At 72.0% G+C, this 49,374-nt stretch carries 46 protein-coding genes (2 of these 46 only partly in view); 30 read left to right on the plus strand and 16 right to left on the minus strand.

Annotated elements, in window-relative coordinates; genetic code table 11:
* A protein-coding gene (locus tag KK483_RS20155; protein ID WP_262006602.1) for an SAM-dependent methyltransferase crosses the window boundary here: on the minus strand, positions 1-301 show its 5' portion. It extends 800 nt beyond the left edge of the window; the window shows 301 of its 1,101 coding nt (coding positions 1-301); its start codon is at positions 299-301; its stop codon lies beyond the left edge, outside the window.
* 107 nt (positions 302-408) lie between these two features.
* Here KK483_RS20155 and KK483_RS20160 point away from each other — a divergent pair, with 107 nt between their 5' ends.
* Both KK483_RS20160 and KK483_RS20165 read left to right on the plus strand, forming a co-directional pair.
* Entirely contained in the window at positions 409-1,611 is a 1,203-nt protein-coding gene (locus tag KK483_RS20160; RefSeq protein WP_262006603.1) for a sensor histidine kinase, read from the plus strand.
* A 107-nt stretch (positions 1,612-1,718) separates the two neighbouring features.
* Positions 1,719-2,396, plus strand: a complete 678-nt coding sequence (locus KK483_RS20165) for a response regulator transcription factor (RefSeq protein WP_262006604.1) — start codon at positions 1,719-1,721, stop codon at positions 2,394-2,396.
* Positions 2,397-2,643: 247 nt separating this feature from the next.
* Here KK483_RS20165 and KK483_RS20170 read toward each other — a convergent pair whose 3' ends face one another.
* Positions 2,644-3,744 carry a DUF5937 family protein gene (locus KK483_RS20170; RefSeq protein WP_262006605.1) on the minus strand — a complete coding sequence of 367 codons (1,101 nt, stop codon included), beginning with the start codon at positions 3,742-3,744 and terminating at the stop codon, positions 2,644-2,646.
* A gap of 102 nt (positions 3,745-3,846) precedes the next feature.
* Between KK483_RS20170 and KK483_RS20175 the strand changes: the two genes are divergently transcribed.
* On the plus strand, positions 3,847-4,026 hold the full coding sequence (locus KK483_RS20175; RefSeq protein WP_262006606.1) for a hypothetical protein: 180 nt from the start codon (positions 3,847-3,849) through the stop codon (positions 4,024-4,026).
* 57 nt (positions 4,027-4,083) lie between these two features.
* Here KK483_RS20175 and KK483_RS20180 read toward each other — a convergent pair whose 3' ends face one another.
* Positions 4,084-5,349, minus strand: a complete 1,266-nt coding sequence (locus KK483_RS20180) for a low specificity L-threonine aldolase (RefSeq protein WP_399016117.1) — start codon at positions 5,347-5,349, stop codon at positions 4,084-4,086.
* Between the two features lie 198 nt (positions 5,350-5,547).
* Here KK483_RS20180 and KK483_RS20185 point away from each other — a divergent pair, with 198 nt between their 5' ends.
* The 10 genes from KK483_RS20185 (at position 5,548) to KK483_RS20230 (ending at position 13,804) form a co-directional block, all read left to right on the plus strand.
* Positions 5,548-6,486, plus strand: coding sequence for a Rossmann-like and DUF2520 domain-containing protein (locus tag KK483_RS20185; RefSeq protein WP_262006608.1), 939 nt, complete (start codon positions 5,548-5,550; stop codon positions 6,484-6,486).
* Positions 6,483-7,496, plus strand: a complete 1,014-nt coding sequence (gene panC, locus KK483_RS20190) for a pantoate--beta-alanine ligase (protein WP_262006609.1) — start codon at positions 6,483-6,485, stop codon at positions 7,494-7,496. The genes KK483_RS20185 and panC overlap by 4 nt, the downstream gene beginning before the upstream one ends.
* A complete protein-coding gene (locus KK483_RS20195) occupies positions 7,493-9,262 on the plus strand; it encodes an L-aspartate oxidase (RefSeq protein ID WP_262006610.1) in 1,770 nt (589 codons plus the stop codon). Before panC ends, KK483_RS20195 begins: the two co-directional genes overlap by 4 nt.
* Positions 9,263-9,289: 27 nt before the next feature.
* Positions 9,290-10,330 (plus strand): carboxylating nicotinate-nucleotide diphosphorylase, encoded by a 1,041-nt coding sequence (gene nadC, locus KK483_RS20200; RefSeq protein WP_262006611.1) that lies wholly within the window; start codon positions 9,290-9,292, stop codon positions 10,328-10,330.
* A 5-nt stretch (positions 10,331-10,335) separates the two neighbouring features.
* On the plus strand, positions 10,336-11,133 hold the full coding sequence (locus tag KK483_RS20205) for a type III pantothenate kinase (protein ID WP_262006612.1): 798 nt from the start codon (positions 10,336-10,338) through the stop codon (positions 11,131-11,133).
* 162 nt (positions 11,134-11,295) lie between these two features.
* Positions 11,296-11,925, plus strand: a complete 630-nt coding sequence (locus KK483_RS20210; RefSeq protein ID WP_262009615.1) for a hypothetical protein — start codon at positions 11,296-11,298, stop codon at positions 11,923-11,925.
* Positions 11,926-11,975: 50 nt separating this feature from the next.
* Positions 11,976-12,167, plus strand: a complete 192-nt coding sequence (locus tag KK483_RS20215) for a hypothetical protein (RefSeq protein ID WP_242329093.1) — start codon at positions 11,976-11,978, stop codon at positions 12,165-12,167.
* A gap of 96 nt (positions 12,168-12,263) precedes the next feature.
* Positions 12,264-12,779, plus strand: coding sequence for a BlaI/MecI/CopY family transcriptional regulator (locus KK483_RS20220; RefSeq protein ID WP_262006613.1), 516 nt, complete (start codon positions 12,264-12,266; stop codon positions 12,777-12,779).
* Between the two features lie 9 nt (positions 12,780-12,788).
* Positions 12,789-13,328 carry an amino-acid N-acetyltransferase gene (locus KK483_RS20225; RefSeq protein ID WP_262006614.1) on the plus strand — a complete coding sequence of 180 codons (540 nt, stop codon included), beginning with the start codon at positions 12,789-12,791 and terminating at the stop codon, positions 13,326-13,328.
* Between the two features lie 137 nt (positions 13,329-13,465).
* Complete coding sequence (locus KK483_RS20230; protein ID WP_262006615.1) at positions 13,466-13,804, plus strand: Lsr2 family protein; 339 nt, start codon at positions 13,466-13,468, stop codon at positions 13,802-13,804.
* Here KK483_RS20230 and KK483_RS20235 read toward each other — a convergent pair.
* Entirely contained in the window at positions 13,783-14,397 is a 615-nt protein-coding gene (locus KK483_RS20235) for an SCO3374 family protein (RefSeq protein WP_262006616.1), read from the minus strand. The genes KK483_RS20230 and KK483_RS20235 overlap by 22 nt on opposite strands.
* A gap of 430 nt (positions 14,398-14,827) precedes the next feature.
* Between KK483_RS20235 and KK483_RS20240 the strand changes: the two genes are divergently transcribed.
* Complete coding sequence (locus KK483_RS20240; RefSeq protein WP_262006617.1) at positions 14,828-17,359, plus strand: ATP-dependent Clp protease ATP-binding subunit; 2,532 nt, start codon at positions 14,828-14,830, stop codon at positions 17,357-17,359.
* 77 nt (positions 17,360-17,436) lie between these two features.
* Here KK483_RS20240 and KK483_RS20245 read toward each other — a convergent pair whose 3' ends face one another.
* Positions 17,437-20,385: an NACHT domain-containing NTPase gene (locus KK483_RS20245; RefSeq protein WP_262006618.1), complete on the minus strand. Its 2,949-nt coding sequence runs from the start codon at positions 20,383-20,385 to the stop codon at positions 17,437-17,439.
* 478 nt (positions 20,386-20,863) lie between these two features.
* Here KK483_RS20245 and KK483_RS20250 point away from each other — a divergent pair, with 478 nt between their 5' ends.
* Positions 20,864-21,514: a M23 family metallopeptidase gene (locus tag KK483_RS20250; RefSeq protein ID WP_262006619.1), complete on the plus strand. Its 651-nt coding sequence runs from the start codon at positions 20,864-20,866 to the stop codon at positions 21,512-21,514.
* Positions 21,515-21,561: 47 nt separating this feature from the next.
* Here the strand turns inward: KK483_RS20250 and KK483_RS20255 are convergent, their stop codons facing one another.
* On the minus strand, positions 21,562-22,134 hold the full coding sequence (locus KK483_RS20255; protein ID WP_262006620.1) for a TetR/AcrR family transcriptional regulator: 573 nt from the start codon (positions 22,132-22,134) through the stop codon (positions 21,562-21,564).
* A gap of 151 nt (positions 22,135-22,285) precedes the next feature.
* On the opposite strand from KK483_RS20255, the gene KK483_RS20260 reads away from it, so the two are divergent.
* From KK483_RS20260 to KK483_RS20270, 3 genes are all read left to right on the plus strand, one after another.
* Positions 22,286-23,902 (plus strand): MDR family MFS transporter, encoded by a 1,617-nt coding sequence (locus KK483_RS20260; protein WP_262006621.1) that lies wholly within the window; start codon positions 22,286-22,288, stop codon positions 23,900-23,902.
* 155 nt (positions 23,903-24,057) lie between these two features.
* A complete protein-coding gene (locus KK483_RS20265; protein ID WP_262009616.1) occupies positions 24,058-24,546 on the plus strand; it encodes a helix-turn-helix transcriptional regulator in 489 nt (162 codons plus the stop codon).
* A gap of 58 nt (positions 24,547-24,604) precedes the next feature.
* Complete coding sequence (locus KK483_RS20270; RefSeq protein ID WP_262006622.1) at positions 24,605-25,051, plus strand: VOC family protein; 447 nt, start codon at positions 24,605-24,607, stop codon at positions 25,049-25,051.
* Positions 25,052-25,268: 217 nt separating this feature from the next.
* Here the strand turns inward: KK483_RS20270 and cseC are convergent, their stop codons facing one another.
* From cseC to KK483_RS20300, 6 genes are all read right to left on the minus strand, one after another.
* Positions 25,269-26,609: a two-component system sensor histidine kinase CseC gene (cseC, locus tag KK483_RS20275; protein WP_262006623.1), complete on the minus strand. Its 1,341-nt coding sequence runs from the start codon at positions 26,607-26,609 to the stop codon at positions 25,269-25,271.
* A 40-nt stretch (positions 26,610-26,649) separates the two neighbouring features.
* Complete coding sequence (cseB, locus tag KK483_RS20280) at positions 26,650-27,354, minus strand: two-component system response regulator CseB (RefSeq protein ID WP_262006624.1); 705 nt, start codon at positions 27,352-27,354, stop codon at positions 26,650-26,652.
* A 167-nt stretch (positions 27,355-27,521) separates the two neighbouring features.
* The gene (locus KK483_RS20285; RefSeq protein ID WP_399014381.1) at positions 27,522-28,130 is read right to left on the minus strand and encodes a hypothetical protein; all 609 of its coding nucleotides are present in this window, start codon (positions 28,128-28,130) and stop codon (positions 27,522-27,524) included.
* A 59-nt stretch (positions 28,131-28,189) separates the two neighbouring features.
* Positions 28,190-28,786 carry a SigE family RNA polymerase sigma factor gene (locus KK483_RS20290; protein ID WP_262006625.1) on the minus strand — a complete coding sequence of 199 codons (597 nt, stop codon included), beginning with the start codon at positions 28,784-28,786 and terminating at the stop codon, positions 28,190-28,192.
* Between the two features lie 192 nt (positions 28,787-28,978).
* Positions 28,979-29,971 carry an A/G-specific adenine glycosylase gene (locus KK483_RS20295; protein WP_262006626.1) on the minus strand — a complete coding sequence of 331 codons (993 nt, stop codon included), beginning with the start codon at positions 29,969-29,971 and terminating at the stop codon, positions 28,979-28,981.
* Positions 29,972-29,993: 22 nt separating this feature from the next.
* Positions 29,994-30,719, minus strand: a complete 726-nt coding sequence (locus tag KK483_RS20300; RefSeq protein WP_262006627.1) for a phosphatase PAP2 family protein — start codon at positions 30,717-30,719, stop codon at positions 29,994-29,996.
* Between the two features lie 207 nt (positions 30,720-30,926).
* On the opposite strand from KK483_RS20300, the gene KK483_RS20305 reads away from it, so the two are divergent.
* Positions 30,927-31,736 (plus strand): hypothetical protein, encoded by an 810-nt coding sequence (locus KK483_RS20305; RefSeq protein WP_262006628.1) that lies wholly within the window; start codon positions 30,927-30,929, stop codon positions 31,734-31,736.
* A gap of 502 nt (positions 31,737-32,238) precedes the next feature.
* On the opposite strand, the gene disA is transcribed toward KK483_RS20305, so the two are convergent.
* Both disA and radA read right to left on the minus strand, forming a co-directional pair.
* Positions 32,239-33,372: a DNA integrity scanning diadenylate cyclase DisA gene (gene disA / locus KK483_RS20310; RefSeq protein WP_262006629.1), complete on the minus strand. Its 1,134-nt coding sequence runs from the start codon at positions 33,370-33,372 to the stop codon at positions 32,239-32,241.
* Positions 33,373-33,519: 147 nt separating this feature from the next.
* Positions 33,520-34,929, minus strand: coding sequence for a DNA repair protein RadA (gene radA / locus KK483_RS20315; RefSeq protein WP_262006630.1), 1,410 nt, complete (start codon positions 34,927-34,929; stop codon positions 33,520-33,522).
* Between the two features lie 197 nt (positions 34,930-35,126).
* On the opposite strand from radA, the gene KK483_RS20320 reads away from it, so the two are divergent.
* Positions 35,127-36,944 (plus strand): BACON domain-containing protein, encoded by a 1,818-nt coding sequence (locus KK483_RS20320; RefSeq protein WP_399016122.1) that lies wholly within the window; start codon positions 35,127-35,129, stop codon positions 36,942-36,944.
* 117 nt (positions 36,945-37,061) lie between these two features.
* On the opposite strand, the gene KK483_RS20325 is transcribed toward KK483_RS20320, so the two are convergent.
* Positions 37,062-37,877, minus strand: a complete 816-nt coding sequence (locus KK483_RS20325) for a hypothetical protein (RefSeq protein WP_399016125.1) — start codon at positions 37,875-37,877, stop codon at positions 37,062-37,064.
* Positions 37,878-37,989: 112 nt separating this feature from the next.
* On the opposite strand from KK483_RS20325, the gene KK483_RS20330 reads away from it, so the two are divergent.
* The 4 genes from KK483_RS20330 (at position 37,990) to ilvD (ending at position 42,668) form a co-directional block, all read left to right on the plus strand.
* Positions 37,990-38,922 carry a Ppx/GppA phosphatase family protein gene (locus KK483_RS20330; RefSeq protein ID WP_262006633.1) on the plus strand — a complete coding sequence of 311 codons (933 nt, stop codon included), beginning with the start codon at positions 37,990-37,992 and terminating at the stop codon, positions 38,920-38,922.
* A 245-nt stretch (positions 38,923-39,167) separates the two neighbouring features.
* On the plus strand, positions 39,168-39,992 hold the full coding sequence (locus KK483_RS20335; RefSeq protein ID WP_262006634.1) for a sugar phosphate isomerase/epimerase: 825 nt from the start codon (positions 39,168-39,170) through the stop codon (positions 39,990-39,992).
* Positions 39,989-40,606, plus strand: a complete 618-nt coding sequence (locus KK483_RS20340; protein WP_262006635.1) for a TetR family transcriptional regulator — start codon at positions 39,989-39,991, stop codon at positions 40,604-40,606. Before KK483_RS20335 ends, KK483_RS20340 begins: the two co-directional genes overlap by 4 nt.
* A gap of 211 nt (positions 40,607-40,817) precedes the next feature.
* Positions 40,818-42,668 carry a dihydroxy-acid dehydratase gene (gene ilvD, locus KK483_RS20345; RefSeq protein WP_262006636.1) on the plus strand — a complete coding sequence of 617 codons (1,851 nt, stop codon included), beginning with the start codon at positions 40,818-40,820 and terminating at the stop codon, positions 42,666-42,668.
* Between the two features lie 36 nt (positions 42,669-42,704).
* Here the strand turns inward: ilvD and KK483_RS20350 are convergent, their stop codons facing one another.
* On the minus strand, positions 42,705-44,834 hold the full coding sequence (locus KK483_RS20350) for a protein kinase domain-containing protein (RefSeq protein WP_262006637.1): 2,130 nt from the start codon (positions 44,832-44,834) through the stop codon (positions 42,705-42,707).
* 126 nt (positions 44,835-44,960) lie between these two features.
* Here KK483_RS20350 and KK483_RS20355 point away from each other — a divergent pair, with 126 nt between their 5' ends.
* From KK483_RS20355 to proC, 6 genes are all read left to right on the plus strand, one after another.
* Positions 44,961-45,332, plus strand: a complete 372-nt coding sequence (locus KK483_RS20355; RefSeq protein ID WP_262006638.1) for a peptidase — start codon at positions 44,961-44,963, stop codon at positions 45,330-45,332.
* 33 nt (positions 45,333-45,365) lie between these two features.
* Positions 45,366-45,926: a hypothetical protein gene (locus KK483_RS20360; protein WP_399014385.1), complete on the plus strand. Its 561-nt coding sequence runs from the start codon at positions 45,366-45,368 to the stop codon at positions 45,924-45,926.
* A gap of 89 nt (positions 45,927-46,015) precedes the next feature.
* Positions 46,016-47,116: an NAD(P)/FAD-dependent oxidoreductase gene (locus tag KK483_RS20365; RefSeq protein WP_262006639.1), complete on the plus strand. Its 1,101-nt coding sequence runs from the start codon at positions 46,016-46,018 to the stop codon at positions 47,114-47,116.
* A gap of 32 nt (positions 47,117-47,148) precedes the next feature.
* Complete coding sequence (locus tag KK483_RS20370) at positions 47,149-47,940, plus strand: ABC transporter ATP-binding protein (RefSeq protein ID WP_399014387.1); 792 nt, start codon at positions 47,149-47,151, stop codon at positions 47,938-47,940.
* Entirely contained in the window at positions 47,937-48,770 is an 834-nt protein-coding gene (locus KK483_RS20375; protein ID WP_262006640.1) for an ABC transporter permease, read from the plus strand. The genes KK483_RS20370 and KK483_RS20375 overlap by 4 nt, the downstream gene beginning before the upstream one ends.
* Positions 48,771-48,899: 129 nt before the next feature.
* Positions 48,900-49,374, plus strand: partial view of a pyrroline-5-carboxylate reductase gene (gene proC / locus KK483_RS20380; RefSeq protein WP_262006641.1) — the 5' portion only. Its footprint extends 335 nt past the window's final position; 475 of the gene's 810 nt are visible here — the first part of the coding sequence; its start codon is at positions 48,900-48,902; its stop codon lies off the right edge, out of view.

Here is a 49,374-nt window from a genome sequence, read left to right on the forward strand (position 1 = left end):
CGTCCGGGTCCGGCAGCCTCCCGTCGGGCAGCGCGGCGAGCACCCCCGTCAGCAGCTCTCCGCGCCCCGCCCCCATGTCCACCAGCGCGATCTCGGGGGCGTCCGGCAGCGACTCCGCGGTCTCGGCCAGCAGCCGGGCGACGGCGGCGGCGTACAGCGGCGAGGCGTGCACCGACGTACGGAAGTGCCCGGCCGGCCCCTCCGGCCGCCGGTAGAAGCCGCCGGGCCCGTACAGCGCGCGCTCGGTCGCCTCCCGCCAGAGGACCCACTCATCGGCCCCGACCGCTGTCGTGTTCGTCACGCGAGCCAGTCTCCCCTGTGCCTCCACCTTGCGGAGTAGGCGCCCGCCGACCGGATCGACCCTCCGGTTGACCCTTGCACCTTTCCGTTGTCCCTACGCTGGGTTACGTGCAGCGTCTCTACGACTTCATCCGCAGGCACCCGACGGGCGTCGACACCTTCTGGGCCGTCGTCCTCTTCGGGTTCTCCATGCTGTGGGCCGTCCAGGAGAACGCGAACGCCGGCAACGAGCCCCGGGTCGCCGCGGCCGTCATCGTCTTCCTGCTCAGCCTGAGCGTCGCGCTGCGACGCCGCGCACCGGAGAAGATGCTGCTGCTCGTGGCCGCCGTGGGCATCGCCCAGCTGGCGCTGGACATCAAGGTCAACGCCGCAGACTTCGCGATGCTCGTCCTGATCTACACGGTCGCCGCGCACGACGGCCCCCGCTGGGCCTCGCGGCTGGCGTTCGCCGGCGGGCTCTCCGCCGCCACGCTCTCCCAGATCCGCTGGCCGGTCGAGGACACCGGCATCGGCGGCCAGATCTTCTTCACCATCGTCATGAGCGTCCCGTTCGCCCTGGCCTGGGTGCTCGGTGACTCGCTGCGCACCCGCCGCGCGTACTTCGCCCAGCTGGAGGAGCGCGCGTCGCGGCTGGAGAAGGAGCGCGAGGCACAGTCCAAGGTCGCCGTCGCCGCCGAGCGCGCCCGGATCGCCCGCGAGCTGCACGACGTCGTCGCGCACAACGTCTCGGTGATGGTCGTGCAGGCCGACGGCGCCGCCTACGTCCTGGACGCCGCCCCCGACCAGGCCCGGCAGGCCCTGGAGACGATCTCCACCACCGGCCGCCAGGCGCTCGCCGAGATGCGCCGGCTGCTGGGAGTGCTGCGCACCGGCGACGCCCCGGAGAGCGGCGAGTACGTGCCGCAGCCCGACGTCGAGCAGATCGAGGACCTGGTCGAGCAGGTGCGCACGGCCGGCCTCACCGTCGACTTCAAGATCGAGGGCACCTCGCGCCCGCTGCCCAGCGGCGTGGAGCTCACGGCGTACCGGATCGTCCAGGAAGCCCTCACCAACACCCGCAAGCACGGCGGCCCGAACGCGGGCGCCAGCGTCCGGCTGGTGTACTTCGACGACGGGCTCGGCCTGCTTGTAGAGGATGACGGCCGGGGCGCGGCGCACGAGATGTACGAGGACGGCGGCGCCGACGGCAGGGGCCACGGCCTGATCGGCATGCGCGAGCGCGTCGGGATGGTCGGCGGCACGCTGGACGCCGGGCCGCGGCCCGGCGGCGGGTTCAGGATCAGCGCCCTGCTCCCGCTCAAGCCCGCCTGACCGGCCCCACCGACCCGCCACCGCCCGCCACTGACCGGCCCCACCCACCCACTCGCCCGCCCGCCACTGACCGGCCACCGACCGTCCACAGACAGGGGACCTCTTCCATGACGATCCGCGTGATGCTCGTCGACGACCAGGTGCTGCTGCGCACCGGGTTCCGCATGGTGCTGGCCGCGCAGCCGGACATGGACGTCGTGGCCGAGGCGGGGGACGGCGCCGAGGCGATCGACATCCTCCGCTCCACCGCCGTCGACGTGGTGCTGATGGACGTGCGGATGCCGCGGCTGGACGGAGTGGAGGCGACCAGCCGCATCTGCACGCAGCCGGACGCGCCGAAGGTGATCATCCTGACCACCTTCGACCTCGACGAGTACGCGTTCTCCGGGCTGAAGGCGGGCGCGAGCGGCTTCATGCTGAAGGACGTGCCGCCGGGCGAGCTGCTCGGCGCGATCCGCTCCGTGCACAGCGGCGACGCCGTCGTGGCCCCCTCCACGACTCGCCGCCTCCTGGACCGCTTCTCGCCGATGCTGCCGTCGGCGAGCGGCCCGCCGCAGCACAAGGAGGTGGAGCGGCTCACCGACCGCGAGCGCGAGGTCATGCTGCTCGTCGCGCAGGGCCTGTCCAACGGCGAGATCGCCGCCCGGCTGGTGCTGTCCGAGGCCACCGTCAAGACGCACGTGGGCCGCATCCTGACCAAGCTGGGCCTGCGGGACCGGGTGCAGGTGGTGGTGCTCGCGTACGAGACCGGCCTGGTGAGGGCGGGCGGCGGGGGCGCGGCCTGAGTCCGGCCCCGACACATACCCGCGCGGCGCTGGGTCGTGTCTTCGAAGTCCCGTCTGCCCGGCGGCGTCTGGCACGCTTCCCCAGACCTCGCGCCTGGGAGGTGCCTCCGCCCCCCGCCGCCCCCGTTTCCCTTCGGGCGCGGGAGGTGCCCCACCGCATGGACTCCGTCCTCCGCCTTGCGATCGCCCGCACCAGACGCCGCCGGACCCGCCCTTCGGGCGGACGACGATCCTTTGAAGACACTCCCTAGCGCAGCACGGTCTCCAGGAAGTCGCTGCCGAGCCGGGCCACGACCGCGACGTCCAGCTGGTGCAGGACGTACCGGCCGCGCCGCCGGGTCGTGACCAGGCCGGCCTTCTTCAGCACCGACAGATGGCGTGAGACCTCCGGCGCGGAGATGCCGTGCGAGTCGGCCAGCTCGCCGGTCGTGTACGGGGCGCGGGCGAGGTTGCGGCACAGCCGCATCCGCATGGGGTGGGCGAGCGCCTCCATCCGGAGCGCGAGCAGCTCGACGGAGGCGGGGCCGGGGAGTTCGGGGGCACCGACCGGGTACTGGACGACGGGCCGCCAGCCGGGGGCGTGCAGCACCATCAGATGGGGCCAGCCGAAGCGGGACGGCAGGAAGGTGACGCCGGCGCCGACGGCCGGGTCCACGCCGGTCGTGTGGCCGACGGTGAGCTTGTCGGCCTCGATACGGCCCGTCGCCTCGTTGAGCGAGACCGCCGGGGACACCGCGCGCAGCGCCTCCGCGAGGCCCTTGCGGCGCAGGATCTCCGTCTTGTGGCGGGCGTCGGCGGCGAGCTGGACGCGGGTGCGGTTCCAGGTGTCGGCGAAGAATGCCTGGTCGCAGTCCTCGAAGAGACGGCGCAGCCAGGTGCGTACGGCGGCGGGGTCGTCCACCAGCCGGCGGGCGAAGGCGAGCTGCTGGGGGCCGCGGGAGGCCGCGAGTTCCAGCGCGCGGTCGGGGTCGACCGGGGCGCCGCTGGCGTACGAGCTGGAGCAGGTGAACTCCAGCGTGGCGTTGATGAACCGCTCCTCGTCGAGGGAGTCGAGGACGTCCAGCTCCTCGGCGAGCGTGGCACCGGTGCGGCCGTCGCCGCCGCGGACACCGGCGAACGGCATGAACACGTCCGAGAAGGTCGACGTCCACAGGAACGCCGCCTCGTGCAGCCGGTCGGCGAGATCCGGCTTCAGCCCGGCCGCGGTGGCCGTCGCCCAGCCGTGCAGCCCGGGGTGGTGCCCGGGCTCGGACAGCGCATGCAGGGCGACGCCCAGCTCGGCGAGGGGGGAGATCTCGAACAGGATGCGCTCGGGGGGCAGGCCCGCGATATCGATGGTGACGCTCACGCCTCCTATGGTGCGGGGTGCGGGGGCGGGGCCGTCCCGTCGATTGACGGTGCCGGTCAATCGACGGGCGGGGACGGTGCGGTGGGGCGCAGCGTGGGCTGCATGGACGCCGTTCAGCAACACCTGCTCGACCTCTACCGGGCGGCACAGCGCGGCGAGCCCGCTCCGCCGCCGCCGGGCCGCGACGACCGGCGGACGGTGCGGGCCCTCTGGGACCGCCTCCGCTTCGCGCGGAGACCGAGGGCCTGCCCCCGGACTCCCCGTACGGCCTCCGGCGGTTGAGCCGGGGTCCCCCTGTGCCCAACAAACAGGGCGCAAGGGGATGCACCGCTCCCGCGCCTACAGGCTCCGCACCCGCGTCAGAAAGTCCGCGACCGCGACCCGCACGTCCTCGCCCGTCCACGACAGCCCCGGCGCCGCCACGGTCACCTCCGTCAGGGAGACTCCCGGCGGCCCTCCGTGGCCTGCCGGGGACCAGCGGCGGAAGAGCGTGACGCCCGTTTCCTCCGCCTGGCGGACGGACGCCTCGTTGAGCAGGTCATCCCCGTACGGGAGCCACACCTGGAACTGGTGCGTGTGCGGCGGCTCCGGGTGGATCCGGAACCACGGCACCGGCGCCGGGCCCTCCGCCAGCCCCTGTGCGAGCGCCCCGGCGACGGTCTTCGCGTGCGCTACGTACGAGGCCAGCCGCGGCAGTTCGCGCTCCAGTCCGACGAGCCCCGCGAGTGCCGCGGGGTACTGCTGGAACAGCTGGCCGCCGTACCGGTGGCGCCATGTCCTGGCCTCGTCCACGAAGGACTCCGGGCCGGCGAGCACGGCTCCCGACAGACCGTCCAGGGACTTGTAGAACGACACGTACACGCTGTCCGCGAGGCCGGCGATCTCGTCCAGGTCGCGCCCGAAGTGAGGGGCGCATTCCCAAAGGCGCGCGCCGTCGAAATGCACCACTGCCTCCATCTCGCGCGCCGCCTCCACCACCTCCACCAACTCGTCCCACGACGGCAGGACGAAGCCCGCGTCCCGCAGCGGAAGCTCCAGCATCAGCGTGCCGAAGGGCTCACCGACGCCCCATAGCTCGTCGGCCGTGGGCAGCCGGGGCGCCCGGGTCGGATGGACCGTACGCAGCCCGCTCACCGCTCCGAGCGCGCCGCGCTCGTGCACCTCGGGGTGGGCGAGAGGATGCAGCGCGACCGTACGATTCCCCGTGCGCCCGGCCCAGCAGCGCAGCGCCACCTGCTGCGCCATGGTCCCCGTGGGGAAGAACGCCGCTGCCGGGAAGCCGAGCAGCGCCGCCACCCGTCTCTCCAGCTCCGCGACCACCCCGTCCCCGTACACATCGACCCACTCGTCCAGCAGGCCGTCCGGGCCGCTGCCGCCTTCGACCGCGGGTCCGAGCGCCTCCGCGTCCGCCGCCAGTGCCGCCAGCCGCTCGCCGATCCGGCCGTCGGCCGAGCCGCGCCAGAGCACCCGGTCGGACGCTCGCCACGCGGCGAGCCTGCGCCGCCGCTCGGCGCCCTCGTCCCGCTCGGCCCCCTCCTCCCGCTCCTCCCGCTCCTCCCGCTCCTCCCGCTCCTCCTGCTCGTCCCGCTCGTGCTTCTCCGCCATCACGATCTCCGCCACGATCTCTGCCGCGTCGCCCGCCGTCTCGCCCGCCGTGTTGTCCGCCATTCAGCGATCATCGCGCACTCGCCCGTGCGGCCTCCACAGCCTGTGGACAACTGGAAGCCAGGCCGAAACGCTGGCGTAGCATGACGAAGAATCGTCCGGTACCCCCCGCGGACTGGAACGGAAGGCCGTCGCCGCGTGAACGCACCACCACCGTCAGGACCCCCGCCAGCATCCGAGCCCGTCGACCCCAAGGACCGCCCGGCCCGCCTCACCGTGGGAGTCGTCGGAGCGGGCCGCGTCGGTCCCGCCCTCGCCGCGTCCTTGCAGCTGGCGGGCCATCGCCCGGTGGCCGTCTCGGGTGTCTCCGACGTCTCCCGGCGCCGGGCCGCCTCGCTGCTGCCCGACGTGCCGCTCGTCCCGCCCGCCGAGGTCCTGGCCCGCGCCGAGCTGGTGCTGCTCACCGTGCCCGACGACGCCCTGCCGGGCCTGGTCGAGGGCCTCGCCGACACCGGGGCGGTCCGCCCGGGCCAGCTGCTCGTCCACACGTCCGGGCGGTACGGCGCGGCCGTGCTCGGCCCGGCCCGCCGCGCCGGCGCCCTGCCGCTCGCACTGCACCCTGCCATGACCTTCACGGGGACCAGCGTCGACGTGCAGCGGCTGGCCGGCTGCTCCTTCGGCGTCACCGCACCCGAAGAGCTGCGGCTCGCCGCCGAGGCGCTGGTCATCGAGATGGGCGGTGAGCCCGAGTGGATCGACGAGGAGGCCCGCCCGCTCTACCACGCGGCCCTCGCCGTCGGTGCGAACCACCTGGTCACCCTGGTCGCCCAGTCGATGGAGCTGCTCCGCACCGCGGGCGTCTCCGCCCCGGACCGCATGCTCGGCCCGCTCCTCGGTGCCGCGCTCGACAACGCCCTCCGCTCCGGCGACGCCGCGCTCACCGGTCCCGTCGCCCGTGGCGACGCCGGCACCGTCGCCGCGCACGTCGCCGAGCTGCGCAAGCACGCGCCCGGCACCGTCGCCGGGTATCTCGCGATGGCCCGTACGACCGCGGACCGGGCGCTCGCGCACGGACTGCTCAAGCCGGAGCTCGCCGAGGACCTGCTGGGAGTCCTGGCCGAGGGAGACACCAGATGAGCCACGACATCGAGCTGGTCCCCACGCGCGAGGACCTGGAGCGGCTCCTCCGGCGCCATGCTTCCCCCGGCCGCACCGCCGTCGTCATGACCATGGGAGCCCTCCACGAGGGCCACGCCACCCTCGTCCGCACCGCCCGCGAGCACATGGGCCCCGACGGCTTCGTCGTCGTCACGGTCTTCGTCAACCCGCTCCAGTTCGGCGCGGGCGAGGACCTCGACCGCTATCCGCGCACCCTGGACGCCGACCTGAAGATCGCGCGGGAGGCGGGCGCCGACGCCGTGTTCGCCCCGTCCGCCGACGAGGTCTACCCGGGCGGTGAGCCGCAGGTCAGGATCGCCGCCGGCCCCATGGGCGAGCTCCTCGAAGGCGCCTCCCGCCCCGGCCACTTCGACGGCGTGCTCACGGTCGTCGCCAAGCTGCTCCACCTCACCCGGCCCGACGTGGCGTTCTTCGGCCAGAAGGACGCCCAGCAGCTCGCGCTGATCCGCCGGATGGCCCGGGACCTGAACTTCCCGGTGGAGATCGTCGGCGTACCGACGGTGCGGGAGCCGGACGGACTCGCGCTCTCCAGCCGCAACCGCTACCTGTCGCCGGACGAGCGCCGGACCGCGCTCGCGCTCTCCCGCGCCCTCTTCGCCGCCCACGACCGGCTCGCCGCCCAGCAGGCGCTGCGGGCCCGTGCCGAGTCCGCCCCTGCGCCCACCGCACGCGCCGCCGCGCTCTCCGCGCTCGGCGAGGCCCGCGCGGCTGCCGACGCGCACGCGGTGGCCGCGGCGCAGCCGGGCGGCGGCGCCGATGCCGTACGGGCAGCGGCCCGCGCCGTCCTGGACGAGGCGGCCAAGGCGACGCCGCCGCTGGACCTGGACTATCTGGCCCTGGTCGACCCGGCCGACTTCGGCGAGGTCGCCGACGGCCACACCGGCGAGGCGATCATGGCGGTCGCCGCGCGAGTCGGGACGACGAGGCTGATCGACAACATCCCCCTCACGTTCGGAGCTTCCGCATGACCGCGACCGGGCCCGGTACGGGCACCCACGGCGGCACCGCGATACGGCTGATCGCCCCTGCGCCCGGCTGGTCCATCGACGCCGATGTCGTCGTGGTCGGCTCCGGCGTCGCCGGCCTGACGGCCGCGCTGCGCTGCTCGGCCGTGGGCCTGCGCACGGTCGTGGTCACCAAGGCCCGCCTCGACGACGGCTCCACGCGCTGGGCCCAGGGCGGCATCGCCGCGGCGCTCGGCGAGGGCGACACCCCCGAGCAGCACCTGGACGACACGCTCGTCGCGGGAGCGGGGCTGTGCGACCCGGTGGCGGTGCGGACGCTGGTCACCGAGGGCCCGGCCGCGGTCCGGCGGCTGATCGAGACGGGCGCCCGCTTCGACACCGAAGAGGGCGGCACCATCGCGCTCACCCGCGAGGGCGGCCACCACCGGCGCCGTATCGCGCACGCCGGGGGCGACGCCACGGGCGCGGAGATCTCCCGGGCCCTGGTCACGGCGATACGCGAGCGGGCGATACGCATCATCGAGCACGCGCTCGTGCTCGACCTGCTGACGGACGACGACGGCCGCACCTCCGGGATCACCCTGCACGTGATGGGCGAGGGCCAGCACGACGGCGTCGGGGCGGTGCACGCGCCCGCCGTGGTCCTGGCGACGGGCGGCATGGGCCAGGTCTTCTCGGCCACGACCAACCCGTCCGTGTCGACGGGCGACGGCGTCGCACTCGCGCTGCGCGCCGGGGCCGAGGTGAGCGACCTCGAATTCGTCCAGTTCCACCCGACGGTGCTGTACCTGGGCGCGGACTCCGAGGGCCAGCAGCCCCTCGTCTCCGAGGCGGTACGGGGCGAGGGCGCGCATCTCGTCGACGCGTCCGGCACCCGCTTCATGGTGGGGCAGCACGAGCTGGCCGAGCTCGCGCCGCGCGACATCGTCGCCAAGGGCATCATGCGCCGCATGCAGGAGCAGGGCGCCGACCACATGCTCCTGGACGCCCGCCACTTCGGCGCCGAGATGTGGGAGACCCGCTTCCCGACGATCCTCGCCGCCTGCCGCGCCCACGGCATCGACCCGGTGACCGAGCCGATCCCGGTCGCCCCGGCCGCCCACTACGCCTCCGGCGGCGTCCGTACCGACCTCCACGGCCGCACCACCGTCCCCGGTCTCTACGCCTGCGGCGAGGTCGCCTGCACCGGTGTGCACGGCGCCAACCGCCTCGCCTCCAACTCCCTCCTCGAGGGCCTGGTCTTCGCCGAGCGCATCGCCATGACGATCGCGACGGACCGCAACGGCGCGCCCCCGGCGGCGGGGGAGCCCGGGACCGCCGGAGCCCCGGACGGCGGACCGGCCGTGCCGCTGCTCCTCCCCGAGGCGCGCCACGAGATCCAGCGGATCATGACGGACGGCGCCGGTGTGCTCCGCTCCGCCACGAGCCTGGACGACGCGGCGGACGCGCTGGAGGCCCTGCACCTGTCCGCTCTGCACGACGCCGAGGCGTCCCGCAAGGCCGCCGAGCCGGGCGTGGAGTCCTGGGAGGCCACCAATCTGCTGCTGGTCTCGCGGGTGCTCGTGGCCGCCGCCCGTGAGCGGGCGGAGACCCGCGGCTGCCACTGGCGCGAGGACCACCCCGACCGTGACGACACCCAGTGGCGGCGCCATATTGTCGTACGGCTCACCCCGGACCGCCGTCTCGTCGTGCGCCGCACCGCCACCGAAGCACTGCCGCCCGTCAGCCGTACCCCCTCAGCCGTGTCCCGTACCTCCGTGACCCCGTAACCCCCCATGCCCCAGGGAGCCGCCACCGTGAGCACGCCCGAAGAACGTCCCGAGCCCGTGGACGTACCGCTGATCCAGATCGGCGCCCCGGCATCCGCCCAGTCGTCCGGCTGCGGCGACGGCTGCGGCTGTGCCGACGAGGCGTACGAGGAGGCGTACGAGTGCGGCCTCGACCCCGCACTCGCGAGCCTTCTCGCCGAGGCCGGCCTCGACCCCGTCCAGGTCGAGGACATCGCCCACCTCGCGATCGAGGAGGACCTCGACGGCGGGGTCGACATCACGACCGTCGCCACCGTCCCCGAGGACGCGGTCGCCACCGGTGACTTCGTCGCCCGTGAGCCCGGCGTCGTCGCGGGCCTCCGCGTCGCCGAGGCCGTCCTCTCGATCGTCTGTACGGACGAGTTCACCGTCGAGCGCCATGTCGAGGACGGCGACCGCGTCGAGGCCGGCGAGAAGCTGCTCTCCGTCACGACCCGCACCCGCGACCTCCTCACCGGCGAGCGCAGCGCGCTGAACATCCTGTGCCGCCTCTCCGGCATCGCCACCGCCACCCGCGCCTGGGCCGACGCGCTCGAAGGCACCAACGCGCGCGTGCGCGACACCCGCAAGACCACCCCCGGCCTGCGCGCCCTGGAGAAGTACGCCGTGCGCTGCGGCGGCGGCGTCAACCACCGCATGTCGCTCTCCGACGCGGCCCTGGTCAAGGACAACCACGTCATCGCGGCGGGCGGCGTCGCGCAGGCGTTCAAGGCCGTCCGCGAGAAGCTCGCCGAGCTGGGCACCCCCGATCTCGCCATCGAGGTCGAGGTCGACACCCTGCACCAGGTCCGCGAGGTCCTGGACGCCGGCGCCGACCTGATCCTGCTCGACAACTTCACGCCGACCGAGACCGAGGAGGCCGTCGCCCTCGTCAAGAACCGCGCGGTCCTGGAGTCCTCCGGCCGGCTCACGGTCGCCAACGCCCGGGCGTACGCCGAGACCGGCGTCGACTACCTCGCGGTCGGGGCCCTCACCCACTCGTCCGCGATCCTCGACATCGGTCTCGACCTGCGAGAGGCCGAGGTCTGATCCCGATGCTGCTCACCATCGACGTCGGCAACACCCACACCGTCCTCGGCCTCTTCGACGGCGAGGACATCGTGGAGCACTGGCGCGTCTCCACCGACCCGCGCCGAACCGCCGACGAGCTCGCGGTGCTCCTCAACGGCCTGATGGGCATGCACCCGCTGCTCGGCGACGAGCTCGGCGACGGCATCGAGGGCATCGCGATCTGCGCCACCGTCCCCTCCGTGCTGCACGAGCTCCGCGAGGTGACCCGCCGCTACTACGGCGACGTGCCCGCCGTCCTCGTCGAGCCCGGGGTCAAGACGGGCGTGCCGATCCTGATGGACAACCCCAAGGAGGTCGGCGCGGACCGCATCATCAACGCGGTCGCCGCCGTCGAGCTCTACGGCGGCCCGGCGATCGTCGTCGACTTCGGTACGGCCACGACGTTCGACGCGGTCAGCGCCCGCGGTGAGTACACGGGCGGGGTCATCGCCCCCGGCATCGAGATCTCGGTCGAGGCGCTCGGCGTCAAGGGCGCCCAGCTCCGCAAGATCGAGCTGGCCCGCCCGCGCAGCGTCATTGGCAAGAACACGGTCGAGGCGATGCAGTCGGGCATCGTGTACGGCTTCGCGGGCCAGGTGGACGGGGTCGTCCAGCGCATGAAGCGGGAGCTGGCCGACGATCCGGAGGACGTGACCGTGATCGCCACCGGCGGACTGGCGCCGATGGTGCTGGGCGAGTCGTCCGCGATCGACGAGCACGAGCCCTGGTTGACGCTGATCGGGCTCCGCCTGGTGTACGAGCGCAACGTCTCGCGCATGTGACGTCCGCCCGGGGCGCGGGGCGGGAGGGGTTTCGGGGGGCCGGTCGGGGCCCGGGGCGGGACTCTCGGCGGGGCGCCGCGCCAGAGGCGGAAGGTAAACCATTTTTGTCCGATTAGCGCGTATCGTCGGCCCATGCCCACGCCATACGGATCCCGCGGCGGCATGGCGTTCAGTGCAGACGAGCTGCGTGTGCTCCGACGCGCCCTCGCCGTCGCCCTCAACCCCGCCCAGCCCTGCGAGGACGTCGCGCAGGACTGCGTACAGGACTGTCTGCGGCTCGCCGAGTCCGTGGACGAGGCGGTACGCGAGGCGCGCCGGCTGCACGCCTTCCTCCTCGCCGACCTCGCCCGCTACCGCGACGCACTCCCCGGCTCGGCCGGGGGCTATCTGGAGCTCCTCCAGGACGCCCTCGCCGCCGGGTACGACCCCCGCCCCGAGGACCTCGCGGCCCTGCGCACCCTCCGGCCCCGCATGCCCGTGGCGGCCGCCCTGCTGGAGCGCTGCCAGGACCTCGCCGAACAGTCGGTACGCGCCCGTCTCGCCGTCCGCACGGCGGACCGTACGGGTGTCCGCGGGCCGGCGGCGCCCGCCCCGTCAGGCCCGCGCGCCCGGCTGCACGCCCTTCCCGGCGGCCTCGCCGCCGCCGACGCCAAACCGGAGCCCCGCCCCACCGCCCCGAAACCCGCTCCCGCGCCCACCCCCCGCCCCGGCCGCCCCATCCCCACGCCCGGCGAGGTCTTCCCGCCACGCCGCAAGCCCGCGCCCCGGCCCGAGGAACGGGTCGCCGGATAAGGGTCCGATCCGGCGCAATCGGCCGACCGGACCCTGGCTACTCTGGGGGCATGGACTACGTATCCGCGCTCGTGCCCCCCGTCGTGATGGCCGCCTTCTTCATCGGCCTGGTCGTGACGATCGTCAAGAGTCAGGGCGGCCCGAACAAGGCCAAGGAGGACGCCGCGGTGGACGCGGCGATCGCCCGCGCGGAGGCGGCCGGTCAGCCGGCCGCTCCGGGGGACCGTCCCGCCGGGGCCTGATTCCAGGACGTACGGCCGTTCCGGCCGTACGTCCTTTTTCGTACGCCAAGTACGTCAATAGCTACCCATTTCGACATCTCCCACTATGGTGGCGATGTGCCCCGTCAATTGGGAGAGCTCGAAGACGCCGTCATGACGCGCATCTGGCAATGGAACCGCCCGGTGACGGTCCGGGAAGTCCTGGAAGATCTCCAGCAGGATCGCTCCATCGCCTACACCACCGTCATGACCGTTATGGACAATCTCCATCAGAAGGGCTGGGTGCGCAGGGAAGTCGAAGGGCGCGCCTATCGATATACCGCCGTCTCCACCCGGGCCGCCTACTCGGCCGCACTGATGAACGAAGCCTGGTCGAAGAGCGACAACCCCGCCGCCGCCCTTGTCGCGTTCTTCGGCATGATGTCGCAGGAGCAGCGCGAGGCGCTCCAGGACGCGATCCGCATCGTTCAGCCCCCGACCGCGGAGCCGCACACCGCGGAAGCGCAGATCACGGAAGCCTCCGAAGCCCGGACCCGGGAAGCCCGGACCGTGGAAGCGCAGAGCGGGGAAGCGGCCGCGGAACCCGAAGAAGGCCGGGAGGCCGCCGACGACGTGGACGGGCCGGGGCGATAGCGTCCGGCCATGTCCTTCCCGCATCCGCTTCCCAATGCCGCTGCAAATGTCGTGACCGTCCGCCGGGCCCGGACCAGCGATGTGCCGGACGTCCGCCGGCTTGTCGACCCGTACGTGAGCGAAGGCATCCTGCTCGACAAAGCGACGGTGACGCTTTACGAGGACATCCAGGAGTTCTGGGTGGCGGAACGCGACAACGACGCCCGCGTCATCGGCTGCGGTGCTCTGCACGTCATGTGGGAAGATCTCGCGGAAGTCCGCACACTGGCGGTCGATCCGCAGTTCACGGGCCTGGGCATCGGTCACCAGGTGCTGGGGCAGCTGCTGCACACCGCCCGCTGGCTGGGAGTGCGGCGGGTATTCTGCCTCACCTTCGAAGTCGACTTCTTCACGAAGCACGGCTTCGTGGAGATCGGTGAGACTCCTGTTGACGGAGATGTGTACAGCGAGCTGCTGCGTTCCTATGACGAGGGTGTCGCCGAGTTCCTCGGTCTCGAACGAGTGAAGCCGAACACCTTGGGCAACAGTCGGATGCTTCTGCACCTGTGACGCCCGGCGGATCCCTATGTCCGAATCGCGCATGTTTCCCGCGATCCCGAGGATCTGAACCTCTGCCAGGGGTTTGAGTTTTTCCGGGAAAAGCGGTTTCCTTTCCGCGTACTGCATTTTCGATGAAAGGAAATCCGGTGGCACAGAAGGTTCAGGTCCTTCTTGTCGACGACCTCGACGGTGGCGAGGCCGACGAGACCGTGACGTTCGCGCTGGACGGCAAGACTTACGAGATCGACCTCACCACCTCCAACGCGGACAAGCTCCGCGACCTGCTCGCGCCGTACACCAAGGGCGGCCGGCGGACCGGCGGTCGTGCTGCGACGGGCCGTGGCAAGGGCCGCGTCGCCGCCGCGACGGGTGGCAAGGACACGGCCGAGATCCGTAAGTGGGCCAAGGAGAACGGCTACAGCGTCAACGACCGCGGCCGCGTTCCCGCCGAGATCCGCGAGGCCTACGAGAAGGCCAACGGCTGAGCACCCGCTCGATGAGTGGTCGGCCTGTGTGCCCGGGCACTCGCCCGTAGCAGCCGGGCACGGTGGCACGCACTCGCCGCCGCGTCCACGAGCCGAGCCAGGTCGGGGGTGCCCCCACCACCCCCGGGCCCGGCGCAGCGTCCGACGGGGGACAGTGCCGGAAGCGACGGCTCCACCTCGCGCCCCGGCTCCGGGGGCCGCAACCACGTGGCGGCCCCCAGTGGGGCGGGGGCTCCCAGGGGCGCGGGGGCGGTGATCCGCCCACCCGCGCCGAGGGCGGTCAGATCCAGTCCGATCCCGCCCCACTCCAGCCAGTCGAGCAGCCCCGGCAGCTCGTCGGCGCTCCCCGCGGCCACCAGCAGCCGCATCCGCCGCCCCGAGAGGGCGACAGGGCCGGTCCGTCCGTACCGCCCGAGCAGGGCGTACCCCGCGTCGGCCGGCAGCTCCAGCACGTCGAAGCGGAGCCCGGTCGGCAGCCGCACCGGCGGCCCCGCGGCCGTCGCCCACCCGAGCTCGCGCTCGTACCAGCGCGTGACGCCGTCGTCGGGCGGCACCGGCAGCGGTGCACGAGGGGGCGGGACGGTGAAGGCCATACTCCGGGAACTTCCCCGCCCGCTCGATGGTTACGGATTGTGTGGACGTCATTGCAGACCGTGGCCGGATGGGGTTGATTGCGGAGTGTTCGAAGGCGCAAGAGTGTTCGCCCATAGCTGAGGGAACTGGCCCGCGCCGCATGGAGTGTCACTGCTAACGGGTAAGACATCCCTAGTGGGGACGGACGACACGCAGGCTTTAGGGGTCTCCCGTTCGCCATCGGCGTACTGGTGGCAGGGGTAACTGCCTGGCCTGCGGGAACATCGTCTCGCACCATCAGGTTGGAGCATTTGTCGGCGTTCGGGGCAGGAGGCCAGCGACGGGTGTCGGCAGTTGGAATGAGCGGTCCCCGCTTGCGGGACTAAGCTGCGGAAGGACAGGGAGGGGATCGACCCCTAACTGACTGACCGCTCTGAGGAGCGATTAACGATGTTCGAGAGGTTCACCGACCGCGCGCGGCGGGTTGTCGTCCTGGCTCAGGAAGAAGCCCGGATGCTCAACCACAACTACATCGGCACCGAGCACATCCTCCTGGGCCTTATCCACGAGGGTGAGGGTGTCGCCGCTAAGGCCCTGGAGAGCCTCGGGATTTCGCTCGAGGCGGTCCGCCAGCAGGTGGAGGAGATCATCGGCCAGGGCCAGCAGGCCCCGTCCGGGCACATCCCCTTCACCCCCCGTGCCAAGAAGGTCCTGGAGCTGTCGCTCCGTGAGGCTCTTCAGCTGGGCCACAACTACATCGGCACGGAGCACATCCTGCTCGGCCTGATCCGCGAGGGTGAGGGTGTCGCCGCCCAGGTCCTCGTGAAGCTCGGCGCCGATCTCAACCGGGTGCGGCAGCAGGTCATCCAGCTGCTCTCCGGTTACCAGCAGGGCAAGGAGGCCGCCACGGCCGGCGGCCCGGCCGAGGGCACGCCCTCGACCTCCCTCGTCCTCGACCAGTTCGGCCGGAACCTCACCCAGGCAGCTCGTGAGTCCAAACTCGACCCGGTCATCGGGCGCGAGAAGGAGATCGAGCGGGTCATGCAGGTGCTGTCCCGCCGTACGAAGAACAACCCGGTCCTCATCGGCGAGCCCGGCGTCGGCAAGACGGCGGTCGTCGAGGGCCTGGCGCAGGCCATCGTCAAGGGTGAGGTGCCCGAGACCCTCAAGGACAAGCACCTCTACACCCTGGACCTCGGCGCGCTGGTCGCCGGCTCCCGGTACCGCGGTGACTTCGAGGAGCGCCTGAAGAAGGTCCTCAAGGAGATCCGCACCCGCGGCGACATCATCCTGTTCATCGACGAGCTCCACACCCTGGTGGGTGCGGGTGCCGCCGAGGGCGCGATCGACGCCGCCAGCATCCTGAAGCCGATGCTGGCCCGCGGCGAGCTGCAGACCATCGGTGCGACGACGCTCGACGAGTACCGCAAGCACCTGGAGAAGGACGCGGCCCTGGAGCGCCGCTTCCAGCCCATCCAGGTCGCGGAGCCGTCGCTGCCGCACACCATCGAGATCCTCAAGGGTCTGCGCGACCGGTACGAGGCGCACCACCGCGTCTCCATCACCGACGAGGCGCTGGTCCAGGCCGCCACCCTGGCCGACCGGTACATCTCGGACCGCTTCCTGCCGGACAAGGCGATCGACCTGATCGACGAGGCCGGCTCCCGGATGCGTATCCGCCGGATGACCGCGCCGCCGGACCTGCGCGAGTTCGACGAGAAGATCGCCGGTGTCCGCCGGGACAAGGAGTCCGCGATCGACTCCCAGGACTTCGAGAAGGCGGCTTCTCTCCGCGACAAGGAGAAGCAGCTGCTGGCGGCGAAGGCCAAGCGGGAGAAGGAGTGGAAGGCCGGCGACATGGACGTCGTCGCCGAGGTCGACGGCGAGCTGATCGCCGAGGTCCTCGCCACGGCCACCGGCATCCCGGTCTTCAAGCTGACGGAGGAGGAGTCCTCCCGGCTGCTGCGCATGGAGGACGAGCTCCACAAGCGCGTCATCGGCCAGAAGGACGCCATCCGGGCGCTGTCCCAGGCGATCCGGCGTACCCGCGCCGGTCTGAAGGACCCGAAGCGCCCCGGCGGTTCCTTCATCTTCGCCGGTCCGTCCGGTGTCGGTAAGACCGAGCTCTCCAAGACGCTCGCCGAATTCCTCTTCGGCGACGAGGACGCGCTGATCTCCCTCGACATGTCGGAGTTCAGCGAGAAGCACACGGTGTCCCGGCTCTTCGGCTCCCCGCCCGGATACGTGGGTTACGAGGAGGGTGGCCAGCTCACCGAGAAGGTGCGCCGGAAGCCGTTCTCCGTCGTCCTCTTCGACGAGGTCGAGAAGGCCCACCCCGATATCTTCAATTCCCTTCTCCAGATCCTGGAGGACGGTCGCCTGACCGACTCCCAGGGCCGGGTCGTGGACTTCAAGAACACGGTCATCATCATGACGACCAACCTCGGGACCCGGGACATCTCCAAGGGCTTCAACCTGGGCTTCGCCGCCCAGGGCGACACCAAGAGCACCTACGAGCGGATGAAGGCGAAGGTCAACGAAGAGCTGAAGCAGCACTTCCGGCCTGAGTTCCTCAACCGTGTGGACGACACGGTCGTCTTCCACCAGCTCTCGCAGGAAGACATCATCCAGATCGTCGACCTGATGATCGCCAAGGTGGATGAGCGGCTCAAGGACCGCGACATGGGCATCGAGCTCAGCCAGGAGGCGAAGCTCCTGCTGGCCAAGAAGGGCTACGACCCGGTCCTGGGTGCCCGGCCGCTGCGCCGGACGATCCAGCGCGAGATCGAGGACCTGCTCTCCGAGAAGATCCTCTTCGGTGAGCTGCGCCCCGGTCACATCGTGGTCGTCGACACCGAGGGCGAGGGTGAGGAGAAGAAGTTCACCTTCCGCGGCGAGGAGAAGTCGGCGCTGCCGGACGTTCCGCCGATCGAGCAGGCGGCGGGCGGCGGCAGCGGTCCGAACCTGTCGAAGGACGCCTGAGCGTCCTGAGCGAACGCTGAAAGGGGCTGCCCCGGATCCCATGAGGGTCCGGGGCAGCCCCTTTCGTGCGTCTGCGCCTACTGCGCCAGGCTGAGCACCCGGACCCGCGGCGGAAATCCGTTTCTGCCCGACACCGTGCCGCGGATGTCGTGCACGTACACGACCTCCAGCCGCTCCAGGGCGTGCAGCGGCGCCAGATCGACCGGGTTCTGGTGGAAGCGGTGGGAGACGACGATCTCGACGAGGTCAGGGAAGAGACGGGGGACCCTGTCGAGTGACGACGACCCGGGGTCCCGCATTTCGAGGAACAGGTTCCCGGTCGGCGGGGCGGTTTCGGTGCGTGCGAGCTGGAAGTCGTCCAGGACGACCTCGGTGGCGGTGACGCCGGCCGGCAGCGAGAGGTCCGTCAGGCTCGGGCAGCGGTTGACTTCCAGGGAGTGAATGGTGCCCGCGGCCTGGAGGCAGGCGAGGCTCTCCAGCCCGTTGTTCTTGGAGATGCGCACGACGGGTGGTGAGCAGGCGCGGACCGTCCTGGCGATGACGTCCTCCGGAAGCTCACCCTGGAAGTGCAGTCCGCGGCTGCCGCCCAGGGCGCTGAGGAAGTCCGCGTGCTCGGCGCTGCGGACCGAGTACTGCAGGCCGGTGGGGTCGGTGACGGCGATGACCTCGGCGGCGTACTGCTCGGTGTCGTAACGGTCCCAGGCCCAGACGAGCTGCGAGCGGACCAGCAGCGACGGGTGCGTGGCGTACCGCGCGAGGAAGGGGATCGCCGCGTCCGAGGCGATGCGCGAAGCGGTGACGACGGTCGTACGGGCGGCCTCGTCGTCGGCCACGTCGCTGGGGCCCGGCAGCAGGTCCAGGACGAGCGGGCCGGCCGTGGCCAGCTCGCGCGCCTCCTCCAGGGTGCGGGGCGGAATGACCCGCGCCGTACGGGCGAGCAGCGCCTCGCGGATCTCCGGTGAGATCTCGGTCGCCTGCTCCATCGCCGCCGCCGCGACCACCAGGGTCCGCAGCTGGGTGGCGCGGTCCTGCGCCGCGTCCGCCACGGCCAGCAACTCGCGGAAGATCTCGGCGCATTCGCGGGGCCGCGCGTGGGCGACCGCCATGCGGATGACGTCCTCCCACTGGTCGTCCGCCGCGTGCCGGGTCAGGACGCCGATGTGCCACTCGTCGACGATGGCCTTCGCGGCGAGGTAGTCCTGGAAGGTGCGGTGGACGAAGTCGACGGCGCCGGGGGAGGGTTCGCGCAGCAGGCCGCTGCGGTGGAGGAGGTGGGCGAAGACCGCCTGTGGGTCACCGGCGGCCGCGGCTTCGGGCACGGCGGGGATCGCGCCGGTGACGAGGGACTCCGCCCGCGAACGGTCCATCTCCGTGCGGCCGTTGAGGGTGAGCCAGTAGGCGAGGCGCTGGACGAGCTGGATCTGCGGGGCCTCGGGGATGTCGACCCCGGACGGGGTCCCCATGTCCCGCTCGCGGTCGCGTCGGTCGAGCAGCATCGACAGCGCGGCCTCGTACAGCGCCTTGCGGCCGCGGGGCAGAAAGCCGCGGCGGTCGCGGTGCAGGGCGCAGACGAGACCGCACATCAGCGGGTTGGTGGCCAGCAGGGCGAGGTCGCGCTTGGTGCGGAGGGCGTCGAGGAGCGGCTGCTCGTACGACGCCGCGTCCGGGCCCGCGGCGCGGTGCCAGCGCCGGACGAAGGACGTCACCTCCGTACGGCTCATGGGGGAGAGGGTCAGCTCGGTGAAGCCGTCGGTGGCGAGCCAGTCGTCTCGTACGGCCGAGGGGCGGGAGGTGACGAGCCAGCGGTTCCCGGCGTCGTACGTCGCGAGCAGGTCGCGCAGCCAGCGACGGGTGCGCTCGCGCTCGGCCTCGGGGATCTCGTCGATGCCGTCGATCAGGACCAGGGCGCGGCCCCCGGACAGAACCCGGTCGGCCCAGCCGTCGGGCGGGGTGAGCGGACACCCGGCGGCGGCGAGGAAGCGGTCGGGCGGGGGCAGCCGCTCGCCGTGCCGGGTGAGGGTGCGCAGGGGCAGGACGAAGGGGACACGGTCGCGGAGGTAGGCCATCCGCTCGTCGTGGTCGCGGCCGGCGGTGGAGATGGCGAGCCACTGCACGAGCGTGGTCTTCCCGGAGCCGGCGACCCCGCGGAGCAGGACCTTGTCGTGCTGGGCGAGGGCCTCGTCCGCGCGGACCGGGGTGCGGTGCTCGCGCAGCACGGTGTCCAGGGAGCCGCGCAGCCCGTCGGCGCTCCCGGGGTCGCGGAGCGCGCTGCCGGGGTCGCGGAGCGCGGCCCGTACGCCTGGTTCGTCCGCCGCGGACGCCTCCAGGCTCAGATACGCCACGTCCAGCGGCCAGGCGTCCGGCGAGTGGTGCAGGTCGATGCCGTAGATGGTCAGGCCGCCGTGCTTCTTCGCGACGTACGCCAGGTAGCGGTGCTCGAAGGCCGCGTCGCGGGCGTCGGCGCGGGGCAGGCGCACGATCAGCTCGTCGAGCCTGGCGAGCAGCTCGGCCTGGGTGCGGCTCTGCTCGACCAGCGTCCGGGCGACGAAGGAGGAGCGCTGGGTGAAGAACTGCAGGATGTGGAGGCAGGCCCACTCGGTGACCGAGTCCAGGTACAGCGTGGCGTCCGCCGAGAGCCCTTCGGCGGCGCGCCGGGCCTCCGCCGAGGTCCGCAGCAGCCGGGCCAGCTCGCGGTGGCCGTGGCGCACCGCCTGGACGTCGTCCATCTCCAGGTCGCCGAGGGCGAGCAGGGTGCGGGCGAGGGCGTCGGCGACGGCCTCGCCCTCCTCGGGCGGGAACGGCGGCTCGCCCGGTCCGGACTGGGACTGCTGGACCAGGGTGGAGGCGAGCCTGCGTACGTCCTTGTCGGTGAGGGTCCGCTTCTCGCCGCGGAACGAGACGAGCCCGGCGAGCCGCACGGGCTTGTCGGTCAGCCCCGCCCCGCTCCCTTCGTGCACGAGGAGCCGCTTCAGGAGCGGTGTGACGGCGGCCGAGGCCAGTCGGACGCCGATGAGTGCGGGCTCCATGTGCGATCCCCCCGGATCCTCGATTTCCCCGACCTCCAGAGGGTGCTTTTCCCCCGGAAAATCGGCGTTTTTGGTGTGACCCACAACGCACCGCGGCGGCCGCGGTCGTGACAAGGCGCACAGGCCGTTCCGAGCCTACTAGGCACCTTAGTGGGGGTTTCCGGGGGCGCTCCGGGGCTTTCGGGGGCCGGGAGAGGGACTTTCGGCCCGGGGGCGGGGGAGGCGCGGGACCGGCAATGCGGGCATCCAGCCCGCATTGCCTCTACATGCGGTTAAACGGGTCTTCGTCCGTAGATTTCGGACAGCGCGTGAGAGGGGTTCCGACGGCGTCAAGGGTCCGGCTCACACGGCCCCGGCTACGACGAGATGTCGTAGATGGGGTGTTTGAGATGGCTTGGGGGTCCGGGTTACCAAGGTGTTGGCCCGGTGCTGATGCGCCGGGCAGCGACTTGCCCGATCAGCCCGGAGGTTCTCCCGCATGTCGAAGCGCAACATCAACCAGCTCCGCCCGTCCGTGCTCCGTACCCGTGGCGCCGTCGTGGCTGCCGGACTCGGCGCCGTGATGGTCGTCGGAGCCGGTGCCGGTGTCGCCACCGCCGATGCGGTGAAGGCCTCTCCCGCCGCCGCCGTGGCCCAGCAGGCCAAGGCTCAGGCGAAGGCGGCCGCGCAGGCCCACGTCGCCGTCAAGCCCGTCGCCGCGAAGAAGGCCGGTTCCTGGGTCAAGCCCGTCGGCCACTACACCCTGAGCGCCAGCTTCAACCAGGGCGGCGCGATGTGGTCCCACAAGCACTCCGGCCAGGACTTCGCCGTTCCGGTCGGTACCCCGGTCAAGGCCGCCAGCACCGGCGTCGTCGTGAAGGCCGGCCCCAACGGCGGCGGCGACGGTCCCGCGTACGGCAACGCCATCGTGATCAAGCACGGCAACGGCCGCTACACGCAGTACGCCCACCTGTCGAAGATCAACGTGCGCATAGGTCAGTCCGTGCACGCCGGCAGCGCCATCGCCCTCTCGGGCAACACCGGTAACTCGTCCGGCCCCCACCTGCACTTCGAGGTCCGTACGACCCCGAACTACGGCTCGGCCCTGAACCCGGCCACCTTCCTGCGCGCCCAGGGCGTCTTCATCTGACCCCGGCTGCCTGCGGTGTGATCACTGCGGTGACCGCCGCGATGCGGTCACTTCGGTGAGCTGCCGGTCCCCTGCTGGGCCTGGGTCACCAGATCGACGGCGACTTCGAGGAGAGCTTCGTGCTTCTCCTCGGGGTCGCCTTCGACGTTCTGCATGAAGAACATCCCCGCGTGCATCGTGAACAGCGCGCTGATGCAGCGGACGCGGTCGGTCATCGTGAGGTCCGGCTCCTGGACCAGCCCGACCAGGGTGAGCAGGCGCTCCTTGAAGGTCAGCCCGATGCTCAGCTCGCGCACGGTGGCCTGGTTCTCCTGCATGAACCGGAAGAGCGGCTCCGCGTCGATCAGTGCCGCCTGGTAGCGGCGCAGGACCTCCTTCTTCGTCTCCAGGGTGCGCGGCTGCCCCTCGGCCCAGGTGATCAGCCGGTCGATCGGCTGCGTCAGGTCCTCGAAGAGGCTGACGATGATGTCTTCCTTGGTCTTGAAGTGGTAGTACAGCGCCGCCTTGGTGACGTCCAGCCGCTCGGCGATCTCGCGCAGCGAGGTCTTCTCGTAGCCCTGCTCGGCGAAGAGCTCCAAGGCGACGTCCTGAATGCGCTGGCGAGTGTTGCCTCGTGCCATGGGGGCTCTCCTGGGGGCGGCGTGGACGTAGCCATGAACGTACATGGACGTGGTCATGAACTTACTTGACGCCCGGCTAGTTTCGGGTCTACTGTCCCTCAGTCTAGTGAACTAGCCGGGCGGCAAGTAAGTGCTCAGGGGAGTGGAACCGATGGCAAGACAGGAAGTGCCGGAGAAGGCGGTACCCGAGAAGGCGGGGGACGGCACTCCTGACGGAGCTCCGCAGCCGCGCAGCGTCCGCGTCGTCCTGCTCGCGCTGATGATCGCGATGCTGCTCGCCATGCTCGACAACATGATCATCGGCACCGCGATGCCGACGATCGTCGGCGAGCTCGGCGGCCTCGCGCACCTGTCCTGGGTCGTCACCGCGTACACCCTCGCCACCGCCGCCTCCACCCCGATCTGGGGCAAGCTCGGCGACATGTACGGCCGCAAGGGCGTCTTCCTCACCTCGATCGTGATCTTCCTGATCGGCTCGGCACTGAGCGGAATGGCCCAGGACATGGGCCAGCTGATCGGCTTCCGCGCGGTCCAGGGCCTGGGTGCCGGTGGACTGATGGTCGGCGTCATGGCGATCATCGGCGACCTGATACCGCCCAGGGAGCGCGGCAAGTACCAGGGCATGATGGCCGGCGTGATGGCCCTCGCCATGATCGGCGGACCGCTGGTCGGCGGCACCATCACCGACCACTGGGGCTGGCGCTGGAGCTTCTACATCAACCTGCCGCTCGGCGCCTTCGCGCTCGTCATGCTCACCATCGTCCTGCACCTGCCGAAGCGGGACCGGGCGGAGCGCGGCGCGGCCAAGGGGCGCATCGACTACCTGGGCGCCGCGCTGCTCACGGTCGGCATCACGGCGATCGTGCTGGTCACCACCTGGGGCGGCACGGAGTACGCCTGGGACTCCGCCGTCATCATGGAGCTCATCGCCATCGGTGTCGTCTCGCTCGTCGGCTTCGTCTTCGTCGAGACCAGGGCCGCGGACCCGATGATTCCGCTGCACATATTCCGCAGCCGCAACTTCACGCTGATGTCGGTGATCGGCTTCCTCGTCGGCTTCGTGATGTTCGGCGCGGTGCTCTTCCTGCCGCTCTTCCAGCAGTCGGTGCAGGGCGCCTCGGCCACCAACTCCGGGCTGCTGCTCCTGCCGATGCTGCTGTCGATGATGGCCGTCTCGCTGATCGCGGGCCGGACCACCACCAATACCGGCAAGTACAAGATCTTCCCCATCATCGGCGGCGGGCTGATGACCGCGGGGCTCTTCCTGCTCGCGCAGATGGACACCGGCACGTCCCGGCTCACCTCCGGGCTGTACATGGCCGTGCTCGGCGCCGGCATGGGCTTCCTGATGCAGATCACGATGCTCGTCGCGCAGAACAGCGTCGAACTGAAGGACATGGGCGTGGCCTCCTCGTCCACCACCCTCTTCCGTACGCTCGGTTCCTCCTTCGGCGTCGCGATCATGGGCGCGCTCTTCACCGGGCGGGTGGAGGACGAGATGGCGGCACGGGGCGGCTCCGCGATCACCCAGCAGTCCGCGCAGCTGGACGCGGCGAGCCTGGCGAAGCTTCCCGAGCAGGTGCGTGAGGCGTACCAGTTCGCGGTGGCGTCGGGCACCCACGCCGCGTTCCTCCTCGGTTCGGCGGTCGCGGTCCTCGGCTTCGTGGCGGCCTTCTTCGTCAAGGAGGTGCCGCTGAAGGGCGCGGGCCCGGTGAAGCCGGAGCCGGCGGCCCAGCAGGGCTCGGAGAAGCTCGCGGAAGCCGTCTGAGGAACCTGTCCGAGCGGCCCCCGGCGCACACGCGCCGGGGGCCGTTGTCAGTGGGCCGTGCCAGCATCGTGTGTGTGGAGAAGCACGGGGGAAGGGCCACCCCGCCGACGGCGCCCCTTGCCCATCTGCGGCAGCTGCGCCTCGCCAAGGACGCCATGGACCGCGACTGGGCCGAGCCGCTCGACCTCGACGCCGTCGCCGCCCACGCCGGATACTCGCGCTTCCACTTCGTCCGCGCCTTCAAGACGGTCTACGGCGAGACGCCCGGGCAGTATCTGTCGCGCAGACGGATAGAGCGGGCCGAGGAGCTCCTGCGCTCCGCGGACCTCTCGGTCACCGAGATCTGCTCGCTGGTCGGCTTCAGCAGCCTCGGCACCTTCTCGACCCGGTTCAAGAAGCAGACCGGTCTTACCCCGAGCGCGTACCGGACGAAGCACGTGGGGCGCGGCGCCGCGCTCATACCCGGGTGTTACGCACTGCTCTGGGCGGGCGCCTTCCCGAGGCGCAGGTCGGAGGAGCCCAGGCCCGGCGACCACCCCACGGCCAGTGGGCCCATGGCCCGTGAGCCCGTGGTCCGTGAGCCCGAGGAGCGCAGTTCCGGGAACCGCAGTTCCGAGGACCGCAATTCTGAAGAAGCCGGCTGACCGAGCCGCCGCCTACGGTGACAGGGCAAGCACGACGAGCGTCGACCAGGAGCACGAAATGATCAAGGGACTCGCCATTTCCACCGTCTGGGTCCTCGACCAGGACCGGGCCAAGGAGTTCTACACCGAGAAGCTCGGCCTCGAGGTGCGCAACGACATGACGATGGGCGAGGGCGGTATGCGCTGGCTCACCGTCGGAGCGAAGGACCAGCCGGACGTCGAGCTGACCCTGATGGTCCCCGGCGTGCCGGTCATGGATCCCGAGTCGGCGGAGGCGATCAAGAGGCTGGTCGCGAAGGGCATCCTCGGCGCGGGGGTCCTGACCACGGACGACATCCACGGTGACTACGCCAGGCTGAAGGAGAAGGGCGTGGAGTTCCTTCAGGAGCCGCAGGAGCGTCCGTACGGCACGGAGGCGATCTTCCGGGACGACTCCGGCAACTGGTTCTCGTTCACGCAGCGCCGTGAGGGGGGCCTGGACCTGGACAAGGACTGGGCCTGCTAGGCCGTGTCTGACAAATCCCGCCTGGTGCGCGGCGTCCGGCACGCACTCCCCCGTAGCCCTTCGGGCACGGGAGGTGCCCCCACGCTGCGTTGTCGGAGTCATCCGAGTACGTCCAGTACGAGGATGATCCTCCGCCGTGCGATTGCACGCACCGGACGCCGCGCACCCCGCCCTGCGGGCGGACGGCGCCATGTGTCAGACACGACCTAGTCGGGGGTCAGTCCGCGAGCCGCGGCATCGGGAAGCTGCCGGTGCTCGTCGGGGCGTGCTCCGGGAGCCAGAGCACGGCGATCGCGCCACCGGAGCCGCTGCCCTGTGCCGCCGCGCCCTCGGGGTTCGCGCCCTCGGGGTTCGCATTGCGGAACGTGAGCCGGGCGCCGAGGACCCGGGCCTGGCCGGCCGCGATCGTCAGGCCCAGCCCGTGGCCCTGACCGGCGCGGTCGCTCGTGCCGGTGCGGAACCGGCTCGGGCCCTCGTGCAGCAGCGCCTCGGGAAAGCCGGGGCCGTGGTCGCGCACCCGCACGACCCGGCCCTCGATGGTGACCTCGACCGGCGTTCTGCCGTGCTTGGCGGCGTTCGCCAGGAGATTGCCGAGGATCCGTTCGAGCCGGCGCGGATCGGTGTTGACCCAGGACTCGTGCACGACCCGCACGATCGCGTCCGGGTCCAGCACGGAGACGCGCCTGCCGACGAACTCGCCCAGTGCTATCTCCTGGAGCTCGGCCCGCTCCGAGGCGCTGTCGAGCCGGGCGACCTCCAGCACGTCCTCGACGAGGGTGCGCATGGCCTGGGCCCGGTCCCGTACGAGCTCGGTGGGGCGGCCCGGGGGCAGCAGCTCGGCCGCCGTGAGCAGGCCGGTCACCGGTGTGCGCAGCTCGTGGGCGATGTCGGCGGTGACGCGCCGCTCCGCCTCGATGCGCGCGTTGAGCGCGTCGGTCAGGTGGTCGACGGCGCGCGCCAGCTCGTCGGTCTCGTCGCGGACGACTCCGCCGACGGCCTTGCGGACCCGCACCTCCGTGTTGCCCTGTGCGACCTTGCCGGCGGCGGCCGCGGCCTTGCGCAGCCGGCGGGAGAGCTGGCCGCCGATCAGCACACCGAGCGCGGAGCCGGCGAAGACCACCGACACCGAGCCGATGATCAGGGCACGGTCGAGGTCCTTCATGATCGTCGCACTGCGGTCGGCGATCCGGTTGTGCAGGGACAGGACGTCCCCGTTGCCGAGCGGCACGGCCGCCCAGATGTCCGGGGCGCCGCTGTGGTGCTCCTGCACGTAGGTCGCCTGGCGGCCGTCCTCGAGCAGGTAGCGCAGTTCGCGCGGGAGCGCGGGGTCGTTGAGCTTGGTGCCGAACTTGGGCTCGGTCTTGGGCTTGGTGGTCTCGTAGATGCGCTGGGCGAAGAGCAACCGGTTCATCTGGAGATCGCGCGCGCTGTCGAGCATCGAGACCCGCGCCGAGTTGTGGACGACCAGGCTCAGGGCGACCGCGATCAGCGCACCGACGCCGGCGATCGCGACGCTGATCTTCCACCGGACGCCCGTGCGCAGGGCGAGACGCTTCATGCCGGATCCTGTCCCGTTCCGGGGCGGGGCGCGCGGCGCCTCATGCCTTGAGCTTGTAGCCGAAGCCGCGGACCGTTTCGATCCGGTCCTGGCCGATCTTCGTGCGGAGCCGCTGCACATGGACGTCGACGACGCGGGTGTCGCCGCCCCAGCCGTAGTCCCAGACCCGCTCCAGCAGCTTGTCCCGGGACAGCACCGTGCCCGGCGCGGACGAGAACTCCAGCAGCAGTCGCATCTCCGTCGGCGTCAGCCCGACCGGCTCGCCGGCCCGGCGCACCTCCATGCCCTCCGTGTCGACCTCCAGGTCGCCGAAGGTCAGCACCCCTCCCGCGCCCGGCTGCCCCGGCTCGCCGGAGTCGCCCGAAGCGCCGCTCGCGTGTCCGAAGCGCCGCAGCACCGCGCGGATCCGTGCGACGAGCACGGCCCCGTCGAACGGCTTGGTCACGTAGTCGTCGGCGCCCGCCTCCAGGCCCAGGACGACATCGATCGAGTCCGCCCGGGCGGACAGCATGATCACGGGCACGGTCGACTCGTCCCGGATCCGCCGGCACAGGCTGACGCCGTCGAGACCCGGCAGCATCACGTCGAGCAGCGCGATGTCGGGCCGGTCGGCGCGGAATGCCTCCAGTCCGGCCAGCCCGTCCGGCATCGCGGTCACCGTGAAGCCGTCGCGCTCCAGAGCGAGCTGGGTGGCCTCACGGATGACGTCGTCGTCCTCCACGAACAGGACATGTGTCTCGGCCATCCGGCTGTGCTCCGCTGCTCTCTCGGTCTTGTCTCGGTCGGTCTCGGTCGGTCTCGGTCGGTCTCGGTCGGTCTTGGTCTTGGTGTTGTCTCGGTCTCGGTCTCGGTCTCGGTCCGGGGGTGTCGGGGTCGGGGTCGGTGTCGGTCTTGTGCGTGTCCGGGCGCCGCTCAGCTGGTGCCCGCCGCGGAGGGCACCGGCTCCTCCGCGATGCCGCCGTCGACCGACCGGCTGTACTCGTTCTCCACCCGGTCGTGCTCGACGAACCTGTTCCCGGTCCAGCGGTACGTGACCACGATCTCGCCGGAGGGGTAGGAGACCGGGTCGCCCTTCGCGTACACCTGCCTGGTGACGATCAGATCGCCGCGGTCGATCGTCGAGTAGACCGCCGGCTCCTCGGCGCCGAACACATTCTCGTAGCTGTCGTCGTCCTCGCGGTAGACGAAGGTGCCGACCCCCACCGCGTCTCCGCACGTCAGCACATTCACCACGACGTCCGGGACCGGGCTGCTGGTGAGGTTCCCGTACGACGTGTCGATGGGGTACGCGTCCCCTGCGCAGCGCTTCAGATCGGCCTTGACCCGGTCGCTGACCTTGGGGTCCGCCATGACCAGCCGGACCGCGTCGACCTTCTTCACCGGTGAGGCCGTGGTGGAGGGCCCGGTGGTCGACGGGGTCTGCGCCACCGGATCGGTCCGCGCGGGGCCCTCGTCACGGGCGCCCGTGCCACCGGTCGAGCAGCCGGCCGCGAGCAGCCCGAAGGCGGCGAGCCCGGCCACTGCCGTGCCACTCGCCGCCCATCGGCCGATGCCGCCTCTGGCGCTGCTGCCGTCTCCGGCTAGGCCGCGCAACGCTCCCGCCCCCGTCCCTCACGACGTGCGTACGTACGATCTCCACGCTGCGCGGGGACCACCGGCCTGCGGCTCTCCAGCCCCCGGCCTTCGCGCTCGCGGTTCTCCAGCTCCTGGCGGAGCCGGGCGAGCGCCCGGTGCAGCGTGCTCTTCACCGTACCTGTCGACATACCGAGCGCGGCGGCGGTCTCCTCGGTGCTCATCTGCTCCCAGTGCCGCAGCACGACCACGCTGCGCTGCTTGGGCGCGAGCACCTTCAGGACGTCCATCAGCAGCGCCCGGTCCGCGTGCTGCTCGGTGGCGTCGTCGACGCTGGCGTCCGGCAGCTGCTCGGTCGGGACCTCTTCGAGCTTGCGCGCCCGCCACCACTCGGTCCGGGTGTTGATCATGACACGGCGGAGGTAGGCGTCGGCCAGCGACTTGTCGGCTATGCCCTCCCAGCGGCCGTACGTCCGCACCAGCGCCGTCTGCAGCAGGTCCTGGGCCTCCACCGGGTCGGGGACGAGCCGTCGGGCGCTACGCAGCAGCGCCTCCTGCCGAGTGCGTACGTACTCCTCGAATTCGAGCACCTCGCCGTGCGCCATCGTGAACCGCCTCCATCCCCGTAACCAAGCCCCGTGACAACGCTGCGCTGCCGTGTGACCTCGTGGTTTCCCTTACATCACGAGAACCTACGGAGCTGTTGTCACGGGGCTGTCCGAGGCAGCCGTCGGAGGGCGCACGGCCATCCATCGGTTGTGTAACAGCGGCACATGCCGGGGTTCGGCCGGGGAATCTCAGGTGAGAGGCAGCCGGAACCGATCATTCTCCAGTGGCTCGACCAAACCGTCCGAGACCAGCCCGTCCAGGGCGCGGGCCCGCTGGACCGGTTCGTCCCAGACCCGGTCCAGGACCGCCCGGTGCACCGGCCCGACCGCCTCGCGCAGCACCGCGAGCAGCTTGCCCCGCACCTGGCGGTCCGTGCCCGCGTACGTCTGGCCGCGCCGCGCCGGACCGTCGTGCGCCGGCTTCCCGGCCAGCCGCCAGGCGCACTGCCGGGCCACCGGGCAGCGCCCGCAGTCCTCGTTGCGCGCCGTGCAGACGAGCGCGCCGAGCTCCATCGAGGCCGCCGCCCAGCGGGCCGCCGTCGACTCGTCGTCGGGCAGCAGGGTGCGGGCCAGCCGGCGCTCGGCGGCCGTGGTGGCGTTCGGCGGGTACTGGATACCGGTCGCGGCGCGGGCGAACACCCGGCGGACGTTCGTGTCCAGCACCGGGTGCCGCTGCCCGTAGGCGAACGACGCCACGGCGGCCGCCGTGTACTCCCCGATCCCGGGCAGGGCGAGCAGCTGTGCGTGGTCGCGCGGCACGTCGCCGCCGTGCCGCTCCGTTATCGCCACCGCCGCACCGTGCAGCCTTAGCGCACGGCGGGGGTAGCCGAGCCGGCCCCAGGCGCGGACGGCCTCGCCCGGTGCCTCCGCGGCCAGGTCGGCGGGGCGCGGCCAGCGGGCGAGCCACTGCTCGTACACGGGGAGCACACGGCTCACAGGGGTCTGCTGGAGCATGAACTCACTGACCATCACTCCCCAGGCGCCGGCCTCGGGACGGCGCCAGGGCAGGTCGCGGGCGTGCTGGTCGAACCAGGCGAGGACGGGGGCATGGAGGCCGTGGTGGCGCTCGGTGAGGTCGGCGGAATGGTCCGGGGAGACGGCGGTGGGTCCGTCCGGAGGGACGTCGGCCGGGGTGCCGGCGGGGACGTCCGTGGCGGGGGAGGTCATCTCGGTCGCAGTCATGGCACTTCCGATCCTGGCATGCTCAGGGCCGTGGGCCGGGCATATGCTCCGGGACGGCACCGGGCCCGGCGAGCCAGAGCACGACCGGCGACCTGCTGGTCCGCATGGCAGCGGCGAGCAAGGCGGCCGGGCGTGTCCCGCCGCGTACGACGGCCAAGGCGACGGCCGCACCGAGCAGCAGGCCGACGGCGACGTCGTGCGGGTAGTGGACCCCGACGAAGACCCGTGAGAACGCCATCAGCAGTGCGAGCGGTCCCAGGACGAGACCGGTGAGCGGGGCGCGTGGCCGGAGACGCGGCCGCGGCCCCGTTTCAGCCCCTGGCCCCGGCCCCGTCTCAGCCCCTGGCCCCGGCTTCGGCCGGGGCAGCGCGAGTACGAGGGCGACGGCCGCGGCGCCTGCGATCGTGGCGTGGTTGCTGGGGAACGACCAGTCGCCGACGGGCGGACACGGCACCAGCGACGCGACCGCCCCCGCGACCGCGCGGCACGGACGCTCCTCGTCCACGACGGACTTCAGCGACTCGCTGCACACATAGGCCACCGCGGTCGCGAGCGGAGCGAGGACGGCCACGGCCATCGCCCTCGCGTCCCCGTGCCGCGCCCGCCACCACGCGACGACGAACAGCGCCCCGAAGAGCAGCAGCCCTGCCTCCGTCCAGAGTTCGGCGAGCTGCCGCGCCCAGGGAGGCGTCGCGTGGGCGTAACCGGTGATGTCGCGGTAGAGGCCGCTCGGGAGATCGCTTTCCATGGGGAGTGACCGTACGCGTACGGGAGTTGAAGCGGCTCGACGCCGCCGGCCGGGGTGTCCCCGACAGGAAGCGGAGGTCAACGCGCCCCGCCCATGCGACTTTCGGGCCATGCCTGCTTACAGTGTGTGATGATGATCGACAAAGTCGTGCATCATGGGCGGCGGGTGGGGCGGGAGTTGCCTCCGATCTCTCGTACAGTTCGGTACGTGGGATCTCTGCGCAATCCGGTCGGGCCGCTTCCCTCCTCCATCTACTGGCGACGGAGGGCCATCGCCCTGTCCCTGCTGGCGCTGCTCGCGCTGCTGGTTGCCTGGGCCGTCACCTCCGGTGGCGGCGGAACGAGGAACTCCGGCGACGACGGCAGGCCGGGCGACGACAAGCCCGCCCCCTCGATCACGCCGGGGGACGATCCGTCGGGCCCGGCGATCAGCGAACAGCCGGGCGGGCGCGACGAGTCGGGAGACGGCGGCGGGTCGGGCGGCGGTGACGGCGGCGGCGACGCCGGCAGCACGGACGGCGGTGCGGACACCGGCAAGAACGGCGACCCGGGCGCGATCGGCGCGGCCAACGGCGGCGGCGCGAGCGCGGGCGCACAGGTCCCCGCCGGTTCCCCGCTGCCGAACTGCGCCCCCGGCACCTTGCAGTTGACCCTGACCAGTGCCAAGGTCGCCTACGCCCCCGGCGAGAAGCCGCGCTTCCAGCTCGTCGCGAAGAACACCTCCGATGTCACCTGCAAGGCGGACTTCGGACCCAAGTCGGCGGTGCTGACCGTCAGCGACACCACGGACGACGAGGTCTGGTCGTCGGCCGACTGCCCGAGCGGCAGCGGCAGTCTGCTCCTGCGGGTGCCCGCGAACTCGACGGTCAGCCACATCGTCGACTGGGACCGTCGCCACAGCGCCCCGCGCTGCGCCACGCCCCCGGCCGGCCAGGTCCTCGCCGGAACGTACCTGCTGGAGGCCCGCTTCGCGGGCGCGACGGCGACACCGGCCTCGTTCCGCCTGGACAAGGACTAGGGCAAGAACTCGGACAAGGGCAAGAACTCGGACAAGGGCAAGAGCCAGGACAAGGGCCAGGGCCAGAGCCAGGACAAGGACTGGAGGGCGCCCGGCGGATCGTGCCGGGCTGATCCGGACGCCAAGCCCTAGGTCGTGTCTGACACATGGCGCCGTCCGCCCGCAGGGCGGGGTGCGCGGCGTCCGGTGCGTGCAATCGCAAGGCGGAGGATCATCCTCGTACTGGACGTACTCGGATGACTCCGACAACGCAGCGTGGGGGCACCTCCCGTGCCCGAAGGGCTACGGGGGAGTGCGTGCCGGACGCCGCGCACCAGGCGGGATTTGTCAGACACGGCCTAGTGCTGTGGCCGAAAAGGTTCACCGGCTCGCGACGCCCGGCACGGCACCTCGCGGCGTTGTCGGATCGCCCGAGTACGCCCAGTACGAGGGCGGTCCTCCGCCTTGCGATGCACCGCACGGGACGCCGCGAGCATCCCGGCAAACCTTTCCGGCCACAGCACTAGACGTAACGCTCCAGGATCGACGACTCCGCGAGCCGCGACAGCCCCTCGCGCACACTGCGCGCCCGCGCCTCGCCGACGCCGTCGACCGCCTGGAGGTCGTCGACACTCGCCGCGAGAAGCTTCTGGAGGCCGCCGAAGTGCTCCACGAGCCGCTCGATGATCGTGCCCGGCAGCCGCGGCACCTTCGCGAGCAGCCGGTAACCGCGCGGCGAGACCGCTGAGTCCAGCGTCTCGGGCGAGCCGCTGTAGCCCAAGGCGCGGGCCACGATCGGCAGTTCGAGCAGCTCCGCGTGCGTCAGGTCGTTGAGCTCCGAGAGCGCCTCGTCGACGGTGCGCGACCGCTTCGCCGTCGGCTCCGGCACATAGTCCCGGACGACCAGCTCACGCTCCGGCTCCACCCCCGCGATCAACTCGTCGAGCTGGAGGGCGAGCAGCCGCCCGTCGGTGCCGAGCTCGACCACGTACTCCGCGATCTCCGTCGCGATCCGGCGCACCATCTCCAGACGCTGCGCGACCGCCGTGACGTCGCGGACCGTCACCAGGTCCTCGATCTCCAGCGCGGAGAGAGTGCCGGCGACCTCGTCCAGGCGCAGCTTGTAGCGCTCCAGTGTCGCCAGCGCCTGGTTCGCGCGGGACAGGATCGCCGCGGACTCCTCCAGGACGCGCCGCTCCCCGTCCACGTACAGCGCGATCAGCCTCATCGACTGGGAGACCGACACGACGGGGAAGCCGCACTGCTTGGAGACCCGGTCCGCGGTGCGGTGGCGGGTGCCGGTCTCCTCGGTCGGGATGGAGGCGTCCGGGACCAGCTGCACACCGGCCCGGTGGATCTTGGTGATGTCCTTGTCGAGGATGAGCGCCCCGTCGAGCTTGCACAGCTCGCGCAGGCGGGTCGCCGTGAACTCCACGTCCAGGACGAAGCCGCCCGTGCACATCGATTCGACCGTCTTGTCCATGCCGAGGACGATGAGACCGCCGGTGTTTCCCCGCAGAATGCGCTCCAGGCCGTCGCGCAGGGCGGTGCCCGGGGCGACCGCACTCAGCGAGGCGCGCATCAGCGCTTCCGTGCCGGACCCCCCGGAGCCTCCGCCGGACTTTCCGGGTGCTGCGCCCCGGTCGTTGGCTGCCACTGCTCTCCTCCGGCTCGTACGGATGGGCGAGACCAGGGCAAAGTCTAGCGACCCCGGCCAGGCCCGGGCGGCGTCGCGGGCCGATGGGCACCGCCCCCGCCCGGCCCGGGCGGCCACCGGCGCACCTGGTCCCCTCGCCCGGGAAGGCTAGCGGCGCGCCTCCTCCCCCCGTGGGGCTTCCGCCCTGCGACCCCGCGGGAGCACCCTCAGCGCGTCCCCCATGTCGGCGACTTCCGTGACCTTCATACCAGGCGGCACCTTGCCCGGGTCGGACGGCACCAGCGCCTGGGTGAAGCCCAGCCGGTGCGCTTCCGCGAGCCGGCGCTGGACGCCCGTGACCCGTCTGACCTCGCCCGCGAGGCCGACCTCGCCGATCGCCACCAGGTTCTTCGGCAGCGGGGTGTCGCTGGCCGCCGAGGCCAGAGCGAGCGCGATCGCGAGGTCCGCCGCGGGCTCGGAGAGCTTCACGCCGCCGACCGTCGCGCTGTAGATGTCCCGCTTGCCGAGCGCGCTGATGCGGCCCCGCTGCTCCAGCACCGCCAGCATCATCGACACCCGGGAGGTCTCGAGGCCGGAGGTCGTGCGCCGGGGCGAGGGGATCTGGGAGTCGACGGTGAGCGCCTGCACCTCGGCGACGAGGGGGCGGCGGCCCTCCAGCGTGACCGTGAGGCAGGTGCCGGGCACGGGCTCGTCGCGCCGGGTCAGGAACAGCCCGCTGGGGTCGGCGAGTCCGGTGATCCCCTCGTCGTGCAGCTCGAAGCAGCCGACCTCGTCCGTCGCCCCGTACCGGTTCTTGACGCCCCGGACGAGCCGCAGCCGCGCATGCCGGTCGCCCTCGAAGTGGAGCACGACGTCGACGAGATGCTCCAGCAGCCGCGGTCCCGCGATCGCGCCGTCCTTGGTGACATGGCCCACCAGCAGCGTCGACATCCCACGCTCCTTGGAGGCCCGGATCAGCGCCCCCGCGACCTCCCTCACCTGTGCCATCCCGCCCGGCGCCCCGTCGATCTCGGGGGACGCCACGGTCTGGACGGAGTCCATGACCAGCAGCGACGGCTTGACGGCGTCGAGATGGCCGAGGACGGCCGAGAGATCGGTCTCGGCCGCGAGGTACAGATGGTCGTTGAGCGCGTTGATCCGGTCCGCGCGCAGCCGGACCTGGCTCGCGGACTCCTCGCCCGTCACGTACAGCGTGCGGTGGTCGTCGCTCGCCGCCTTCGCCGCGACGTCGAGCAGCAGCGTGGACTTGCCGACGCCCGGCTCGCCCGCGAGCAGCACGACCGCGCCCGGCACCAGCCCGCCGCCGAGCACCCGGTCCAGCTCGTCGACCCCGGTCGTACGGGCCGTGGCCTGCCGGCCGTCGACCTGGCCGATGGGCAGCGCGGCGTTCGTCACCCGGCCCGCCGCGGTCGTCCGCACGGCGGGCGCCCCGTACTCCTCGACCGTGCCCCATGCCTGGCACTCGGGGCAGCGGCCGAGCCACTTGGCGGTCGTCCAGCCGCATTCGGTGCAGCGGTAGGACGGCCGGTCCTTGGCGGATTTCGTACGGGCAGCCATGCGGCAAACCGTAGCGGCACCCACTGACAGCGCGTGCGGCCCCGTCGATGAACGCCGCCGATGATCACAGTCACCCGTACAGAGGCACATGCTCCTGTACCCCATCGAGGGATGCGTTCACCCGTATGGATTAAATGCGCCCAACCGGCGCGAAGGGTGTGCCTTGCGCTGCCTACGGTCGCCGGGTGAAGAGCAGCATGCCGGAACCCCCCGCGCACTCCGCCGGGCACGCGCCCGGGCACGCCGGGGGAGCGCCCCCCGAGCACGCCGTCGGCGCGCGCAGGCCCCATCGACGTGCGCAGGGCCGGCGGCCCGCTCTCGGGCAGACCCCGCCCGGACGGTACGAGGCGTATCTGGACGGGCTGTTCACGTACTGCCTCTCCGTGCTCTGCGACCACGAGGCGGCGACGGCCGTGCTCGGCGACGTCCTGGCCATCTCCGAACGACAGCACGGGCGTTGCCCCGCCGGGGAAGCCGAGCGGAAGGCATGGCTGTACGCGCTCGCCCGGTGGGCCTGTCTGCGCGCACTCGGCGAGCAGAAGCTCCACAAGCGGCAGGCGACAGGTGGCGCCCACGGGGCGCACAGCGGACGCCGCGCGCCCGCCGCCACCGAGGAGACCCCGGCCGTCGACCCCGAGGCCGCCGAGCGGCACCGCGCCGAGCTGGCCCGGCTGGCCTGGCCCGAGGCCGCCGGCACCACCCCCGAGCAGCGCGAGGCGCTCGAACTGGCCGTACGGCACCGCCTCGGTCCGAGCGAGGTCTCGGCCGTCCTCGGGACGGACCCCACGCGCACGCGCGAACTGCTCGCCTCCGCCGCCTGCGAGGTGGAGCGCACACGGGCCGCTCTCGCGGTCGTCGAGAGCGGCAACTGCCCGGCCGTCGCACGGCTGACCGGCGACCACCAGGTGCTGCTCTCCGCGGCGCTCCGCAGCGAGCTCGTCCGCCACGTCGACGACTGTCCGCGCTGCCGGCGCGCCGCCGAGCGCGCCGGCGCCGCGGGGCCGTGGCCGGGCTCGACCGTCACCCCCGAGGCGCTGCCGCTGGTGCCTGCGCCGAGGGCCGAGACCTACCTGGCGATGCTGCACGTCCCGCGGGCGCGCGCCGGAGGGCCGCGGTTCGGGCGGGACGGGTACCCCATGGACCCGAAGGACCACGCGGCCCGGCGCGACCGGTTGCGCGCACGCGCGGTCACCACGACCGTCGTCGCCACGGTCGTCGCGGCCCCGGTGCTCGCCCTCTGGGCGGCGTACCGGAGCGCCCCGCTCACCGGTGAGGGCCGCGACGGCTCCTCGGTCACCGCGACCGAGGGCGACGAGCCGGCCGGTCTCGACGGAGTCCCGTACGACCGCTACGAGAACGCGGGGAACGCCGGAGACGCTTCCAGCCCCGGCAACATGAGCGGCCCCGGCCCCCGCTTCACCCTCGGCAGCCGCTCGCCCGACATCTCCGTCGAAGTCATCAGCCCGGGGCTGCCGCCGACGGGCCCCTCCACCCCGGGCCACGGCCCCGGCAGGCTCACGGTCGCGGCGCAGCCCTCGTCCGGCGACACCACGATGATCGTCCTGACCGCGTCGGGCGGTGCGCCCGTCTCCTGGTCGCTGTGGACCGACGCCCCCTGGCTGTACGCGAGCGTCACCTCCGGCACGCTGCACCCGGGCGAGTCCGTCACGGTGTACGTCTCCGTCGACCACGCCGCCGAACCGGCCGGCCCCTGGAGCGCGCGTGTGGGCGTGGAGCCCTCCGGGACGGTCATCTCGATCGACGGCCGGGGCGAGCCGTCGACGCCCACGTCCCCACCGACGTCGGAGCCGCCCACCTCGGAGCCGCCGCCCTCGTCCGAGCCGCCGACGACCGAGCCCCCGCCGTCGTCGGAGCCTCCGCCGTCCTCCGAGCCGCCGCCCTCGTCCGAGCCGCCGCCCTCGTCCGAGCCGCCGGCGTCGGAGCCGCCGTCATCCTCCGAGCCTCCGCCGTCCTCGGAGCCGCCGGCGTCCGACCAGCCCAGCACGTCGGGCTGACGAAGCGTTTCTCCCTGAGCCCCTGAGCCCCTGAGCCCCGGAACCCCAGGACCCCGCCCCACGGCGGGGTCCTGGGCCCTACGGCCGTCTCCCCCTACAGCCCTACAGCCGTGTCCCTTACGCCATCCCCCGCGCCGGATCCGCCGGGTGCGGGGCCACCAGGGGAAGCTGCGACGCCAGGCGGGCCTCGCACAGCTCCACCAGGACGTCGTACGCCGCCTTGCCCATCAGCTCGGTCAGCTCGGGGCGGTACGTCACGTACACCGGATCACCCGCGCCGTGCGCCGACGTCGCCGACGTGCACCACCAGTGGAGATCATGCCCGCCCGGACCCCAGCCCCTCCTGTCGTACTCGCCGATCGAGATCTGGAGCATCCGTGTGTCGTCCGGACGGTCGATCCAGTCGTACGTACGGCGCACCGGCAGCTGCCAGCAGACGTCCGGCTTGGTCTCCAGCGGCTCGCGGCCCTCCTTCAGCGCCAGGATGTGCAGCGCGCAGCCCGCGCCGCCGGCGAACCCCGGACGGTTCTGGAAGATGCAGGAGCCCTCCCAGCGGCGCGTCTGGCGGTCGCCGTCCTCGTCGGCCTCGATCCAGCCGGTCCGCGTGCCCACGCCGTGGAACTGCCACAGCTCCGGCGTGAGCCGTGCCACATGCCCCGCGACCCGTTTCTCGTCGTCGTCGTCGGAGAAGTGCGCCCCGAGCGTGCAGCAGCCGTCGTCCGCGCGACCCGCCTGGATGCCCTGGCAGCCGCTGCCGAAGATGCAGTTCCAGCGCGAGGTCAGCCAGGTCAGGTCGCAGCGGAAGACCTGTTCGTCGTCGGCAGGGTCGGGGAATTCCACCCAGGCACGGGGGAAGTCCAGCCCTTTCTCGTCGGAGGCCGCCGCCTCGCCGGGCCCGCCGAGCACGACCGGCGCGTCCGGTGTGACCGAGATGACACGGGGGGAGTTGTTCGCGGGCTTCGGCTGCTTGGCTTTGCCCTGCTTCGCCTTTTTCGTCTTTGGCACGAGTCAAGCGTATGCGCGCGGCCGCAGTAGCGTTCCGTACATGAGACTCGGAGTCCTCGACGTCGGTTCGAACACGGTGCACCTGCTGGTGGTGGACGCGCACCCCGGTGCGCGCCCGCTTCCCGCCCATTCCCACAAGGCCGAGCTGCGCCTCGCCGAGCTGCTCGACGAGCACGGAGCGATCGGCCCCGACGGTGTCGACCGTCTCATCGCCACCATCGAGGACGCGCTCCAGGCCGCCGAGGACAAGGGCTGCGAGGACGTCCTCCCGTTCGCCACGTCCGCCGTCCGCGAGGCCACCAACGCCGATGCCGTGCTGGACCGCGTCAAGGCCGTGACCGGTGTCGACCTCACGGTGCTCACCGGCGCGGAGGAGGCCCGGCTCACCTTCCTCGCGGCCCGCCGCTGGTTCGGCTGGTCAGCGGGACGGCTCCTCGTGCTCGACATCGGCGGCGGCTCGCTGGAGATCGCGTACGGCATCGACGAGGAGCCCGACGCGGCGGTCAGCCTGCCGCTCGGCGCGGGCCGGCTCACGGCGGCGATGCTGCCCGGCGACCCGCCCAGGCCGGAGGACGTACGGGCGCTGCGCCGCCATGTGCGCACGAGCATCGCCCGCACGGTCGGCGAGTTCAGCCGCTTCGGCCGCCCCGACCACGTCGTCGCCACCTCCAAGACCTTCAAGCAGCTCGCCCGTATCGCGGGTGCCGCACGCTCCGCCGAGGGCCTGTACGTGCAGCGCGATCTGAGTCGTACGTCACTGGAGGAGTGGGTCCCGAAGCTCGCCGCGATGACCGCGGGGCAGCGCTCGGCGCTGCCCGGCGTCTCCGAGGGACGCTCGGCGCAGCTGCTGGCGGGCGCGCTGGTCGGGGAGGCCACGATGGACCTCTTCGGCGTCGACGAGCTGGAGATCTGCCCGTGGGCGCTGCGCGAGGGAGTGATCCTTCGGCGCCTGGACCACCTGCCCACCGACTGATGCCTCGCCCTCCGTCGCCCCGCAGACCGGTCCGCCGGCCGCGCCCGCAGCCGGAGCCCGGCACGCACCCTGAACCGCGTCCCGAGCCGGACCGCGAGCCGGGCTCCGAGCCGGGCTCCGAAGCGCGTTCCGAATCACGTCCCGAGCCGGGCTCCGAGCCGCGTCCCGAGCCGGGGTCCCCGACGTGCCCCGAACCGCGTCCCGGGCCCCTGAAGCGCCCTCCAGAGGCCCGTACGCTGTCCCTCGTGGCAGAACCAGTGGTGCGCATCCCGGATGCGAAGGTCGCCCTGTCGACGGCCTCCGTGTATCCGGAGTCGACGGCTACGGCCTTCGAGATCGCCGCGCGCCTCGGCTACGACGGCGTCGAGATCATGGTCTGGACCGATCCGGTCAGCCAGGACATCGAGGCGCTGCGCCGGCTCTCCGACTACCACCAGGTGCCGATCCTGGCGGTCCACGCGCCGTGTCTGCTGATCACCCAGCGGGTCTGGTCCACCGATCCCTGGGTGAAGCTCCAGCGCGCCCAGTCGGCCGCCGAGAAGCTCGGCGCGTCCACCGTCGTGGTCCATCCGCCCTTCCGCTGGCAGCGGCAGTACGCCCGCGACTTCGTCTCCGGCATCTGGCGGATGGCGAACGAGACCGATGTGCGCTTCGCCGTGGAGAACATGTACCCGTGGCGCTACCGCGACCGCGAGATGCTCGCGTACGCCCCCGACTGGGACGTCACCAAAGAGGACTACCGGCACTTCACGATCGACCTCTCGCACACCGCGACGTCCCGTACGGACACCCTGGCCATGGTCGACCGCATGGGCGACCGGCTCGGGCACGTCCACCTAGCGGACGGCAAGGGATCGGCCAAGGACGAGCACCTGGTGCCCGGCCGCGGCGACCAGCCGTGCGCCGAGCTCCTCGAACGCCTCGCCCGCACCGGCTTCGACGGCCATGTCGTCATCGAGGTCAACACCCGGCGGGCCATGTCCGCGGCGGAGCGCGAGGCCGACCTCGCCGAGGCGCTCGCCTTCACCCGGCTGCACCTGGCCTCGGCGACCCGGGTGGCGGGACCATGACCTCCTCCGGCGCGGCACCCCGCAGGCGCGGCCGGCCCGCCCGTACGGAGGCCGACAGCGGCCCGGGTGCCCGGGAGCGCATCCTCCAGGCGGCCCGTACGGAGTTCGCCGAGCGCGGCTACGACAAGACGTCCGTCCGCGGCATCGCCAAGGCGGCGGGCGTCGACGCGGCCCTCGTCCACCACTACTTCGGCACGAAGGACGAGGTCTTCGCGGCCGCCATCGAGGTCAGCTTCGAGCCCGCGCTGGTCATCCCGCTGGTCCTGGGGGAGGGCACGGAAGGCATCGGGGAGCGGCTCGCGCGGTTCTTCATCGGGGTCTGGGAGAACCCGGCGACGCGCGCCCCACTGCTCGCGATCATCCGTTCCGCGATGACGCACGACGCGGCGGCGAAGGTGCTGCGCGGCTTCGTGCTGCGGCGGCTGCTGGAGAGGGTGGCCGCGGAGCTGGCCGTACCGGATCCGAAGTTCCGCGCCGAGCTGGCCGCCTCGCACATGATCGGCATCGTGGTCATGCGCTACGTGATCCAGGTGGAGCCGCTGGCCTCCGCCGACCCGGAGCAGATCATCGAGATGGTCGCGCCCACGCTCCAGCGCTATCTGACGGAAGCCTGAGCCGCGGACCGCGGCGGGACCGTACGGGCGGACCGTGGCGGGACAGTAGCGGCCGACCGTGGCGGGACCGTACCGGCCGACTGCGGGGACCAGCGGCGAGGCGCTGACCGAAAGACGGACCTCCGTCCCGTATTCCGGACAAGGCGTCCAGATCTTGGAGCGGCGGCGTAGGCTCGACAGCAGCCAGAACTGCCTGAAGGAGCGAGCGACGATGCCCGAGCTGAGGTCCCGCACAGTCACCCACGGCCGGAACATGGCGGGCGCCCGCGCCCTTATGCGGGCGTCGGGCGTAGCCGGCGAGGACATCGGCAAGCCGATCATCGCCGTCGCCAACTCCTTCACAGAGTTCGTGCCGGGCCACACCCACCTCGCCCCGGTCGGCCGGATCGTCTCCGACGCCATCCGCGCCGCGGGCGCCGTCCCGCGCGAGTTCAACACCATCGCGGTCGACGACGGCATCGCGATGGGCCACGGCGGCATGCTGTACTCGCTGCCCTCCCGTGACCTGATCGCCGACTCCGTCGAGTACATGGTCGAGGCGCACTGCGCGGACGCGCTCATCTGCATCTCCAACTGCGACAAGATCACTCCGGGCATGCTGATGGCCGCCATGCGCCTCAACATCCCGGCGATCTTCGTCTCCGGCGGCCCGATGGAGGCCGGCCAGGCGACCCTCGTCGACGGCACGGTCCGAAAGCTGGACCTGATCAACGCGATCGTGGACGCGGTCAACGAGAACGTGTCGGACGAGGACGTGCTCCGCATCGAGGAGAACGCCTGCCCGACCTGCGGCTCCTGTTCCGGCATGTTCACCGCCAACTCGATGAACTGCCTCACGGAGGCGATCGGCCTGTCCCTCCCGGGCAACGGCTCGACGCTCGCCACCCACACCGCCCGCCAGGCCCTGTACGAGAACGCCGGCCGCACGGTCGTCGAGATCACCAAGCGCTACTACGAGCAGGGCGACGAGTCCGTCCTGCCGCGCAACATCGCCACCCGCGAGGCGTTCGAGAACGCCATGGCGCTGGACATCGCCATGGGCGGCTCGACCAACACCATCCTCCATCTGCTCGCCGCCGCCCAGGAGGCCGAGCTCGCCTACGACCTCAAGGACATCGACGCGGTCTCGCGCCGCGTGCCCTGCCTGGCCAAGGTCGCGCCGAACGTCGCCCCCGGCGGCACGTACTACATGGAGGACGTCCACCGCGCCGGCGGCATCCCCGCCATCCTCGGCGAGCTCTATCGCGGCGGGCTGCTGAACGAGGACGTCCACACCGTCCACTCGGCCTCGCTGGCCGAATGGCTCAAGACCTGGGACGTCCGCGGCGGTTCCCCCTCCGCCGAGGCCGTCGAGCTGTGGCACGCGGCCCCCGGCTGCGTCCGCTCCGCCACCGCCTTCTCGCAGTCCGAGCGCTGGGACTCCCTGGACGTCGACGCCGAGGGCGGCTGCATCCGCTCGGTCGAGCACGCGTACTCGAAGGACGGCGGGCTCGCCGTCCTGAAGGGCAATCTGGCCGTCGACGGCTGCGTCGTGAAGACCGCCGGCGTCGACGAGTCGATCTGGACCTTCGAAGGCCCGGCCGTGGTCTGCGAATCGCAGGACGAGGCTGTCGAGAAGATCCTCTCCAAGGTCGTGAAGGAGGGCGACGTCGTCGTCATCCGCTACGAGGGCCCGCGCGGCGGCCCCGGCATGCAGGAGATGCTCTACCCGACGTCCTTCCTGAAGGGCCGCGGCCTCGGCAAGGCGTGCGCCCTCGTCACCGACGGCCGCTTCTCCGGCGGTACGTCGGGCCTCTCGATCGGCCACGCGTCCCCCGAGGCCGCCTCGGGCGGCACGATCGCGCTCGTCGAGGACGGCGACCTCATCCGGATCGACATCCCGAACCGCTCGATCGACCTCGTCGTCGACGACGCCACCCTGGCCGCCCGGCGTGAGGCGCTCGGCGGTGTCTACGCCCCGAAGTCCCGCGAGCGGAAGGTCTCGGCGGCGCTGAAGGCGTACGCGGCGATGGCGACGAGCGCGGACAAGGGCGCGGTCCGGGACGTCTCGAAGCTGGGCTGACGTCTCGCAGCTGGGCTGAGCCCGACGGCCGCATGGTCACCAGCCGGACGGATCCCCGCCCTCCACGGCGAAGACGGACCCGTCCGGCGCGGCCCCGAAGACCCTGCCCTCGGCAGTGGCCGGCGCGGGCAGGGTCGCCGCATAGGCGGAACTGCCCCCGCCCATCCGCGGCTCCGTCTGGCCCAGTTGCACGCCGCGCCCGGCGTCGACCGCCAGCAGCCGCCCGTCCGCACCGCTCAGATAGACCCGCCCGCCGTCCACGACGGGCCTCGACGACCGCGCCAGATACGTCTCTAGCCGCCACCGCTGCGCGTCGCCGCCGACCGCCGTCGTGTCCACGGCCAGCAGCGAGCCGCCCGAGCCCACCAGGTAGACGGTGTCGCCGTCCGCCGCGGCCTGTGCCTGGTCGACGTCGACGGGGAGCGGGACGCGCCGCACGGCGCGGGTCGCGGTGTCGAGACGTACGACAGCGTTCGTGAAGTCTGCGGAATCGGCGGCCAGCAGGAAGAGCGCGTCGCCCGAGGCCGCCGGTGACACCGGCGTCAGCACGCCGGTCAGCCGCTTCTCCCAGCGCACATCGCCGCTGTCGGCGGCGACCGCCCGTACGAGCGTGCCCGCGCCGCCGGCCTCCGGCGTGACCGCGAAGACGGTGTCCGAGCCGTCCGGCCCGGGGACCCACCGCGTGCCGGGCGCCCCGCGCCGTCCGTGCCAGCGCTCCTCGCCGGTCGCGCCGTCGAGCGCCCGTACGGTCCCGTCCGCGCGCGTGAGCAGCACGGATCCGGCGGCGTGGCTGAGCGACGCGTACGAACCGATCCCCACGCTCCACCGGGTGGCGCCCGACCCGGGGTCGAGGGCTTCGAGCCGCTTTCCGTCCGGAGTGGTGACGTGCAGCAGACCGCCGGAGAGCACCGGCGCGTTCGCGTAGCCCTCGTACGAGGCCGGGGACGCCCCGCGCGTCCAGGCCGGTGCGCCGTCGGAGGCGGCCAGGCGGGTGGCCAGGACGCCCGGCGCGGAGCAGTACAGCGCGTCCCCGACGGCGGAACAGACAGGGGTGCGGGGCGTGCCCGCGCCCCTGGCGAGGGTGGCCTGCCACGGGGTGAAGGCCCGCTCGGTGCCCGGTGCCGCGACCGCGGGACCGCCTCCGTCCGTGCCGGTGCGCAGGCCGGCGTACCCGCCCGCGAGCAGTCCGGCGAGAGCGGCGGCGACGACGGCGTACCGCACGAGCCTTTTCGGGCGGCGCGGGCCCTCCTTCGGGTCCACTGCCTCCGGGGTCCTCGGCCGCGCGTCCGCGGTGTCCTCGGGAACCCGTTGCAGCGGTATGAACGCCGTGGCCACATCCGCGGCCGGTGCGCGCAGTTCCGCCATGACCTCGCCCGGCGTGGGCCGTTCCTCCGGTGCCTTGGCCAGGCACCGGCTCAGCAGCGGTACGAGTTCGTCCGGTACGCCCGCCAGATCGGGCTCGTTGTGGACGACTTGATAGGCGACGACGTACGGGCTGTCGGAATCGAACGGTCCGCGTCCGGTCGCCGCGTGCACCAGGACCGCGCCCATCGCGAACACGTCCGCGGCCGGGCCGACGTCCCGCGGCCGCTGGAACTGCTCCGGTGCCATGAACGGCGGAGTGCCGATCAACTTGCCCGTCTCCGTGCGCAGATCGCTGTCCGACGGCCGGGAGATACCGAAGTCGATGACCTTGGGGCCGTCGGACGCGAGCAGCACGTTGCTCGGCTTGAGATCGCGGTGGACGACTCCCGCGCGATGGATGTCGCGCAGCGCCTCGGCGAGCCCGGCCCCGGCCCTGCGCAGTTCGTCCACGCCCAAGGGGCCGTTCCGTTTGACGCGTTCGGCGAGTGTCGGACCGTCGATGAACAGCGTCGCCATCCAGGGGCGCACGGCGTCCGGGTCGGCGTCCACGACGGGTGCGGTGAAGGCGCCGCTCACCCGGCGCGCGGCGGTCACCTCCTGCCGGAAACGCGCCCTGAACTCCGGGTCCATGGCGTGTTCCGCATGCACGACCTTGATCGCGAGGCGCAGTCCGGACGCGGATGTGGCCAGATGCACGACGCCCATGCCGCCCGAGCCCAGGCATTCCTCCAGACGGTACTGCCCTGCGTGTTCCGGATGTTCCGCTTCCGGTACCGGCCCGGTGCTGCGCAGCGGTGACATCGCCCACCCCCGTGTTTTCCGTCCGCAAGCGCGACGCTCGGAGCCTAGTCGATGCTTCCTTCGGGGCCACGGCGGCTTGCTAGCCTGCGATGCACCATGCTTTTCGGACAAACGGGGGAGGCCGTCATGGCCGCGGAAGACACCGAAGCAGTAGCAGCCGTCGAAGGCGCCGGCGCCGTCGAAAGCGCCGACGGTATCGACGGCATCGACGGCATTGACGGGACCGAAGCGGCGGTCGGGACGTTCACCGTGCGGAGGTACCCGGTCGCCCCCGGATACCGCGTGAACGTCCGCAGCGGCCCGGGAACGCAGTACCAGATCGTCAGGGTCCTGCAGTACGACGCACAGGTGCCGATCAACTGCCAGAAGCCGGGCGAGACCATCACCGGCCCCTACGGCACGTCGAACATCTGGGACAACATCGCCAACGGCCAGTTCATCTCCGACGCCTACGTGAACACGGGCAGCGACGGCTACGTCGCAGTCCGCTGTGCCTGACCGGGGTCCCTCCACCACGGGGATAATCGCCTCGTGAGCGAGAACGAGAACCAGGCGAACGACGAGAGGCACGCGCGGGCCGCGGACGCGGCGCCGAACGGCAACGACGGCACCCGTCCCGGCCCGCAGCCCGAGTCGATCCGCTTCTTCGGCACCACCTGGGTCGACCACGACAACGGCTACGCGCTGCGCCGCGTCGGCGTCGCCGCCGGCTCACTCGCGGCGGCGGTCGCCGGATGCCTCGTGCTGCGCTTCGCCTACCAGGGGCTGGAGATCGCCCGGGTCGGCGGCTTCGTCACCACCCTGGTGATCGTGATGTTCGCGGTGTGCAGCGCCATCGCCTTCCGCAAGACCTGGGAGGGCTTCACCCGCCGGCCGGCCGATCCGGCGCGCGAGGACTCCCTGCGCAGTCTGAAGACGATCGGCTTCATCGGCTCCCTGCTCGCCTACTTCCTCCGCTCCCTGAGCGAGGCCCCGGGCGAGAAGCTGCTGCGCACGGAGTACGAGGCGGCCGTCGTCCAGTACGAGAAGCGCCGCACCACTCGCAGCGGCAACCCGTCGGCCCGCAAGAAGCCGAAGCGCCGGCCGCGCTGAGCCGCCTGGGGGACGGTGACACGGAGGCGTGACGGAGGTGTGACCGGTGGCGGTGTCACATTTCCCCGGGCCTGCGTTGTCCCCTTTGCATGACGACGACGAACCACACCGAGCACCCCCTCCAGGTCCTGGTACTCGGCGCGGGCTACGCAGGTCTCATGGCCGCCCTCCGGCTGGCCCCGCACGCCCGCGTCACCCTCATCGACCCGAGCGACCGCTTCACCGAGCGCGTACGGCTGCACGAACTCGCCGCGGGCCGCCCCGATGTGACCCATCCGCTCAGCCGGTTCCTCCGCTCGACCGGCGTCAGCCACATCACCGCCCGTGCCACCGCCATCGACCCGGTCGCCCGCGAGGTGACGACGGACGACGGCCGCCGCCTCCCGTACGACCGGCTTGTCTACGCCCTCGGCAGCCGTACGGCCGCGGTGCACGCGGGCGAGCGCGCCCACACCCCCGAGTCCGCCGCCGCCCTGAACAAGCGCCTCCAGGACGGTCCGGGCTCCCTCGCCGTCGTCGGCGGCGGGCTCACCGGCATCGAACTCGCCACCGAACTGGCCGAGTCCCACCCCGAGTGGACCGTCCGCCTCCACTCGGCCGGCGACATCGGCGAGGGCCTCTCGGCACGCGGCCGCGACCACGTCCGTACGGTGCTCGGGGCCCGGGGCGTGCGCATCGAGGAGGGCCGGCGGGTCACCCACGCCGACGAGCTGGACGCGGACGCGGTCGTCTGGGCTGCGTCGATGACCCCGAACAGCGAGCTCGCCGCGGACGCGGGCCTCGCCCTGGACCCCTCCGGCCGCATCGCCGTCGACGACGCGCTCCGCTCGGCTTCGCACCCCGAGATCTACGTCGCCGGAGACGCGGCCGCCGCCGGCTCCCGCAAGGCCGGCACCCTGCGCATGGCCTGCGCCACAGCCATCCCCACCGGTGCCCACGCCGCCGCCTCGGCCATCGCCGAGTCCCGCGGCCGCGAACCCCGGCCGCTGGACTTCCGCTTCTTCGCCCAGTGCGTGAGCCTCGGCCGCCACGACGGCCTGATCCAGCCCGTCCACGCGGACGACACCCCCCACCCCCGCGTCCTCACGGGCCGCCCGGCCGCCCTGACGAAGGAACAGGTGGTCCGCTCCACGGTCCGCTTCCTGAGCGTGGTGGGCCGTCGTTCGCGACGGCACTCCCCACCGGCTTGACGCGCACCTGCCCCCGGAGCATTATTCATCACATGATGAATAATGCTCCGGGAGGCGAGACAGGCGCCGAACGCGTCGCCATCCGCGCCCACGCCCTCACCGTCGTCCGCGGCCCCCGCACCGTCCTCCGCAACCTCGACTTCGCCGTCCCACCCGGCCAGATCACCGGCCTCCTCGGCCCCTCCGGCTGCGGCAAGTCGACCCTGATGCGGGCCATCGTCGGCACCCAGGCCAAGGTCAGCGGCACCCTCGAAGTCCTCGGCCGGCCCGCGGGCGACGCCTCCCTCCGCTCCCGTATCGGCTATGTCACCCAGGCCCCCTCCATCTACGACGACCTGACCGTCCGCCAGAACCTGGACTACTTCGCGGCCATCCTCGACCCCGGCCGCTCCGCCGCCGCGCGCCGCCGACAGCACGTCACCCAGGCCATCGCCGACGTCGACCTCGCCGACCACGCCGACGCGCTCGCCGGAAACCTCTCCGGCGGACAGCGCAACCGCGTCTCCCTCGCCGTCGCCCTCCTCGGCACCCCCGAACTGCTCGTCCTCGACGAGCCCACCGTCGGCCTCGACCCGGTCCTCCGCCGCGACCTGTGGGACCTCTTCCACCGCATCGCCGCCGACCGCGGCACCACGATCCTCGTCTCCTCCCACGTCATGGACGAGGCCGAGCGCTGCCACCGGCTGCTGCTCCTGCGCGAGGGCGAACTCCTCGCCGACGACACCCCCGACGCCCTGCGCCGCCGCAACGACACCGCGACCGTCGAAGACGCCTTCCTCCACCTCGTCGACACGGCCAACGCCCTTCAGGAGAGCGCCCGATGAACACCCACGCCACGAGCACCGGCACCACCACGGCCCCCACCCCGGCCGCGGCCGGGGCACCGACCCGCTCCGCGACCGGTGCCGCACGCGCCGTCTCCGCGGCCCGCACCCTCGCCACCGCCGCCCGCGTCCTGCGCCAACTGCGCCACGACCCGCGCTCCATCGCCCTGATGATCCTGGTGCCGTGCGTGATGCTCCTGCTCCTGCGCTACGTCTTCGACGGCAGCCCGCAGGTCTTCGACTCCATCGGCGCCTCACTCCTCGGCATCTTCCCCCTCATCACGATGTTCCTCGTGACCTCGATCGCCACCCTCCGCGAACGCACCTCCGGCACCCTGGAACGCCTGCTCGCCATGCCCCTCGGCAAGGGCGACCTGATCGCCGGCTACGCCCTCGCCTTCGGCCTCCTCGCCATCGTCCAGTCGAGCCTCGCCACCGGCCTCGCGGTCTGGTTCCTCGGACTCGACGTCGTCGGCTCGCCCTGGCTGCTGCTCCTGGTCGCCCTCCTGGACGCCCTGCTCGGCACCGCCCTCGGCCTGTTCGTCTCCGCCTTCGCCGCCTCCGAGTACCAGGCGGTCCAGTTCATGCCGGCCGTGCTCTTCCCCCAGATCCTCCTCTGCGGCCTGTTCATCGCCCGCGACAAGATGCAGCCCGTCCTCGAAGGCGTCTCGAACGTCCTGCCCATGTCGTACGCCGTCGACGGCATGAACGAAGTGCTCCGCCACACCGACGTCACCGCCGACTTCATCCGCGACGTCCTCGTCGTCGCCGCCTGCGCCCTCCTCGTCCTCACCCTCGGCGCGGCCACCCTCCGCCGCCGCACCGCGTGACCGCCCCTCGGACACCACCGACACCACGGCGCCACCCGGTGCAAGGATGTCCATGTCCGTGGACAAGCCGTCCACGGACATGGACGACCCTGTATGTGCACACGCACCACCCCCGGCGAGGTGACCCGCATGACCCAGACAGTCGCAGTCCTCGGCACCGGCAAGATCGGCGAGGCCCTGCTCAGCGGCATGATCCGGGCCGGCTGGCCCGCCGCCGCCCTGCTGGTCACCGCCCGGCGCGCCGAGCGCGCCGATGAGCTCCGCACCCGCTACGGCGTCGAAGCGGTCACCAACGCCGAGGCCGCCAAGCGCGCCGACATCCTGATCCTGACCGTGAAGCCCCAGGACATGGGCAGGCTCCTCGACGAACTCGCCCCCCACATCACCGCCGACCGGCTGGTCATCAGCGCCGCGGCCGGTATCACCACCTCCACCATCGAGAACCGTCTCGCACCCAACACCCCCGTCGTCCGTGTCATGCCGAACACGCCCGTCCTCGTGGACGAAGGCATGTCCGTCATCTCCGCCGGCAGCCACGCCACCGCCGAGCACCTCGCCCACACCGAGGAGATCTTCGGCGGCGTCGGCAAGACACTCCGGGTCC

It is taken from the genome of Streptomyces sp. FIT100 (genome assembly GCF_024584805.1).
In the GTDB taxonomy this organism is placed as follows: domain Bacteria; phylum Actinomycetota; class Actinomycetes; order Streptomycetales; family Streptomycetaceae; genus Streptomyces.

What these genes read in the sequence shown, in the direction of transcription:
- KK483_RS20210 (WP_262009615.1), top strand. Translation starts at nt 11,296, where the DNA reads ATGGCGTTCAGTGCAGACGAGCTGCGTGTGCTCCGACGCGCCCTCGCC.
- KK483_RS20255 (WP_262006620.1), bottom strand. Translation starts at nt 22,134, where the DNA reads ATGGCACGAGGCAACACTCGCCAGCGCATTCAGGACGTCGCCTTGGAG.
- KK483_RS20295 (WP_262006626.1), bottom strand. Translation starts at nt 29,971, where the DNA reads ATGACTGCGACCGAGATGACCTCCCCCGCCACGGACGTCCCCGCCGGC.
- KK483_RS20365 (WP_262006639.1), top strand. Translation starts at nt 46,016, where the DNA reads ATGACGACGACGAACCACACCGAGCACCCCCTCCAGGTCCTGGTACTC.
- KK483_RS20175 (WP_262006606.1), top strand. Translation starts at nt 3,847, where the DNA reads ATGGACGCCGTTCAGCAACACCTGCTCGACCTCTACCGGGCGGCACAG.
- radA (WP_262006630.1), bottom strand. Translation starts at nt 34,929, where the DNA reads ATGGCTGCCCGTACGAAATCCGCCAAGGACCGGCCGTCCTACCGCTGC.
- KK483_RS20195 (WP_262006610.1), top strand. Translation starts at nt 7,493, where the DNA reads ATGACCGCGACCGGGCCCGGTACGGGCACCCACGGCGGCACCGCGATA.
- KK483_RS20165 (WP_262006604.1), top strand. Translation starts at nt 1,719, where the DNA reads ATGACGATCCGCGTGATGCTCGTCGACGACCAGGTGCTGCTGCGCACC.
- KK483_RS20245 (WP_262006618.1), bottom strand. Translation starts at nt 20,385, where the DNA reads ATGGAGCCCGCACTCATCGGCGTCCGACTGGCCTCGGCCGCCGTCACA.
- KK483_RS20260 (WP_262006621.1), top strand. Translation starts at nt 22,286, where the DNA reads ATGGCAAGACAGGAAGTGCCGGAGAAGGCGGTACCCGAGAAGGCGGGG.
- KK483_RS20205 (WP_262006612.1), top strand. Translation starts at nt 10,336, where the DNA reads ATGCTGCTCACCATCGACGTCGGCAACACCCACACCGTCCTCGGCCTC.
- KK483_RS20370 (WP_399014387.1), top strand. Translation starts at nt 47,149, where the DNA reads ATGATGAATAATGCTCCGGGAGGCGAGACAGGCGCCGAACGCGTCGCC.
- KK483_RS20300 (WP_262006627.1), bottom strand. Translation starts at nt 30,719, where the DNA reads ATGGAAAGCGATCTCCCGAGCGGCCTCTACCGCGACATCACCGGTTAC.
- KK483_RS20355 (WP_262006638.1), top strand. Translation starts at nt 44,961, where the DNA reads ATGGCCGCGGAAGACACCGAAGCAGTAGCAGCCGTCGAAGGCGCCGGC.
- KK483_RS20235 (WP_262006616.1), bottom strand. Translation starts at nt 14,397, where the DNA reads ATGGCCTTCACCGTCCCGCCCCCTCGTGCACCGCTGCCGGTGCCGCCC.
- KK483_RS20225 (WP_262006614.1), top strand. Translation starts at nt 12,789, where the DNA reads ATGTCCTTCCCGCATCCGCTTCCCAATGCCGCTGCAAATGTCGTGACC.
- KK483_RS20350 (WP_262006637.1), bottom strand. Translation starts at nt 44,834, where the DNA reads ATGTCACCGCTGCGCAGCACCGGGCCGGTACCGGAAGCGGAACATCCG.
- KK483_RS20320 (WP_399016122.1), top strand. Translation starts at nt 35,127, where the DNA reads ATGCCGGAACCCCCCGCGCACTCCGCCGGGCACGCGCCCGGGCACGCC.
- KK483_RS20290 (WP_262006625.1), bottom strand. Translation starts at nt 28,786, where the DNA reads ATGGCGCACGGCGAGGTGCTCGAATTCGAGGAGTACGTACGCACTCGG.
- KK483_RS20270 (WP_262006622.1), top strand. Translation starts at nt 24,605, where the DNA reads ATGATCAAGGGACTCGCCATTTCCACCGTCTGGGTCCTCGACCAGGAC.
- KK483_RS20265 (WP_262009616.1), top strand. Translation starts at nt 24,058, where the DNA reads ATGGACCGCGACTGGGCCGAGCCGCTCGACCTCGACGCCGTCGCCGCC.
- panC (WP_262006609.1), top strand. Translation starts at nt 6,483, where the DNA reads ATGAGCCACGACATCGAGCTGGTCCCCACGCGCGAGGACCTGGAGCGG.
- KK483_RS20375 (WP_262006640.1), top strand. Translation starts at nt 47,937, where the DNA reads ATGAACACCCACGCCACGAGCACCGGCACCACCACGGCCCCCACCCCG.
- KK483_RS20240 (WP_262006617.1), top strand. Translation starts at nt 14,828, where the DNA reads ATGTTCGAGAGGTTCACCGACCGCGCGCGGCGGGTTGTCGTCCTGGCT.
- KK483_RS20215 (WP_242329093.1), top strand. Translation starts at nt 11,976, where the DNA reads ATGGACTACGTATCCGCGCTCGTGCCCCCCGTCGTGATGGCCGCCTTC.
- KK483_RS20180 (WP_399016117.1), bottom strand. Translation starts at nt 5,349, where the DNA reads ATGGCGGAGAAGCACGAGCGGGACGAGCAGGAGGAGCGGGAGGAGCGG.
- KK483_RS20330 (WP_262006633.1), top strand. Translation starts at nt 37,990, where the DNA reads ATGAGACTCGGAGTCCTCGACGTCGGTTCGAACACGGTGCACCTGCTG.
- KK483_RS20250 (WP_262006619.1), top strand. Translation starts at nt 20,864, where the DNA reads ATGTCGAAGCGCAACATCAACCAGCTCCGCCCGTCCGTGCTCCGTACC.
- KK483_RS20340 (WP_262006635.1), top strand. Translation starts at nt 39,989, where the DNA reads ATGACCTCCTCCGGCGCGGCACCCCGCAGGCGCGGCCGGCCCGCCCGT.
- cseB (WP_262006624.1), bottom strand. Translation starts at nt 27,354, where the DNA reads ATGGCCGAGACACATGTCCTGTTCGTGGAGGACGACGACGTCATCCGT.
- cseC (WP_262006623.1), bottom strand. Translation starts at nt 26,609, where the DNA reads ATGAAGCGTCTCGCCCTGCGCACGGGCGTCCGGTGGAAGATCAGCGTC.
- ilvD (WP_262006636.1), top strand. Translation starts at nt 40,818, where the DNA reads ATGCCCGAGCTGAGGTCCCGCACAGTCACCCACGGCCGGAACATGGCG.